The sequence below is a fragment of the Streptomyces sp. NPDC051976 genome (assembly GCF_040680795.1).
Taxonomy (GTDB): Bacteria; Actinomycetota; Actinomycetes; order Streptomycetales; family Streptomycetaceae; genus Actinacidiphila.
In genome coordinates this window covers 57,672-114,691 of the sequence record NZ_JBFAXL010000021.1, presented here as the reverse complement: position 1 = coordinate 114,691, position 57,020 = coordinate 57,672, and the positions used below count along the sequence as shown (strand labels likewise).

Genomic DNA, 57,020 nt, shown 5'->3' with positions numbered 1-57,020 from the left:
AGGACTTGCCCTCGAGCTGGAAGGTGAAGTTCTCGTCGCCCTGGTTGGACGCGGTGACGTCCACGCCGTTCTTGGCGCACACGACCATGGCGGACAGCGCCGGGATCGGGCCCTTCTTGGCCCACGAGACGGTGGCGCCCGCGGTCACCGGGGTGCTGTCGGAACCGGCGAGGATCTGGGTCTGGCTGGGCTTGCCGTTGTCACCCGTGCCGGTGAAGGCGCGGCCGATCGGCACCGGGGTGGTGGCGGTCACGGTGACGGTGGTGCTGCCGTCCGCGGTGCCCGCGGGGACGTCGAAGTAGAGCTTGGTGCCGTCCTTGGCGGTGGTGACGGGCTTGCCCTGGGCGTCGACCAGCTTGACGCCGGGGGCGCCCGCGGCGAGCACCGGCTGGGCGGAGGCGGCGTTGGTGTGCACGGTCACCGGGCCGAGGCGGTCGCCGGACTTGCCGGAGACCGCGGCCGGGGTGAGCGTCAGCGACGGGGCGGGCTCGGCGAGGACGGTCGCGGTGTTGTACAGGTACTCCGCGAGCTGCTCGGCGGCCGGGTCGGCGGCCTTGACGTCCACGCCGTCGGAGTAGCGCCAGATCGCGACCTGGGTGCCGGCCGCGGCGGTCTTCTGCGTCAGGGTGTCGGAGTGCGCCGCCTTCGCCAGCGCACCGAGGTCGCTGACCTGCGGGAAGGAGTGCTGCAGGATCCAGGTGATCTTGCCCGCGTTGTCCTTGTCCTTGCCCGGCCCGTACAGCGACGTCGCACTCCAGGGCACTTCCTGGTACGTGGCGTTGCGCTGCGTGTGGTTGTTGAAGTCGATGCAGTAGGTGAGGATGCTGCCGCCGCCGGTGACATCCATCTTGAACAGGCCCGCGGCCACGTTGTGGCTGGCGCCGCCGCCGTCAGCGACGGTCGCGGTGTCCGACAGGTCGCCCTGAAGACCCTCGAGGGTCGCGGTCGCACCGCTCGACGACGGGGTGCCGCCGTCGGCGAACGCGGAACCCGCACCCGCTATCGCGCCGGTGGCGAGCAGGCCGGCGGTGACCCCGGCGGCCGCTAGGCGGGCAGCGCTCCGCCTGTAGCTCTTGAACATGAATTTCCCCTCCGGGCGAGGCGGGTCGGTCATGAGGAGGGTCGCCTCGCCTGCAGCTCCGAGCCCCCGTGCCTATGAACGACGAAATCCTAGGAACCATGCGTCACAGGGCTACCGGCAGGGTCACCGGTCCCGCCTTTCGACGCCCAATCGTTACCCGGCGGTAGGCATGTTTCTGGGATTGTCGATAAGTCTTCGACGGAATTCATCCCCGGAAATCCCGCCGAATACGGATAAGCCGGATGCTCAGGGCGCCGCCGCGGCGGCGGGCAGCGAGGGAGCCGGAATCGCTGGTTCCGCCCGGGCCGCCGCGGTGCGGCTGAAGCGGGAGACCCCGCGTGCCAGATCGTGGCCGACGGCGACCGCCTCGATCTCGGCGGCGAGGAAGCGGCGGCCGTCGCGCTCCTCCTCACGGATCCTCAGCCGCCCCTGGACGACGAGGGGTTCGCCGAGACCGACGGACTCCTTCACGTGCCCGGCGAGGGTGCGCCAGGCGCGCACGGTGTAGAAGCTCGTGGCGCCGTCCATCCACGCGCCGCGCTCGGCGTCCCAGCGGCGCGTGGTGGTCGCCAGCCGGAAGCGGGTGACGGGCACGCCGGTGCCGGTCGACTGCGTCTCGGGCTCGGTGGCGACATTCCCCACGACGGTCACCAGTGTCTCGTTCATCGCACGGTCCTCCCTCTGCGGCCTTTACGGCCGCTGGCCTTGTGATGGCGTTCCGTTGCCGGAAACGCGATCCGGTAAGGACATCGTGCGGGAATTCCGGGCGCCGTGGAAAAACCGGCTGGAATCTGTGGATAAGCGGGCCGTTGTGGATATCTTCGTCACCCGGACGTGGAAACAGTGTGTGCGGAGGGGGTGGAGTGAGGGGTGCGTCGGGCGCCGGCGACCACGGCGTACTGCTCGCGCACCTCGCGGTAGCGCATCAGCTCCGCGGCGAGCGGTTCCAGCACCCGGGCCCGGCCGCAGTCCGCGGCGGCGCCGCGCAGTCTGCGCTCGGCGTCCTGGCCGTAGCGGCGGGCCGGGCCGCGGGCGGCGATCCGGCAGATCCCGGCGACGAGCGGCCCGCCGAGGCCGCCCGCCGTGATCATCACCAGCGGCGGCCACCACGACAGATCGAGTGCCCCGCGGGCGACCGCGGCCAGGCAGACCGCGCCCGCGAGGGCGAGCGCCATCAGCAGCCACTGGACGGCTCCGGCCGCCGACCACCAGCCGGGCCGCTCAGGCGGCCCCGGCACCGCCCGCGCCGTCGCCTCGTCCAGCGCCGCCGGCAGCCCGTCCCCGCCCCGCCGGGCGGCGTCCCGTACGGCCTGCGCCCACGGCGCGGGCAGCCCGCGCGCCGCGTCGGCGACGACCCCCCGCACCGCCTCGTCCACCACCGGCCGCGACGCGACCGGCCCGGTATCCCGACGGACCCGCCCGGCACCGATGGCCGCGCCCGTACCGGAGCCGGCGGCCGGGCCGCTCGTGCCGCCGCCCAAGCGCCCGGCACCGCCCGCCCCAGCCCTCCCCCGGCCTGCGACCACCGCAGGGCCGCTCGTGCCGCCGCCCGAGCGCCCGGCACCGCCCGCCGCGGCCGGGGCGGCCGTACGCCGTTCGGGTGAAATCGGGGCGGGGCGCGCGGGCGGGGCGGCCGGGCGGGAACCCGGGGGCGCGGGGGGCCGTTCGGCGAGGAGACGGGACCAGGGGGTGCCGCAGGCCGCTGCGGCGGCGCGGGACCAGTCGCGTTCGGCGGACTGGCCCGCTCCGGCCGCGCCCACCGCGTCCGCGAGGCGGTGCACGAACTCCTCGCGGGCCTGGTCGGTGAGGCCCGTGAGACCTCCGTCGCCGACGTAGAGGGGGTGCAGTGTGTGTGCGGTGCGGTCGATGTCGGCCGCGAGGCGCCGTCCGGCAGCGGCGCGCTCGCCGGTGATCTGGGCGAGTGCGGCCCGTAGATCGGGCATGCCCTCGCCGGTGAGGGCGGAGGCGGCCAGGACCACGGCCCCGGCCTCGCCGTGCTCGCCGACCGCGATGCCGTCCTCGTCGAGCAGCCGCCGCAGATCGTCGAGGACCAGGTCGACGGCGTCCCCGGGCAGCCGGTCGACCTGGTTGAGCACCAGGACGGTGACGTCCGCGTGGCCGGACAACGGCCGCAGATACCGCTCGTGCAGCGCCGCGTCGGCGTACTTCTCCGGGTCGAGCACCCACACCACCACGTCCACCAGCCGCAGCAGCCGGTCCACCTGCTCGCGGTGGCCGGTCGCGGCCGAGTCGTGGTCGGGCAGATCGATCAGCACCAGCCCGTCGAGACCGTCCCTCCCGCCGAATCCGCCCCCCGGCCCCGGCCCCGGCCACGAGCCCGCGTCCGGCCCGGCACCCGGCCCCGGGACACGCCCCGCATCCGGTGCCGCCCCACCGCCCCGCCCCACCGACCCCGCGCCCCCGCCGAATCCGGCCCCCGGCCCCGAGCCTGTGTCCGGCCCGGCCCCCGGCCCCGGGACACGCCCCGCGTCCGGTGCCGCCCCACCGCCCCGCCCCACCGACCCGGCGCCCCCGCCGAATCCGGCCCCCGGCCCCGAGCCTGTGTCCGGTCCGGTGCCCGGCCCCGGGACGAACCCCGCTCCGGACGCCGGGGCGAAACCCGCTCCGGGCACCGGCCGCGGCGCCGCCCACGGCCCCGTGTATCGGTCGCCCGGGGCGATACCGAGCCGGTCGAGCAGTCCGGCCGCGCGCTCCGGCTGCCAGGCGTAGGCCACGGGTCGCGCGGTGGTGGGCCGTCGTACGCCCGTCTCGGACAGATGCCGCCCGGCGAGGGTGTTGAACAGCGTGGACTTGCCGCTGCCGGTGGCGCCGGCCAGCGCCACCACGGTGTGGTCCAGCGACAACCGCCGCCGCTCGCCCACGCGTTGCAGCAGCTCAGCGGGCTCGGCGAGTGCCTCGGGGCTGATCCGGGTCCTGGACAGGCCCAGCAGTTCGCCCAGGGCGTCGACCCGCGCGGTCAGCGGGTCGGCGGCGGTGCCGGGTCCTCCCTCGCCAGGGCCGCCGGGTCCTTCCGCGGACATGCGCGACGGGTCCGGCGTGCCCGAAGTGCCGTCCCAGCGCGCGGTCCTGGCCACCTGGCTCACAGGTCCTCACCGTTCCTTCTGCAGCAGGGAGAGCGCGGCGATCAGCGAGGACTGCTGGCGCGCGGTGACGTCGTAGCCGTCCACGGGGGCGAGCCGCCGCTCGCGCTCGCCGCGCAGCAGCGCGGCCACCGCGTGGTCGAACTGATCGCGGGCGGCGTCGCACAGCCGCAGGGCGGCCGGTGCGCCGACGGTCTCGGCGAGCCGCTCCCCCGCAAGGCGCCCGCGGGGGCCGCCGAGCAGCGCGGTGGCCAGCAGCGCGGCCAGGTCCTCGGGGTCGGCCGCCGGGCGGTCGGCGTCGCGGCCGGCGCGCGCCTGGGCGTGGGCGAGGTCGGTCAGGCCACGGCGCCAGCGGCGTACGCCCTTGTCGATCCTGGTGGCCACCGCCACCCGGTCGCGGTCGGGGCGGGCGGTGGGTTCGCCGAGCAGGGCCGCGCCCGCGCGGTCGCGTTGCCAGCCCTCGGCGACGCGTTCGTCGGCGGCGTCGGTCTCGGTCCGCAGCAGCGCCGCCAGTTCCTCGGCCAGCGCGTGCTGGAGGGCGCCGGGGCCGCAGGCGGGGTAGCCCCGCCAGTGCGCGAGCGCCTCCCCGGCGAGCGGGATGCCCGCGTCGACGGCGGCGGTGATCCGCTCGGCCGCCTGTTCGTACGCGTCCTCGGCGGCGCGGGCCAGCCGGACCGCGGCCGCGTGCTGGGCGGCGGAGGCGGCGGCGAGCGCGGGCAGGCGGCCGCGCAGCGAGTCGAGCACCCCGGCGGCGGTACGCCGTGCGGCCTGCTGGCGGGCGGCCGGATCCTCGGCGCAGTGGGTGAGCCAGCCCCGCAGCGCGGCGACCGCGGACTGCGGCAACAGCCCGCCGTTTCCCGCCGATTCGGGGAGTTCCGGCACGGTGAAGCGGGGTACGTCGCCGAGCCCGGCCTTGGCGAGCAGCGCCGCGTAATGGCCGCCGACGTCCTCGGCGATCTGGTGCGGGACGCGGTCCAGCACCGTGGCGAGCGTCACGTCGTACTCCTTGGCCGTACGCAGCAGATGCCAGGGCAGCGCGTCGGCGTAGCGGGAGGCGGTGGTGACCAGGATCCAGATGTCGGCGGCGCAGATCAGCTCGGCGGCCAGTTCGCGGTTGCGGGTGACCAGCGAGTCGATGTCGGGGGCGTCGAGGAGGGCGAGGCCGCGAGGCAGCGAGTCGTCGGTCTCCAGCCGCAGTTCGGCCTGGCGCTCGGCATGGCCTGATGCCGTACGGCCGTAGCCGTCGCCGTCGCCTCGGCCGCGCGCCCGCTGCCGCACCGGCCAGGCGCGTACCAGGCCGGGCAGCACCCGGGGGTCGGCGAACCAGGCACGGTCCTCGGGGTGGCAGACGAGTACGGGGGTGCGGGTGGTGGGCCGCAGCACTCCGGCCTCGCTGACCCGGCGGCCGACGATCGAGTTGACCAGGGTCGACTTCCCGGCGCCCGTCGAGCCGCCGACCACCGCCAGCAACGGTGCTTCGGGGGCCGCGAGCCGGGGGACGAGATAGTCGTCGAGCTGGGTCAGCAGTTCCTGGCGGGTGCGGCGGGCGCGGGCGGCGCCTTCGAGTGGGAACGGAAAACGGGCGGCGTCGACGCGATCACGCAGCGCGGACAGCGCGTCGAGCAGCTCGGGCCGTACGTCCAAGATCGCCACAATGGCAGAATGCCCCATATTGGAGCATTTTTGAAGCGTATATCGGGTAGTTCGCCCCATTCGGCCCGCAGCACCGCCAACCGGCGGCAATCAGGGACGAGGGGGCAGAATGAGCCACCGGCATAACGAGTGCACAACAGCAGCGTTGCGAGCCGTCAAAAGCGATGCACCTTCTGCACATGCCTGCGATTATCGGACCGCTTCACCGAACCTCCACAACATGTCACGCGGGTGAAGCGCCCGGCAGCAGGCGTGTGGCGCCCTATCCTTGACCTCGGTACAAGGTCACGGAACCACCATGGGGCGGAGACAGCCGCGGCCACTGTCCGGCCCCCGTAGCTCAGTGGATAGAGCAGGCGCCTTCTAAGCGCTTGGCCGCAGGTTCGAGTCCTGCCGGGGGCACCCAGCCGCAGTGCGGCAACTGGCCGAAAATGCTCCCTCCCGCCGGGCGATGTCCCCGGCCGGGGGTTGACGCGAAAACGGAATCAAACACACCGATTTCCCGCTATCCAGGACTCTCTTCCCGCATGCGTGAGTGGTCAATGTTGTCTGAGTGACGGGATAACTCTTCGGTGATATCGTCCCCACGGTGCGTGCGCGACCCCTTACGGGGAGCTGTCGGCTGGACTCCGCCGAACCGTCATCATCCGGCGTTTCAGCGGCAGTTCACTTCGCGCGTGGGCGAACGCGCAACGAGGGGAACCGGGGGAAACGCACCCTGATCCCGTCGTCGCGGGTGTCCGGGTCGGCCGACGGCGGGCCTCGCCAACTCCCCAGACCCGAGGACTCCGCCGCGATGACGCTCGCCCCCTCCCGACCGGCACCGACCCACCCGGCCCACCCCACTCACCCGACCCACCCGACCCAGGTGCGATTAGCCACCGCCCCGGCCACCGCTCGGCTGGGCTGATGGCGGGCGAGGGTACCGATTTTCGGCCGGTGTACCACCCGGCCGGGCTGGACACCGAGCTGCGGCAGACGCTGGAGGAGGTCCGCGCCGGCCGGTGGCGGGCGATGGCGGAGCTGCTGGCAGGGACGGGGACGGACTGGGGGCGGCGGACCGCCCGCTCCCAGGCGCTGGCCGCGACGGCGGCCCGGTCGCACGTGGTGCGCGAGTGGCAGACCGAGGAGCCCGGCAGCACGGACGCCCGGATGATGCGGACCCGGGTGATGACGGAACGGGCGCTGCACGCCCACCGGGAGAAGCACGCCAAGGCGTGGGCGCTGGGGTCCGAGGCCAGACAGGACGCGCTGGCCGCCGCGACGAGCGCGCCGAAGGACCCCGTCCCCTGGGTCTGCCTGCTGGCGCTGGCCCAGCTGGACATCGACCAGATACTGGAGGAGCACCGGCAGGCGCCGCCGGAGCAGATGCTCCCCAGCGGGCCGTGGCGGCTGCTGGAACAGCTCCACCGGCGCGATCCGCTCAACCGCGAGGGCCATCTGCGCGCCCTGCAGTTCTTCCTGCACACCCGCGAGGGCGGCTCCTCCGCGGCCCTGCAGTTCGGGCGCTGGGTCAGCAGTTGGGCGCCCGAGGAGTCGGGGTCCGCGCTGCTGGTGCTGCCGCTGTACGGCTATGTCGAGCACTTCCGGCAGCGGCGCAGGGCCGGGCGCTACGACGCGCTGTCCCGCTTGCAGTGGACCCGCGAGCCGGTGGTCCCCGACGCGCAGCGCGCGTACAACGGCTGGTTCGCGCGGTCGGTCCCGGAAACGCGTTCGGTGCAGGACCTCAGCTATCTGGCGCACGCCCTGTGGGCGGGCCGGGCGCACGAGCAGGCCGCGCCGGTGTTCCGCGCGATGGGCCCGTACGCCTCCGCGCAGCCGTGGGGGCACGTCAGCAACGATCCCGGGGACCCGGCGTCCGGTCAGGAGGAGTTCCTGCGCGCCCGCGCCCAGTGCCTGGCGGTCAGCCCCGGCTCCGCACCGCGTGACGGCCCGCGCCACAGCGCCCGCGGCTGAGGTCCGCCCCACCCGCACGTCCGCCCCACCCGCACGACCGCCCGCTCGCTCTCCCGCAGTTCCGATCTGGAGGTTGTCGCTGTGCCTGCTCTGGAAAAGTCCGCCAACGCGTTGGCGGACGACGACGCGCTGCTCGCGGATCTCGGGTACCAGCCCGAGCTGAGCCGGAAGATGGGCTCGTTCGGGAACTTCGCCATCTCCTTCAGCGTGATCTCGGTGCTGTCCGGCTGCATGACGCTGTACGGCTTCGGCCTGACCACCGGCGGCCCCGCCGTGATGCTCTGGGGCTGGGTGGGTGTGGGCGCGATGGTGATGTGCGTCGGCGCGGCGCTCGCCGAGATCACCTCGGCGTACCCGACCTCGGGCGCGCTCTACTACATGGCCGAACGGCTCGGCGGCCGCCGCTGGGGCTGGTACACCGGCTGGCTCAACCTGCTGGGCCTGCTGGGCGCCATCGCGGGCATCGACTACGGCGCCGCGCTCTTCTGCGGCGCCTTCGCCAACCTCCAGTGGGGCTTCTCGCCGACGCCCGGCAAGACCATGCTCATCTACCTGGTGATCCTGGTGCTGCACGCGCTGGTGAACATGTCCGGCGTGAAGCTGGTCGATCTGCTGAACTCGATATCGGTGTGGTGGCACATGGGCGGCGTCGCCGTCATCGTCGGCGCGCTCACCTTCAAACCGGCCCACCACCGGTCGGCGCACTTCGTGTTCACCACGTTCGCCAACGGCACCGGCTGGTCCAGCAGGTTCTACGTCGTCGCGCTCGGCCTGCTGCTGGCGCAGTACACCTTCTCCGGCTACGACGCGTCCGCGCACCTGTCGGAGGAGACCACCCAGGCGCAGATCAGCGCGCCGCGCGGGATCATGCGGGCGATCGGCTGGTCGTGGGTGGCCGGGTTCGTGCTGCTGGCCGGGATGACCTTCGCGATCCAGGACTACGCGGGCACCCTGGCCTCGGACACCGGTGTGCCGCCTGCGCAGATCTTCCTGGACGCGCTGGGCGCGACGGGTGCGAAGCTGCTGCTGGCGCTGGTGATCGTGGCCATGCTCTTCTGCGGCAACGCCGAGACCGCCGCCTGCTCGCGCATGGTGTTCGCCTTCTCCCGGGACCGCGCGCTGCCGGGCTGGCGCTGGTGGCGCCGGGTCAGCGGCCGCAACGCCGCCCCCAAGCAGGCCGTGTGGCTGGCGGTGACGGTGGCCGCCGTGCTGGCGCTGCCCTCGCTCTACTCCCCCGTCGCGTACGGCGCGGTGACCGCGATCAACGTCATCGGCATCACGCCCGCCTACGCCATCCCGATCTTCCTGCGGCTGCGGGCCGGGAGCGAGTTCGTCCCCGGACCGTGGACGCTGGGCCGCTGGAGCCGTCCGATCGGCGTCGTCGCGGTGGTCTGGGTGGCGTGTGTGACCGTGCTGTTCTGCCTGCCGCAGACCCGTCCTGCGCACCACCTGGTGACGGTGCAGTCCTTCAACTACGCCCCCGTCGCGCTGGCCGTGGTGCTGGTGCTGGCCACCATCTGGTGGTGGACGGCGGGCCGCCGCTCGTACGACGTGCCCGCGCTGGCCGGGCAGCAGGAGCTGGCCCGGTACGCGGACGAGGTGGTGTGATGCCGTCCCCGCTCGACGAACTGCGCGCCCGGGTGGCGGACGGCTCGGTGCGCACCGTGCTGCTGGCGCTGCCCGACATGCAGGGCAGGCTGAAGGGCAAGCGGTACCCGGCCGGGTTCTTCCTCGACCAGTTGGCCGGGAGCAGCGCCGAGGTGTGCGGCTACGTGCTGGCCACCGATGTCGACATGCGGCCGCTGGAGGGCTACGGCCTGGCGTCGTGGTCCAGCGGTTACGCCGATCTGCTGCTCGTGCCCGACCCGTCGACCGTACGGCTGCTGCCGGGCGACGACGGCTGCGCGCTGGTGCTGGGCGATGTACGGGACCAGGAGGGGCTGCCGGTGGAGGTGGCCCCGCGGGAGGTGCTGCGCCGTCAGCTCGACGGGCTCGCGGCGCTCGGCCTGACCGCGCGGATCGGCCTGGAGACCGAGTTCACCGTCTACCGGGGCACCCGGGAGGCGGACGGCGCGGTGCCGGTGCCGGTCTCGGCCCACAACCTGGACTACGCGCTGAGCCACTCCCGCCCGCTCGCCGGGTATCTGCGCGGCCTGGAGGAGTCGCTGGCCGGGTCGGGGCTGCCGCTGGAGGCGGTCAAGACCGAGGCGGCGTCCGGGCAGGTGGAGATCACCTTCCGGTACGGCGAGCCGATGGCGGCGGCGGACGGGCATGTGCTGTTCAAGCACCTGGCCCGCGAGGTGGCGCACGGGCACGGACTGACGCCCACCTTCATGGCCGCACCCGTGACCGGCGTCGGCAACGGGCTGCATGTGCATCTGTCGCTGTGGCGGGACGGGAAGCCGCTCTTCCCCGGTGGCGCCGGCAACCGCGCGGCCACCAGCGGCCCGGCCGGGATGTCGGCGCTCGCCGGGCAGGCCGTCGCGGGCCTGGTGGACACCGTGCCGCAGCTCATGCCGCTGATGCTGCCGCAGGTGAACTCGTACAAGCGGCTGGTGGCGGGGTCGTTCGCGCCCACCCGGATGACCTGGGGGCCCGACAACAGGACCTGCGCGGTGCGGGTGGCGGGTCACGGCAGCGGGCTGCACCTGGAGTTGCGGGTGGCGGGCGCCGACGCGAATCCGTATCTGCTGGCCGCCGCGTCGCTGGCGGCCTGCCGCTACGGCATCGAGCAGGGGCTCAAGCCCTCCGCGCCGCTGACCGGGAACGCCTACGAGGCGGTCGAGGCGCCGCTGATCCCGTCCGGTCCCTCGGCCGGGCTCGGGGCCTTCCGGGAGAGCCGGGTCGCGCGCGAGCTGCTCGGCGAACGCGTCGTCAGGCACTACGCCCGCGCGGCCGAGATCGAGATCGAGGCGCTGGCCATGGAGGTCACCGACGCGGAGCGGCGCAGGGGCCTGACCCGGGCGTAGAGCCTGCCAGGGGCCCGGCCGGGCGTCCGGTGGCAGGGAGCCTGTCCGCCATCGGGGTGAGCGCGGCCGTCCTGTCTGCCCGGGGCAATCCTTACGGACCGGGGACACAGGGCGGCTTCGCGGCTTTTGTCCCACCAAAGAGGTGGCCGGGAGCCTAATCTGAAGATCAGTCCGGCAGTGCGTGGGTGCCGTGAACTCCCTTGGCCAGTACGGGAGTTGACGGCTGTTCGGCATGCCCGCCGGGCCTCGTCCAGCCCGGCCGGCCCCCGGCCCCCACCTCTCCGTACGAGGAGTTCCGTCATGTCCTTCGCCCGAAAGGCCCGCACCGCGGGAATCGGCGCGGTCGCCGTCGCCGCCGCCGCGCTCCTGGCCGCACCGGCCGCCACCGCCGCGCCGTCGCGCCCGGATGTCGTGCGCGAGAGCGCCCCGGTGTTCGTCCAGAGCGACAACCTCACGGCCAACACCGTCGTCGCGTACCACCGCGACGAGGACGGCGTGCTGAGCCAGAGCGCCGTCTACCCCACCGGCGGCCGGGGCGGCAAGCTCTACGGGTCGGTCGTCGACCATCTGGCCTCGCAGGGCTCACTCGCCTACGACCGGTCCCACGGGCTGGTCTACGCGGTCAACGCGGGCAGCAACAGCGTGACCGTCTTCGCGGTGCACGGCGACCGGCTCGAACGGCTGCAGGTGATCGGCTCCGGCGGCAGGTTCCCGGTCAGCATCGGCGTCCACGGCGACCTGGTGTACGTGCTCAACGCGCTCAACGGCGGCAGCATCCAGGGCTTCGTCCGCCAGGGCGACCAGCTGGTCCGCGTGCCCGGCTGGAACCGCGAGCTGCACCTCGACCCGATGGCCACCCCGCAGTTCACCCACACCCCCGGGCAGGTCGACTTCACCCCGGACGGGTCCAAGCTGGTCGTCACCACCAAGGACGCGGCCAACACCATCGACGTCTTCGCCGTGGGCCGGGACGGCGCGGCCGCCCAGCGGCCGGTGGTGACGCAGACGCCGGGCGCGGTGCCGTTCGGCTTCGTCTTCGACCGCGCGGGCCGCCTCCAGGTCACCGAGGCGGGGCCGAACGCGGTCGCCACCTTCGTCGTCAACCGCGACGGCACGCTGACCCCGGTCGGGTCGGCCGCCACCGGCCAGGCGGCCACCTGCTGGGTGGTCCGTACCGACGGCAGGCTCTACGCGTCCAACGCGGGCAGCGCCAGCCTGTCCGGCTTCCGGGTGGGCCGGGGCGGCGCGCTCACCGCGCTGGGCAACACCACCACGCACGCGGGCACCGTGGACGCCGCCGCCTCCAGCGACCAGCGCAACGTCTATGTGCAGACCGGCGCGGCGGGCATCGTGGACGAGTTCCGGGTGAACCGGGACGGTTCGCTCACCTCGATCGGCTCCGTCACGGTGCCGGGCGCTGTCGGCGGCGAGGGCATCGTCGCAGGCTGACCGGGTGTGAACCCCGGGTGCGACAGCGCCCGTCCGCCCCTGGTGGCCGTCGCCGCCACCAGGGGCGGACGCGTTTTCCGGAAGTCGTACGAGTTTGTGAAGGAGTTGTGAGAGGGTGTGCGCCGTAACCACCCTTATCATCCGTTCGGCCGATAACCGGAATACCGGCTACCGCCACACGGCGGGGTCAGGGTGATGGGGTAGCTTCTAGTCTCCGCGTGCCATCGATGCGAGGATCGTTGCGTATGGATTCCACACTGCCCAGGGCCGCGTCGGCAGCACGGCGGCGCAGGCGGTTGCAGAGCAGGATCAGGGAGGGTCTGCGCGATCTGACCGTGCAGATAGCCCTGCTGAACCACCAGGTGGGCAACCATCTGGAGCTGCGCGACGCCGACCTGGAGTGCCTCGACCTGGTGAGCCGCTACGGCCCGATCGGCCCGACCGCGCTGGCCAAGCGCGCGGGGCTGCACCCGGCCACGCTGACCGGGGTGCTGGACCGGCTGGAGCGCGGCGGCTGGGTGATCCGTACGCCCAACCCCAGCGACCGGCGCGCCATCCTCGTCCAGGTCCTCAAGGACCGGGAGGCGGAGGTGGTGCAGATGTTCTCCGCGCTCAACACCGCGATCGACGGCATCTGTTCGGAGTACGACGACTCCGAGCTGACGATGATCACCGAGTTCCTGCACCGGGTCGCGCGGGAGGGCCAGCGGGCGACGGACGACCTCGCGGAGAGCTGACCGCCCGCGGGTCCGGGGGTCAGCTCCCGCCGGCGGCCGGGCGGCGCTCCGGGTGCCAGTACGGCGCCGCGTCGGTGTACGCCTCGGAGCCGCCGGCGAGCGGCGGCAGGTCCTGACTGCCCCGCAGCGCCCGCAGGTTGCGCAGCACGCAGGGGTCGTCGAGCGCGCCGGGCTCGGTCACGGCGGCGGCGACCACCGCGCGCGGCCCCGAGCCCTCGGGGGGCACCGCCCCCTCGTACCAGTGCTCGCCGCGGGTCCTGAGCCAGCCGGGGGCGGAGACCCCGGTGGTCATCGCGCCCAGCGCGAGCAGGCCGCGCATCAGGCGGTCGGCGAGCAGCCGGAGAGCGGAACGTGCGAGCGCCGACCAGTTCACCACGCGCATGTCCATCTCTCCTTGCTCGACGGTGGCCGGGCCCCGCGTCCGCCCGGACCGCGCACGGGCACGGTCCGGGCGGAGTTCCGGTGCGGTCAGACCCGCTCGGCGGGGACCGGCGCGTCCACGATCTTCAACGAGATGAACTCGACGGCGTTGAACTTCTTCAGCGTCCAGCGCAGGATCGCCGGGATCTCGGGGTGCTCGTCGACGTAGATCTGCGGGGCGACCACCTGGTACCGGCGCCCGCCGGTCTTGATCTCGCAACCGCCCGCCGCCACCACGTTCTTGGCCCAGTCGGAGCCCGAGCCGTAGGGAAGCGACAGCACGAAGTGGTCGTTCTTGCGGAACACCTTGACCGGAGTGCGGTACTCCTTGCCCGACTTGCGGCCCTTGTGGTGGACCGCGCCGAAGCCCGGCATCAGGGGGAGGATCCGCCCGACGATCTTGTTCCCGAAGTACTTGTTCAACTTGGCCAGCCGCCGCCGTGTGGACATGGCGAACTCTCCTTCTGTGGTGGGGACGCGTACCGGTGGACACAGGAAAAGGCCCGCACTCCGGACGGATGTCACACTCCGGAGGGGGCCGTTGATCTCAGTAGACAGGAGTGCGCGTCACACAGGAGGCACCATGTCCGAAAGTCCGGCGGAGCTGCCCGACGACACGGCCACGCGCGTGTTCGTCGGCCATCGCGAACTGCTGTTCTCGGTGGTCTACAACCTGCTGGGGAGTGTCTCGGACACCGAGGACGTGCTGCAGGAGACCTGGTTGGCCTGGGCGCGCAGAAGCCGCCAGCCACAGGCCGAGGAGATAGAGAAGCCACGGGCCTATCTGGTGCGTATCGCGGTGAACCAGGCGCTCGCCCGGCAGGCCAGCATCAGCCGCCGCCGCGAGACGTACGTCGGACCGTGGCTGCCCGAGCCGCTGATCACCCGGGTGCCCGAGGCGCGGGACAGCCCGCAGGGCGTGCAGGCCGCGGATGCCGCTGACACCGCGCTGCGGGCCGAGTCGGTGTCCATGGCGCTGCTGGTGGTGATGGAGACGCTCACCCCGCTGGAGCGGGCCGTCTTCGTGCTGCACGAGGTGTTCGGCTACGCGCACACCGAGATCGGCGACATCCTCGGCCGCAGCCCGTCCGCGGTACGCCAGCTCGCCCACCGGGCGCGCGAGCACGTCCAGGCCAGGCGGCCGCGGTACCAGGCCGATCCGCACCTCCAGCAGCAGGTGACGGAACGCTTCATCGCCGCCGCGGTGGGCGGTGACATCAGCGCGCTGATGTCACTGCTCGCACCGGAGGTGACGATGTGGACCGACGGCGGCGGCAAGGCGCGTGCCGCGCTCCGGCCGGTGTCCGGCCGCGACAAGGTGGTCCGGGTGCTGACGAGTTACGCCGCTACGCACCGGCCGCAGACCTTCGACATCCGCTACCGGCACATCAACGGCGATCCGTCGGCCGTGGTCTTCTCCGGCGACTCGCCGTACGCGGTGCTGGTGATGGATCTCGACGCGCGCGGCGACCATGTCACCGGCATCTACCTGGTCACCAATCCCGACAAGCTCTCCCGCGTCCGGCTGCCCGGTGAGGGCGAGACGGGCGAGGAGCACCCGGAGCTCGACTCCCCGGCCGGTCTCGCGCTGGGCCCCGCACCGGAGTTGGAGCTGGAACCCGAGCGGGAACCCGAGCTGGAGTTCGATCCCGAGGACGGCGACGAGGCCGCGAGCTGACGCCCGCGGGACAGCGGCGGTCCCGGCCCCGCCCACGTGGGGCATGTCACGTGGGTGGTGCCGGGACGCCGCGCTCTTGGGGGCCGTACGGCCCGGTGGTCACTCCGGCTGTCACTCGGCGCCTGTCACTCGACGCTGCCGCCGGGCACCTGTCACTCGACGCTGCCGACGGACGCGCGGTCCGCGGTCCTGGCCCCGTCCTGGGTACGGCCGTTGGCGCCGGCCGTCGCGCCCGGGACCTCGCGCGGCAGGTCGTCGTCGGAGACGCCCTGCAGGGCGAGCACCCGCTGTTCGCGCAGGTCCTCGTCCGCGGTGCTCTCGATCCGCTTCATGGCGATCCGCAGGATCGGCGGCGCCATCAGCGGGGTGAGGATCGCGATCAGCACGATGATGCTGTACATGGCGGTGTTGAGCAGGCCGAGCCGGACGCCGACCACGGCGATCACCACCTGGATCACCCCGCGGGCGTTGATCCCGGCGCCGAGCGCCAGCGCCTCCCAGCGGTCCAGCCTGCTGAAGATCGAGCCGACGAAGGCGCCGAGGAACTTGCCGACGACAGCGATCACCAGCGCGCCCAGACCCCACAGCGCGATCGTGGGGTGGGTCAGCGAGGTGAGGTCGATCCGCAGCCCGGCGAGCGCGAAGAACAGCGGGGAGAGGAACGACAGCACGGTGGTGTTGAGCGGTTCCAGGCGCGCCGCCTGCGTGTCCGTACTGCTGGCGCCGATCAGGATGCCGCACAGGAACGCGCCGAAGACCGCCTCGAAGCCGAGCGCCTGGGCGCCGGCGCCCGCCATGACGAGCAGGATGACGACGGCGGCGATGGAGGCGTTGCGCGAGCCGCTGCGGCCCGCCCACTCCATCACCTGGCGCACGAACCAGCGACCCACGGTCAGCAGGACGGCGATGACCACGGCGAGGTGCCACAGCGGCCGGGCGATCTCGGTGCCGCCGACGCCGGTGGTGGCCATCGCGGTGACCACGGAGACCAGCAGCCAGCCGACGGCGTCGTCGATGGTGCCGACGACGAGGATCATCTGGCCGACGTTGCGGTGGATCAGCTTCATGTCGACCAGCACCCGGCCGATGACCGGGATGGAGCTGACGCACATCGCCACGCCGACGAAGTACGCGAAGACGGTGGGGTCGGCGTCGTCGGGCCGGAGCTGGCCGGGCAGTGCGTAGCCCAGCCAGACCCCGAGCGCCAACGGCAGCAGCAGGGCGGCGATGCTGACGCCCGCCGCCTTGCCGCCGTGCCTGCGGACCACTTTCAGGTCCAGGTGCATGCCGGTGAACCCGACGAGGAGAAGGACGCCGAGTTGGCCGACGGCGTCCAGGAGGTGCATCTGTGTGGGGTCCCGGGGGAACAGCCAGCCGGAGAAGGCCGGCGCGGCGTGGACCAGCAGTGAGGGCCCGAGCAGGACGCCTGCGGCCAGCTCCCCCACGATGGTCGGCATGCCGAGCCGCTGGGACAGCCGTCCCAGTACCAGCGCCAGCAGCATCAGGGCGCCGATCTGGAGCAGGAACACCAGGAGCGTGTGCTGCGGTAACGGCGCGACGGTATCGGTGGCAATGCTCACTAAGCTCATCCCAGGACTCCTCGCGAACGCACGGTGAGCGGAATCGGACGGTGCTCAGGCGACGCGGTCGAGGTCAGGCGCCCGCCTTCGCGGGGGCTCTCAGCCGTCGAAGATGGGGTGCGCGCCCCGGGGCTCCTCCTCCAGCGCGCCCAGGGAACCGCGGAAGAAGATCAGCGGCTCCTGGCGCTCGCGGGGCACGCCGAGTTCGACGACCTGGCCCATGAAGATGGTGTGGTCGCCGCCGTCGAACTGCTGGACCAGGCGGCAGGCGAGGAACGCCAGCGCGTCGCTGAGCACCGGCATGCCGTTGGCGGAGCGGTGGTGCGGCACGTCCGTGACCGCGGCGGTGCCCTTGCCCGCGAAGGCGCGGGCCAGCGGCTCCTGCGGTCCGGCCAGGAAGTTCACGGTGAACGCCTGCGACTCCTCGACCACCGCGCGCAGCCGCGACTCCTTGTGGAGGCAGAACAGCACGAGCGGCGGGTCGAGGGAGACGGACGTGAAGGAGTTGACGGTCGTCCCCTCGGAACGGCCCTCCTCCCCCGTGGTGATGACGGTGACGCCGGTGACGAACAGGCCGCACACATTGCGCAGCAGCCTGCCCTCGACCGGTTGGGGTTCGTGCAACTGCGGAGTGGAGGTCACGGGCGTCCCTTCTACGCGCGGGAGGAGGGTGCCGCCGACGCGGTGGTGTCGACGGGGACCTTGACGGTGGCGGTGTCCATCAGCGCGCTGCTCTTGGGCAGCAGCGGGCCGGCCAGCGCGGTCGTGACCAGCGCCATGATCACCATCATGGTGAACATCTGGCTGTCCAGGACGCCGAGGTTGACCGCGACGTTGAGGATGATCAGCTCGGTCAGGCCGCGGGTGTTCATCAGCAGCCCGAGGGTGCGCGACTCGCGCCAGCCGAACCCGGCCAGCCGGGCGGGTACCACCGCGCCGAGCAGCTTGCCCGCGCAGGCCACGGTGACGATCGCGGCCAGCTCCAGGTACTGGTAGGCGTGCAGCCCGTTGATGTCGACGCCGAGGCCGGTGACGATGAAGAAGACCGGCAGCAGCACCAGGGACACGTGGTCCAGCGGCTTGCGCAGGTGCTCGACGAGCTGGACGGCGGGCTCACGCGGCATCACGAAGCCGAACAGGAAGGCGCCGAAGATGCTGTGGATGCCGATCCAGGTCGTCGCGTACGCCGACAGGAAGACGCCCGCGCAGAGCATCACCAGCAGGTGCCGCCACTGCTGCCGCTCGCCGAAGTACGCGACCAGCTTGGCCAGGGCCGGGCGGATCACCACGAACATCAGGATGACGTAGCCGACGCTGAGGCCCAGCACCTGGATCAGGTCCTTCGGGCCGCCGGAGGTGACCAGCGCGGAGACGTAGGCCAGCATGCACCAGGCGAGGATGTCGTCGACGGCGGCGCTGGCCAGGGCCAGGGTGCCGACCCGGGTGTGGGTGAGGCGGTTGTCGCTGAGGATGCGGGCCAGCACCGGGAAGGCCGTCACCGACATCGCGGCGCCCATGAAGGTGGAGAAGGTCAGGAAGCTGATGTGGTGCCCGGCCACGTGGTCGTGGTGGGAGTAGAGCAGCGTGGAGACGCCGACGCCCAGACCGAAGGCCAGGCCGACCGAGCAGATCGAGACGGCGGCGGCGACCCCGCGGTGCGGGCGCAGCAGCCGCTTCTCGAACTCCCAGCCGATCATGAACATGAACAGCAGCAGACCCACCTGGGAGACCGCCGACAGCATCGGCCGGGTCGCGACGGGGAACAGCTTGTGGGTCAGGTCGCCGGGGAACTGCCCGAGCACGCTGGGGCCGAGCGCGATACCGGCGAGGATCTCGCCGATCACGGCGGGCTGGCGGACCCGCTTGCCGAGCCCACCCAGTAACAGGCCGGTCAGCAGGACGATGGAGATTCCCGCCATCATGGTGGCGACTTGCAGATCGGCGTGCGGAGCCAGGCTCTTCATCGTGCAGTGTCCTCTCGCGGCAGCTGCTGGAAATGACGGAACCGCCCGCCCCTCGCGGGTGCGGACGGTTCCTGGGTCGGGCCGGGCGGCCGGGTGTCAGAGAATGCTCTGGGCGAACTTGAAGGCGCCGTGCGGGTCGTACTTGAGCTTGGTGAGCGCCAGCCGGCCGAAGTTCTCGGCGTAGTAGGACTGCCGCCAGTCGGGCAGTTCGGGGTCGATGAAGTTCTGGTAGGTCTCCCCGGAGGACTCCGGGTCGATGATGTCGAACCCGTTGTCGACGAACTGCTGCCCTGCCGACTTCCCCGCGGAGTCGGCTGCGGCGGCATCGGCGATGTCGACCAGGAAGTTCACCGTGAAGAGCGAGCCACGGTGGACGAAGGCGGTGTCGGTGCGGTGCAGGTCGTCGACGGCGCCGCCCATCGGCAGCACCTCCATGATGTGCGCCTGGCCGGGCTGCCGCAGCGTCTCGAAGAGCGCCGCCGCGTCCTCCCACATGGCGCGCGACGGCAGCGTGTCGAAGAACCGGCTGCGCTGCAGCCCGAACGCCGAGCGCGGGATGGTGCCGCCGGGCGTGGTGTCGGCCCGGTGGCAGGCCGTCACGTCGGAGGCGCAGCGGAAGAAGCCCATCATGAGCGCCTGGTACGGCGCCACGCTGGCCGGGGTCTGGGTGGCCGGGGCACCGGTCAGCGAGAGCAACCGGGAGACCTCGGCGTTGAGTTCGGCGACCGTGCCGGTGGAGGAGACGAACACCATCGGCAGCGGCGGGACGCCGGGCGCCCCGTCGAAGAGCTGGATGAACGCCCCGCCGCTGACGGTCCGCGGTGCGTCGACCGACCAGCGCGCGTAGCCGTCGAGCATGTCGGCGGCCTGGTCCCAGTTCCACGTCAGGTTGACGACGGCGATCTGGGTGATGTGCGCCGGGGTGATGTCGTAGGAGGTGACGACGCCGAAGTTGCCGCCGCCGCCACCGCGGATCGCCCAGTACAGGTCGCGGTTCTGGGTGGGCGAGGCGGTGACGCAACTCCCGTTGGCCAGCACCACGTTCGCCGAGGCGATCCGGTCGGAGCCGACACCGGAGGCGCGGGTCAGGATGCCGAGCCCGCCGCCCTGGTAGAAGCCGCCGACGTTGACCGTCGGGCAGTAGCCGCCGGGTATGGCCAGGCCGTGCGGCGCCAGGGCGGCGATGGCGTCGACGCCCTGGACACCGGTGCCGACCCGTACCGTGCTGCTGCCCACGGTGACGGAGTTGAGCCGGGATACGTCGATGACCAGTCCGGTCGAGGTGGAGTAGCCGCCACCGCTGTGGCCGCCGCTGCGTATCGCGAAGGGTATGTGGTTGTCCTGCGCGAACTTGAGGGTCAGGGAGACATCCGCGGAGCTGACGCAGTACGCGACCGCCTGCGGGTGGATGACGTCGAACTGCTGGAGGTCGAGTTGCTTGGCCACCGTGTAGCCCGCGTCCGTGGGAAGGACGAGCTGACCCTGCAGGTGCGAGCGGAGCTGACTCCACGGCAGGCCACTTCCGGCGAAACCGTTGGTGGCACCGAGTCCCGTCAGTGCCACGGCGCCCGCTCCGGCGCCGAGGACCGTTCTGCGACTGATCATGTGCGGTTCAACTTTCGTCCGTGCTGAATGGGACGGGGAGATCAGACGAACTTCTGGCCGCGAGCAGCGGAACGCACAATTCCGCTCAACGTGTCGCGACCCAGCTCCCGCATCTCGCCCGGGGCTTTGACAGACGCCCAGTACATGAACTTAGCCATCATCGCGGTGCTGGGAAACACGAATTTGACATCTGGGTCGGCCCACTTGAAAACGGGGTTGACCTCATCCGAGGCACGCAGTGCATCGAAGATGATTCCGGCCGCAGTGTCACCATCCATGTCACCGGCCTCGTACTTCTCACACACCTCTGCCATGGTGTCGACGATCTGCCGGTATTCGGGGCTGTTCGGCCACCAAAGGCCCGGATTGGGGCTCTTCTCCAAATCGTCCAGCCATTTGACATCGCCGGTCAGGGTGTATTGCTGACGGGCCCTGCTGAGCCGCATCACACCGGGCGTGAGATAGGCCGCCCAGACCCGGAAGACCGCGTTCCACAGCGGGAAGTGGCTGAAAGAGATGTACGAGCTGTTGACCAGTTCGTCGTTGAAGTGCAGCAGGCCGCGCTCGATGGTCTCGACGTACTCGAAGCGCTCGGTGGTGAAGTCGTCGTCGTCGATCGCGGGCAGCAGCCGGCTCATGAGGGCGTAGACGACCTCGAAGGTATTGGACAGACCGCGCGAGAACAGCGGGTCGAGGAAGCCGGCCGCGTGCGACATCAGGCACCAGCGGTAGCCGATGGACTGCTTCGAGCTGTACTGCAGCCGGTCGGTGGACACCCACTCGCGCACCCGGTGCGCGCCCTCGAACTGCCGCTTGACCGCCGGGTACTTGTCGAGGAAGCCCTGGAACTCCTCCTCCGGCGTGATGTCCTTCGGCTTGGGGTAGGTCCGCTCGTCCATCGTGAGACCGACGGAGATGATGGGGTTCTTGGAGTCCTTGTAGTTGTTGAACGGGATGATCCAGAACCAGCCGCGCTCGATCAGGTGGTGCAGTGTGCCGCCGCCCCAGGGCGAGGCGGCCGGCGGCCGCAGGCTCACCGGGTGGTGGCTGACGTCGTCGAACGGCTTGACGCCGATGTAGTGCGTGAACATCGAGCGGGCGTGGTGCTTGAAGCGCGCGGGCTGCTCACGCAGGTCGAACTTCTCGGCCAGCAGGGAGCGGAAACCACTGGCGTCGATCAGGTACTTGGCCCGGAAGACCTCGCCGTTCTGACCGGTGACCGTCACCCCGTCGTCGTCGAAGTCGAGGTTGGAGACCCGCCAGTTCTGCCGGGCGACCGCGCCGTACTTCACCGCGACGTTGAAGTAGTACGTGTCGGTGTCCTGCCGGAACAGGTGGCCCGCCTCGGTGAGCGCCTTCGGGATGACGAACATGTTCGCCTCGCGCGGGTCGGGCTCCTTGCCGACGTCGTGCTTGATGAAGCCGAAGCTCTGCTTCCTGCCGTGGAAGGGGCCGATGTGCTCGGTGATGGACTTGATGTCCAGCAGGTGCTTCAGCTCGGGCACGTCGAACCGCACGGCGAGGATGTGCAGCCACTCGATGAGCTGCGGGGTCATCGACTCGCCGATCGCCATCCGGGGGTGGGTGGCGGCGTCGACCAGCACGACCTTCTTCCCCTGGCGGGCGAGGATCGCGGCACTCACGGAGCCAGCGAGACCGGAACCGACGATCAGGACGTCGCAGCTCTCGGTCGTGGACGCGTTCTTCGCCGGGACTTCTTCCTTGGGCTTGCTGGGCACGGAGCGCCCCTCTCTTCCTCGGAGTCGGCATGCATGCAGCGCGTGCGCATCACGTTTCGCCGGCACAGGCGGTAACGGAAAAAAGGCATGCAGAAAAATCGCCGGGCCTCGGCCGATGATTCGGCCGGGCCCGGCGATTCAGGATGCTTGGTTTTGGCATGGGGCGGTCAGGCGCCATCAAGTGGGCAGACTTCTACCGCCAGATAAAGCGTGACACGCGGCGGCACCCGGTGTCAACCCTGGCATTATTACCGAGGAGTTCACCGGGTGCGCCGCGCGCGGTTCAGAAGCTGAACATATTCCTGTTACGGTAACGCGCGTCCCAGGACAGCTTGTAGAACAGCCGCAGCGGCGGGGGCATCCTTGCCAGGAACTTCTGCGCGTCGGACGGCGACATCCCGTCCACGATCCAGGGAATCCACACCGAAGCGCCATTGAGCTTCTGCTTACGGGCCATGGCCCCGCGGAAACCCTTCCAGTCCTTCGGCGTGAGCACTTCCTGGATCAACGGCAGCGCGTCCTCCTCCTCATGGGTGAGGTGCTGCTCCAGGACGGACCGCAGCGTCTCCACCCGCTCGGGCAGATCGGCGGCGTTGGTCCGCATGGCCTCGTCGACGGCCGCGAGCTGCGGGTCGAGCACGGCGTGCTCGGCCTCCATCGCCTCCAGCAGCGCCAGGTCGTCGGGCCGGCCCGCCACCCGGCGGGTCAGGTTGGGCCACAGCCACGCGTCCTCCACGGTGTGGTGGACATGCAGCTGCCGCTTGAAGTTCTCCCAACCGTCCTGCACCTGCGGTGAGTTGGTCTTGCCCGCCGCCGCGGCGGCCGACAGCCGCTCCAGGTCGCGCCGGAAGCCGTCGTGGGTGACGTACATCTCGGTGAAGTTGATCTTGTCGGACTCATCGGCGGTGACGATGCGTTGCGTGTCGGTCATGATTCCTTCGTTTCGACAGCGAATGGAAACGTACGAAGAAACGTACGAAGAGCGCGGCTGCGTGACCGAGCGGTCAGCCGTGCTGGGGGACGGGATTGGAGTCGGCGCCGACCTCACCTTCGGGCGCCGTCTTGCCGGCTCCCTCGGCGGCGCCTCGGGGTCCGACGATCACCAGGCAGGCGAGCACACCCACCAGCAGCACCCCGACCGGCACGAGCATGGTCGGCTTCATCGCGTCGATGAAGCCGTGCCCGAAGACCGCGGAGGCCGCGTTCTGGATCCGGGTGACGGCGTCGGCCGACAGGTCCTTCGGCAGGTTCATACCGCTGCCGCTCTGCCCGCCGACCGCCAGGTGCTTGCCCGCCTCGTCGAAGTTGTGCAGGAACTGCCCGCGGTATCCGGCGGGGACGGCACCGGCCCGCTGGGACGCCTGGTCCTTGAGCGAGGAGACGAGCTGGTTCTGCAGCACGGCGCCGATGACGGCGCCCGCGAGGACCGAACCCACCTGCCGCAGCGCGTTGTTGACGCCGGAGGCGGCGCCGGTCAGCTTCGGCGGCACATTGCGCATCACCTCGGTGGCCATCGGCGTGAAGGTGCAGCCCATGCCCGCGCCGACGATCGCCACCGGGGCGATCAGCCCGGTCCAGCTCTCGCCGACCTTGGCCGTCTCCACGATCCAGATGATGCCGCCGACGAACGCCAGCAGACCGCCCATCAGGATGAACTTGCCGCCGAACTTGTCGGCCAGCACACCGGAGGGACCGGCGGTGAACATCGCGCCGATGGCCATCGGCACCAGCACGCCACCGGCCTTGAGGGCGCTGAACTGCAGCACCGACTGCAGGTAGATGGTCAGCGGCAGGATCAGCCCGACGACGCCGAACGACACGGCGATACCGACGAAGTTGACCACGGAGAAGTTGCGGTCCCTGAACAGCTCGAACGGCACCAGGGGCTCGTTGTCCTGCTGGCCGCGCTGGTAGAAGAGGAAGACGGCGAGCAGTACGGCCGAGGCGGCGAGCGTGGTCCAGATCCAGGCGTTCCAGTTGTACTTCTGACCCTCGATCAGGCCGAAGGCGAGCAGGAAGAGCGCGACCGTGGCGAGCACCACACCGGGGATGTCGAAGCGGTGCCGGACCGTACGGCTCGCGTTGGGCATCACCACGAAGGACGCGCCCACCACCAGCAGGCCGATCGGCACGTTGACGAAGAAGATCCAGCGCCAGTCCAGCTTGGTGACCAGCAGACCGCCCAGGCTCGGGCCGGCGACCGACGCGAGACCGGCGACGGTGCCCCAGATGCCGAGCGCGACACCGCGCTTCTCGGCCGGGAACACGTCGATGATCATCGACAGGGTCTGCGGCAGCAGCAGCGCCGCGCCGATGCCCTGGACGCCGCGGTAGGCGATGAGCTGGCCCGGGTCCTGCGCGAGTCCGCAGGCGAGGCTGGCCAGGGTGAACAGGCTGACGCCCGCGATGAACAGCGCCTTCTTGCCCCGCAGGTCACCGAGTCGGCCCGCGGTGATCAGCAGGACGGCCAGGCCCAGCGTGTAGGCGTTGACCACCCACAGGATCTGGTCCAACGACGCGTCCAGGCTGTCGACCATGTCCGGAATGGCGATGTTGACGATCGTCAGGTCCAGCAGGGTCATGAAGAACCCGACGGACAGCACCGTCAGGATCGCCCATGGATTACCTCGCCACTTGTTCACTATTCCTCCTAGCTGTGCACGAAACGGGCCGCACAGCGACGCACGACACCCAGGTCCTTCGACCTAGAGGTGTGCGGGGGGCCGGAGTGTGACATCGCCCGCCACATGAGACACGGCCCACATTCAGGAGGAGAGGTGAGCGGTGGTACGACCGGCTACGCGGCGCCCGCTGCCAGCCGCTCGCGCAGGAAGGCCACGACCCGCTCGCGGGCCGCCAGCGCCGGATGGCCGGGGATCTCGCGGACCTCCTCGGTCAGCACCGCGTGCGCGCTCTTGGCGAAGCCGCCCGCGTTGCCCTTGGAGGAGTCCAGCTCGATCACCTCGAAGGCGTCGCCGAGGCTGCGCCGCAGGGTGTCGAACCGGGACCGCCGGCAGGCGGGATCCTCGCTGAAGCGCAGGCCCAGCACGCACAGCCCGGAGTCCTTGGTACGGCGGGCCACCGCGTCCAGTTCCGCCTGGGACATGCCGGGGTCGGCGGCCCGCCTGCCGCCCACCGGGAACGGCACCGCGGGCTGGCTGATCACCGGGGCGAGCACCACCTCGTCGACCGCGGCGGCCAGCGCGAAGCCGCCGGTGAAGCACATCCCGACCATGCCGACGCCGGGGCCCGGGGTGCGCGAGGCGAGGTCGCGGGCGAGCGCCTTGAGGTAGTCGGCGATCGGCCGCCGCGCGTCGAGCGCGAACGCCCGGAACTCCGCGGACACGCACAGCTTGGCGAAGGTGGAGATGCCGTATCCGGCCGACGCCTTGCGGCCCGGCTCGCCGAAGGCCGACGGCATCGCCACGGTGAAGCCCTGCTTGACCAGGTGGTCGGCGAACCCGAGCACCTCCGGCGTCATACCGGGGATCTCGGGGACGAGCACGACGCCGGGCCCGGAGCCCTTCTCGTACACCTCATGGGTGAGTCCGGCCCCCGTGAACGGAGCCCTGCGCCAGCCGGTGAGATCGGACGTCGGTGCGGTACCGGTCACGAGGGGGGTCTCCTTCGAACGGCGTCGGTCAGGCCGGGCTTCAGGGACTGGTCGTCTTCCGCGCCCGGCTCGTCCTGACGGCCATGACGGCGAAAGTGGTCAGGGCGGCGATCAGGTCGACATGGTCGATGACCTCGGTCGAGTTCTTCGCCTTGCGGATCTTGCCGGTGATGCCGACGAAGCTCGCGGTCAGCGTGCCGAGGGTGATCAGGGTGCGCACCGGGGACGCTCCCTTCCCGGGCTTCGTCGTCTCCATGGCAGCAGCCATCGTACGGCTCCTCCTTCGTGGTGGGGCGGACCGGCGGGCGGGGGCCCGTGGCGCGGTGCCCGGGCCCCCGTGCCGGTCACATCGCGTCGGTCGACTTCTCCTGCTGGGCCATCCGCTCGGACAGGATGTCCTTGGGGGTGAACCGCACGACCGGCAGCAGTCGGCTGGCGCGGTTCTGGAACTCGTTGATGAAGGGCAGCACCGCCGAGTACTTCGCCCAGATCCGCTCGCGCTCCGGGCCGGAGAGCGTCTCGGCCAGGACGTCGATCTTCTCCCGGCCGATGTTGATCTGCATGTCCGGCGTGGCCTTGCAGTTGAGGTACCAGGCCGGGTGCAGGCCCTTGGGGCCGCCGGGGATGTCGAAGTGGCCGGGTACGGCGACCGCGTAGAAGCAGCCGTTCTCGTACTGGTAGCCGACCGGTACGACGCGCTCCTTGCCGGACTTGCGCCCCTGGGTGTGCAGCAGCATGGTGTCCAGGTTGCCCATCTTGCCGCCGATGCGGCCCTGCGAGCGCTGGTACAGCCAGATGTGCATGTTCAGGAAGCCCTTGCTGACGGACTTCTGCACCTTCTTCGGGGGCTTGGAGTAGATGTAGACGTTGACGCGCATGAAGGCCCTGGCGACCGGGCCGGCGTCGAGGCCCTCGGCCGGGCGGGTGGTCCGGAACGACGACAGCGCGTCCGTCTCCTGGATCACCGGCATGGCGCCCGTCGGCTCGGCCATGGAGTCGGCCATCGGCTTCGGCGTGGTCTGCATGAGTGGTGCCCTTTCCCGAGGTGTCTGGTTCCTGGATGCCGTGGTGGGCGGCGGCGGGCTCAGGACGTGCCGGAGCCCGCCGCCTGGGTGACCGCGCTCAGCGGCTCAGCGGTTCAAAAGCTCGGAGCACCTGGCTCAGAGCACCTTCTTGCCCTTGATGCCGGCCCGGATGCTGCCGCTGAGCAGCGTGGCGCCGAGGTCGCGCATCTCCGGCGGCGCCTTGCGGATGGCCCAGTACATGAACTTCGCCATCGTCGCCGTGGTGGGCGCGATGATCCGGGTGTCCTCCGGGTCCCGCCAGCCGAAGGCCGGGTTCAGCAGCTCGCAGCGGTTGAGCTTGTCGAAGATCATGTCGGCGGCGGTGTCGCCGTCCATGTCACCGGCCTCGTACTTCTCGCAGACCTCCGCGGTGAGTTCGACGATCTCGCGCACCTCGGGCAGCGGCCACCACAGACCGGGGTACGGCACGTTCTCCAGCTCTTCCAGGTGCGACTGGTCGCGGGTGAGCGTGTAGTTGACCCGCGCACGGGTCAGCCGCATCACCCCGGGGGTGACGAAGCCGCCCCAGACCCGGAAGACCGCGTTCCACAGCCGGAAGTGGCTGAAGGAGATGTACGAGCTGTTGACCAGCTCGTCGTTGTAGTGCAGCAGGCCGCGCTCGAGCTGGTCGACGTACTCGAAGCGCTCCACCGAGAAGTCGTCGTCGTCGAGGGCCGGCAGCAGCCGCGCCATCAGCGAGTAGACGACCTCGAAGGTGTTGGACAGGCCGCGCGAGTACAGCGGGTCGAGGAAGCCGGCCGCGTGCGACATCAGGCACCAGCGGTAGCCGATGGACTGCTTGGAGCTGTACTGCAGCCGGTCGGTCGAGACCCACTCCCGTACCCGCTTGGCGCCGTCGAACTGCCGCTTCACCGCCGGGTACTTGTCCAGGAACTGGTTGAACTCCTGCTCCGGGGTGATGTCCTTCGGCTTGGGGTACGTGCGCTCGTCGATGGTGAGGCCGATGCTGCACATCGGGTTCTTCGCGTCTTTGTGGTTGTTGAACGGGATGATCCAGAACCAGCCGCGCTCGATGAGGTGGTGCAGGGTGCCGTTGTTCCACTGCGCGCGCTTGGGCGGCCGCAGGCTCTCCGGGTGGTGGCTCACCTCGTCGAACGGCTTGATCCCGATGTAGTGCGTGAACATCGAGCGGGCGTGGTGCTTGAAGCGCGCGGGCTGCTCGCGCAGGTCCATCTTCTCGGCGAGCAGCGAGCGGAAGCCGCTGGCGTCGATGAGGTAGCGGGCCCGGAAGACCTCGCCGTTCTGGCCGGTGACCGTCACCCCGTCGTCGTCGAAGTCCAGGTCCGCGACCCGCCAGTTCTGCCGGGTCGTGGTGCCGTACTTGGCGGCCACGTGGAAGTAGTACGTGTCGGTGTCCTGCCGGAACAGGTGGCTGGCCTGGGTGAGCGCCTTGGGGATGACGAACATCGTGGCTTCGCGCGGGTCGGGTTCCTTGCCGACGTCGTGCTTGACGAAGCCGAAGCTCTGCTTCCGGCCGGAGGTCGGGCCGATGTGCTTGGCCACCGACCGGTAGTCCAGCAGGTGGTGGAGCTCGGGGATGTCGAACCGCACCGACAGGATGTGCAGCCACTCGATGAGCTGCGGGGTCATCGACTCGCCGATCGCCATCCGCGGGTGGGTGGCGGCGTCGACCATCACGACCTTCTTGCCCTGGCGGGCGAGGATCGCGGCACTCACGGACCCGGCGAGGCCGGAGCCGATCACCAGGACGTCGCAGTTCTGGGTCTCGGCCGATCTCATCACCGGAACAACTGCCTTGGCCTTGCTGGGCATGGAGGCGCCCCTCTCTGCTCGAACCGACGTCTGTGTATCGGGGGCGCCTTCAGCGCCGAACCAGCGCTTGAGGGCCGGGGCGGGGTCGGTGGCGCGGGCCGAGGCCCACCCGACGTAGCCGTCCGGCCGCAGCAGTACGGTCTTGTGCCCTTCGAGGACCGTGCCGGTGGCGGGTTCGGCCGTCACCAGGTCGACGCGGTCCTTCCAGCGCGCGGCGGTGGCCGCGAGTTTCGCCCGGCGCTTCGCGTCGCCGGACAGGTCGAGCAGCACTCCGCGGCCGGTTCGCAGCAGCGCGGTGGTGCTGGACGGCCCGGAGTCCGTGCCGAGTTCGATGTGCGGCACACGGCCGCCGGTCAACGGCTCCCCGTTGCCCTCGTAGCGGATGTCGAGGCCGCTGATCATCCCCGCCAAGTGGCCGCGGACTACCGGGATGCCGCTGATCAGCTCGCCCGTGGTGGCGCGGACCGACTCGGCCTCCTGGCCGCCGAAGAGGATGACCGTCTGCGCCTCGATGTTGGACAGCACCCGCCGGCCGACCGCGTGCCGCTCGGTGTGGTAGCTGTCCAGCAGTCCGGCCGGCGCGCGTCCGGTCACCTCCGCCGCCAGCTTCCAGCCGAGGTTCACCCCGTCCTGCAGGCCGAGGTTGAGCGCCTGGCCGCCGACCGGCATCTGCCGGTGCGCCGCGTCGCCCGCCAGCAGCACCCGCCCCTGGCGGTACGAGGCCGCCTGCCGGTTGGTGTTGCCGAAGGCGTTCAGCCAGGTCGGCGTGCCACCGCTGATGTCCTCGCCGGTGACCCGGGCCCAGACCGCGGCGATCTCGGCGAACTCCGGGTCGCCGGTGCGCGGCCGGACCTCGCGGCCGAACTCGTGGACCATCACACGGGTCACGCCGTCGCGGGTGGCCGCGATGGCGACACCGTTCGGCAGCCGCTGGAAGCGCCGGTTGGGGATGTCGAGCCCCAGCACGTCGCAGCGCAGCAGCTCCTTGGTGGCGTCGGAACCGGGGAAGTCGAATCCGGCCAGGGTGCGGACCGTACTGTCCTCGCCGTCGCAGCCGACCAGATAGGCGGCGCTGAGCCGGGTGACCCCGTCCGGGGTGGCCACCTCGACCTCGACGCCGTCGTCGGAGGTGGTCAGGCCGAGTAGCTCGTGCTCGCGCCTGACCACCGCGCCGAGCCCGGTGGCCCACTCGGCCAGCAGCTCCTCGACCCGCGCCTGCGGGACCTTCCACTGGCCCGGCCAGCGGGTGGTCGGCTCCGTCAGGTCCAGGGGCAGTCCGCCGAAGTGGCCCATCGGGTCGTTCGGCACCGTGCCCAGACCGTCCAGCAGACCGCGCTGGTCGAGGAGTTCCATGGTGCGGGCGTGCAGGGTGGAGGCCCGGGACTCGGTGGTGGGTGCGGCCAGCCGCTCCAGCACGATCACCTCGGCCCCGCCGAGCCGGAGTTCGCCGGCCAGGATCAGTCCGACGGGGCCGGCGCCGACGATGATGACCTGGGTGTCCATGTCAGTGCCGGCCTTCGGCGTAGTCCTTGGCGTGGCCCAGCGTGGCGCGGCTGTTGGTGCTCAGCGCGTTCTGGACGAAGGTCCGCGCCTCGGCGACACCGGCGTCCTCGCCCAGGATCTTCGTGATGTTCTCGGTGTTGATCACCACGGTGTGCTGGGAGGTGGCAAGGACGCCGTCGCCGTCCTCCTCGAATAGCCAGTAGCCGGTGTGCAGCGTCATCAGCGCGGGCACCGTGATCTGCTTGTAGACGATCCTGTTGTGCGGGAAGGTCACGCGCACCGACTTGGTGGTGTGCGAGGAGCCGTCCTTGGTGAGGGTGTCCATCTCCAGGATCTGCAGCCCCGGCGTCTCCTCCTCCAGCGAGACCCTGGCCACGTGCGGCAGCCGCTCCTTCCACAGGTGGGCGTCGTTGATGAAGTCGTAGACGTCCTTGGCCGAGCCGTCGATACGGACGGTGTCGGCGAAGGAGAGCAGCAGCTCGTCGGCCGAGCCGACGACCAGCTCCACGTTGGTCTTCAGTGCCGCGAGCTCGGAGCGGCTGTTGCGGTCCACCGCCTCGTCGATCCAGGCCAGGCCCTCGGGGTCGTCGTCGATCGCCCGGTAGTCGTGCAGCAGCCGCACCCGCGACTCGGTGTCGGAGACCGGCTCGATCACCCAGGTGCCGCCCATCGCGGCGACCGGCGGGGCGGAGACCTCCTGGCGGAACTCGATCCGCCGCGCGACCGGGTCGAGCACCCGGCGCGACGTCCAGTTCTTGGCCGCGCCGTTGGCGGTGGCCCAGATACGGATCCGCTCCTCGTTGTCGGAGCGCTCCACGTGGTCGACGAAGACGGTCGGCGGGAAGATCCGCGGCCAGTTCTCCACCTCGGCGATCAGCCGGTAGACCGCGGCGGCCGGCGCGTTCACCGTGATCTCGTGTTCCACCTCGCGGTGGCCTATCTGCGACATGCTCGTTCCCCTCACGCGAGTAGGTCGGAAATCCGTGGGTCTCAGAAGTTGCCGAGGCCGCCGCAGACGTTGATGGCCTGTGCGGTGATCGAGGCGGCGGTGTCGGTGGCCAGATAGCCGACCAGACCGGCGACCTCCTCGGGCGTGGAGTAGCGGCCGAGCGGGATCTTCGACTGGAACTTCTGCAGGATCTCGCCCTCGGAGGTCGAGTAGGCGGCCGCGTAGCCCTGCCGGACGCGCTGCGCCATCGGGGTCTCGACATAGCCGGGGCAGACCGCGTTGACGGTGATGCCGGTCGGCGCCAGCTCGTTGCCCAGCGCCTTGGTGAAGCCCACGACGCCGTGCTTGGAGGCCGAGTACGGGGCGCCGAGCACGACGCCCTGCTTGCCCGCGGTGGAGGCGATGTTGATGATCCGGCCGCGGTCGCGGTAACGCATCCCGCCGGTGTTGAGCACCTCGCGCGTCATCAGGAAGACGCTGTTGAGGTTGGTGTTGACGACGTCGAACCATAGGTCGTCGTCGATGTCGGCGGTGACGCCGCCGCCGCTGCGCCCGGCGTTGTTCACCAGGACGTCCACCGGGCCGAACCGCTCGACGGCGGCCAGCACGAACGCCTTGATGTCGGCCGGGGACTTGACGTCGCAGGCGGTGCCGTCGACGTCCAGGCCCTCGTCCCGCAGTTCCTTGACGGTCACCTGCACGCTCTCCGCGGTGCGCGCGCAGATGAACACCTGGTGCCCCTGCGCGGCCAGCGCCCTGGTGACGGCGAGCCCGATTCCGCTGGTGGCCCCGGTGACGAGAGCGACCCGCTGCCCCTCTGTCGACATGCCTTACTCCTCCGACTCGGTACCGCTCGAATCCGCTTGATGTCACGCCTGAATGCGTGTGCGTGCTGGTGTGCGTGCGTGCTGGTCCGGCGCCGCCGCCGCGCCTCGGGAGCACGGCGGCGGCACCGCGTGGGGGGAGTTCGCGGCGGCTCAGGCCGCGCGTTCCGCGGCGAGCTGCTCGTTGACGACCGCGAGCAGCGCCCGCGGGGTCTCGACGACGGTGACCGAGGTGTCCTCCAGCTCGATCCCGTGCTCGCGCTCGATCCGGCTGCCGGTCTCCAGCAGTGCCAGCGAGTCGTAGCCGAGGTCCTCGAAGCTCGTGTCGAGGATGTCGCCGTCGAGGTCGATGGTCTCGTCCTGGCCGGCGGCCTCCCGCAGGATGCGCTTGAGGTCGTCGATCGTGAGTTGTCCGGCCATCTCGGCCCCTTCCCTGAGTGTGGTGGTCCGCGACGGGGTCACTTGGCGACCCGGCGCACGACCATCGCTGAGTTGAAGCCGCCGTAGCCCCGGGCGATGACCAGGGCCGCGTCGACCGTCGCCGCCCTGGGCCGGTCGAGTACGAGGTCCAGGCCGTACTCGTCGGCGGGCGCGACATTGGTGGTGGGCGGGATGACCCCGTCCCGTATCGACAGCAGCGCGGCGGCCGTGTCGAGCGAGGCGGCCCCGGAGTAGAGCCGGCCGGTCATCGTCTTGGGCGCGGTGACCGGGACCCCTCGGGGGCCGAAGACCGCGTTGATGGCGTCGGCCTCGACGCGGTCCAGTTCGGGTACGGCGGCGGCGTCGGCGAACACCACGTCGATGTCGGCCGCCGTCAGACCGGCGTCGGCCAGCGCGGTGTCGATCGCCCGCCGCAGCCCCGGCTCGCGTCCGCTGCCCGGCCTGGGGTCGAACGTCGAGCCGTAGCCCGCGATCTCGCCGTAGATCCGGGCGCCGCGCTCGCGTGCGGAGGCCGCGTCCTCGACGATCAGCAGCGCGCCGCCCTCACCGGGGACATAGCCCTCGGCGTCGGCGGCGAACGGCCGGTACGCCGTGGCCGGGTCGTCGCTGGTGCTCAGCCGCCCGGCGGCGACCTGCGCGATCCAGCCCCAGGGGCAGATCGAGCCGTCGACGCCGCCGGAGACGATCAGCCGGCTGCCCTTGCGGACCTGCCGCCTGGCCTGCGCGACGGCGTCCAGGCCGCCCGCCTGGTCGGAGACGACGACACCGCTGGGGCCCTGCATGCCGTTGCGGATGGAGATCTGGCCGGTGTTGACCGCGTAGAACCAGGCGAAGGACTGGTACGCGCTGACGTGCTGGCCGCCCTTGCTCCACAGCTTCTGCAGTTCGTTCTGGCCGAACTCGAAGCCGCCGGAGGAGCTGGCGGTGATCACGCCCATGTCGAACTGCCGCCACTCGTCGAGCTTGACGCCCGCGTCGGCGAGCGCCCAGTCCGCCGCGACCAGGGCGAGCCTGGTCATGTGGTCGGTCTGCGGGATGAGCCGTCCCGGCAGATGGTCGGTGGCGACGAAGCCGGGAACCTCGCCCGCCAGCTTGGACGGGTAGCCGCTGGCGTCGAACCGCTTGACCGGTCCGATGCCGCTGCGCCCCTCGCGGGTGGCGCTCCAGAAGTCGTCGGTGCCGAGCCCGTTGGGCGCGGTGACGCCGATGCCGGTGACCACTACGGAAGTGCTCATGCCACCCTCCGCAGCACCATCGCGCTCTGGAAGCCGCCGAAGCCGCTGCCGACGGTCAGCACGGTGTCGGTCGTCCACTCCCTGGCCTTGAGCGGTACGTAGTCCAGGTCGCACTCCGGGTCGGCCTCGTGCAGATTGGCCGTCGGGGGCACCAGGTTGTTCTCGATGGCCAGCGCGGACGCGGCGATCTCGATCGAGCCGATGGCGCCGAGCGAGTGCCCGACCATCGACTTGATGGAGCTCATCGGGGTCCGGTAGGCGTGGTCGCCGAGGATCCGCTTGACGGCCGCCGTCTCGTGGCGGTCGTTCTGCTTGGTCCCGGAGCCGTGGGCGTTGACGTAGTCGATCTGGTCGGGGTTGATCTGCGCCTCGTCCAGTGCGGTACGGATGGCCTCGGCCATCTCCAGCCCGTCGGGCCGCAGTCCCGTCATGTGGAAGGCGTTGGAACGGGTCGCGTAGCCGGCGATCTCGGCGTAGATGTGCGCGCCGCGCGCCTTGGCCCGCTCGTACTCCTCCAGCACGAACATCGCCGAGCCCTCGCCCAGGACGAACCCGTTGCGGGACTTGTCGAACGGCCGGGAGGCGTGCTCCGGGTCGTCGTTGCGCGAGGTGGTCGCCTTGATGGCGTCGAAGCAGGCCACCGTGATCGGTGAGATCGGGGCGTCGGTGGCGCCCGCGATCATCACGTCGACGCTGCCCTCGCGGATCAGCTCGGTCGCGTAGCCCACCGAGTCGAGCCCCGAGGTGCAGCCGGTCGAGACGACGGTTGCCGGTCCCTCGGCGCCCACCGACCAGGCGACCTCGCTCGCGAACGAGCTGGGCACCAGGTAGTCGTACAGATGCGGTACCGCGTACCGGTGGTCGTTGAGGTCCAGGCGCCCGCCGTCACTGGTGACGCGGTACTCCTGGTCCAGGCCCATGGTGGCGCCGACCGCGCTGCCGACGGTCACGCCGGTGCGGTAAGGATCAATATCGTCGGTCTCCAGTCCGCTGCCCGCCACCGCCTCCGCCGCGGTGACGACCGCGAACTGCGCGGCCCTGTCCATCCGGCGGATCTCCTGCGGGCTCAGTCCCAGTGCCTCCGGGTCGAAGTCGACCTCGGCCGCCACGCGGGACCGGAACGGGGTGGGGTCGAAAAACGTGATCGCTCTGGTCGCGGTCCGGCCGTCGCTCAGCAGACTCCAGAAGTCCTTCACGCCGACACCCCCCGGCGCTACGACCCCAATACCGGTTATCACCACTCGCCGCCCCATGTGGACGCCGCTCCCTTCGGGAAGAAGTCGGTCACTCAGCCGTGGAGGACCAGTGATAGAAACGCGTGGCCATCGCGTCGGCCGGGGACCGCCAGGTCGCCGGGTTGTAGGCCTCGATGTAGGGCTTCAGGTCGTCGCTGATCTGAATGAAGCGCGGGTGGGTCTTGGTCTGCTCGATGGCCGACCCGCCGTGCTCCGAGTCGAAGTCCTGCAGGTGGAAGTAGAGGCCGTTGTAGGAGAAGAGCTCCCGGCGTCGGGTGCCCATCAGACCGGGCATCTCGGTCTGGTCGAAGTCGCCGAAGATTTTGGCCACTTCCTCCGCGGATTGCGGCAGCATGCGCGCCACGATCAACGTGCTGTGCATGTTCGCTCCTTGTGATGGGAGGGGAACTACGGTCGGCGCCCCGGGGCGGCCGGTGTCCGGCCCCCGCGGGATCGCTCGGCGCGGCGGCTGAAGCAGTCGTGCGCGTCGGCCTCCGAGTAGTAGGTGCGGCCGGCCCGTTGGCGCCGCCGCCAGCGCTGTTCGCTGGCGAGGCGGTACACGGTGCCGACCGGGGTGCTCCACAGCCGCGCGATGTCGGCGGCGGTGAGCCAGCGCTCGGCGACGGCGGTCGCGGCGGCGGTCACCGGGGCCGCGGGTGCGGTCGCGGCTGCCGGTGCGGACGCGGTCGCGGGTGCGGTGCCGGTCGCGGGTGCGGTGCCGGTCGCGGCCGCCTCACCCCGTGCGGCGGCCGCGTGCTGCGGCATCAGGCGGCGCAGCGCGGTCCACTGGTGACCGGCCCAGGCGTGCCGCGGGTCCGCGTCGCAGCTCACGGTGGGGTACGCGGCCGGCGCGCCGGTGCGCACCGTCGCGGAGAGGGTCCCGTCGCAGCCGGGCTCCACACAGCCGCCCAGGCCGATCCGGCGGACCTGTTCGGGGTGCGCCACCCGGCGCGCCCTGGTCACCAGCCGGGCCACCTCGCGGGTGGCCTCGGCCGCGGCCGGGTGCGCGGCGAGCCAGTCGGCATGCCGCAGCAGGAACACCGACAGGTGGGTGATCGAGCGCTCGGGCGGCGCCAGCCGTCGCTCCTGCGCGACCAGTCCGCTCCACGAGCCGAGCACCGCGAGGATCGCCGCGCGCGCTTCGGCGGCTGCGGGGTTGAACGGCAGCCCGGGCAGCGGGCCGCCGCTGGTGCGCTCCCGCAGCCCCTTGGCGGACGCGCCGCCGAGGACCCGCTCGCAGTCCCGGTAGAGATCGGGCAGCACCCTGATGCCGAGCGCCAGCCTGCGGTGGCACCCGGTGCACAGCCGGTATCCGCCGGCCGCGCGCCCGGGGTGGCGGCCGTCGGTCCGCCGCCCGGCGCACTCATGGCCCTCGCAGGTGCTGGTCGCGGCGTCCACGGCCGTCATGCCGTGGACCCGGACCGGTCGAGCGCCGGGCCGAGCCGGAAGCCGACACCGCGCACGGTGACGATCCACTCCTTGGCGCCCAGCTTGGTGCGCAGACTGCTGACATGGGTGTCGACGGTGCGGCGCGACCAGGAGTCACCCCACACCTGCTGCATCAGCCGCTTGCGGGTGATGACGATGTCCTGGTGCGACGCCAGTAAGTAGAGGACGTCGAACTCCTTGCGGGTGACCTCTATATGGCGTCCGTCGAGCCGCACCTCGCGCGACCCGGCGTCGATCCGCAGCCCGCCGCAGGAGATGACCCGCGCCGACGTAGGTTCGGGCCGGGCCCGCCGCATCACCGCGTCCATCCGCGCCATCAGCTCGCGGAACCCGTACGGCTTGACGAGGTAGTCGTCCGCGCCCGCCTGGAGGCCGAGCACCCGGTCGAGTTCCGTGCCGCGCGCGGTGACCGCGATCACCGCCACGTCGCAGACCGACCGGATGCCGCGGCAGACCTCGAGTCCGTCGAGGTCGGGCAGGTCGAGGTCGAGCAGTACCAGGTCCGCGTCCTCGTAACTGCGCAGCGCGGCGCCGCCGGTACCGACCGACTCGACTTCGTGCCCGTGCCGCCGCAGGCCCCGTACCAGGGACTCCGCGTCGTCGGCGTGCGGTTCCACGACCAGTACCCGCCAGCTCACGGACGGCCTCGGCACTCCTCGTACCGGATGAGCGGTACGTGTCTCGGGGCGACGGACGTTTGGGGACGCACTGGGGGCTGGTATATGAGGCTTCAGGAGGTCTATCCGACTCATGGGTCCGCCCTTGGTGACGCTCAGGTCCTCGTACGACCTGGGCCTGATCGATTCGTTGGACTGCTCGTCAACATCCGGCCATCGCGGGCCCGTCGGCACTCGGCCCACCGTCCGTGCACGCGTCGTCAAGAACCTGACCGGTCACCTGCGAGAGCGAGCGCTTCGAGAGTCGAGGCACACTGCCGTGAATCGAATGTCGCGAACACCTGGGCCTGGGGGGCGATCCGGCGGCACAGACCGCCGAGCACCTTTCCGGGGCCGATCTCGATGAACGTGCCGACTCCGGCGCCGGACATCCGGGTGACGGTGTCGGTCCAGCGCACCCGGCCGGTGAGCTGGCGTCTGAGCACCTGCCGGGCCTCGGCGCCGTCGCTGACCGGCTCCGCGGTGACCGACGAGATCATCTCGACGACGGGGTCCCGGAATTCGACCGCCTCCAGCGCGGCCGAGAACTCGTCCTCGATCTCGCTCATCAGGCTGCAGTGGAAGGGCGCGCCGACATCGAGCGCCACCGCGCGGCGGGCCCCGGCGTCCTTGGCGGCCGCCATGGCCCACCGCACCGCCTCGTCCTGGCCGGAGACCACGACCTGCGTGTGCTCGTTGTCGTTGGCGATCTCGACGATCTGCCCGGTGGCCTGGGCGGCCTGCGCGCAGAGCTTCTCGACGTCCTCGATCGGCAGGCCGAGTACGGCCGCCATCGCGCCGGGGACGCGGTCGTTGACGCCCGCCATGAGGGTGCCGCGCAGCCGTACCAGCCGGAGCGCGTCGGTCCATTCGAGGATTCCCGCCGCGACCAGTGCCGTGTACTCACCGAGGCTGTGGCCCGCGACCACGTCGGGGGCGAGCCCCTGCGGCCGGAGGGCCTGCCAGGTGCACAGGCTGGTCAGGAAGATGGCGGGCTGGGTGATGGAGGTGTCCCGGAGGGCCTCCACGGGCCCTTCCCAGCACAGTTGTGACAGTGGAAGGCCAAGTATCTCGTCAGCGGTGCGGTAATAGGTGTCGACCAGTTCCGGAAACTCTCCGGAGAGGTCGAGCCCCATTCCCACCTTCTGCGATCCTTGGCCGGGGAAGACGAAGCCGATCCTGTCCATGCGCCGCAGGCTCCTTCCGGCCTTTCGCGGTGCCAGGTGACGGGCGGTCAGGGTGGCCCCCGGGTGTACGGGGGGCGTCCATGACGAAGCCCCGCTGCGACAAGGCGCTCACGGGGCTGGGTGGTTCGGCGGGCCGACGCGGACGCGTAACGCCGCGGGTAAGATCACGAAAGAGGGATCCAGGGAGTTAGCTCCCTGCTCCAAGGCCGGATCTGGGCATACCTCGGCCGCCGAAAGTATCGTGACAGTCCCCGGCGGCGGATGTCAACTTCGCTTGGCCACCAGGGAGTTTGCGCGGCCCGATCTTCATTACGGCACCCGTACGTCGAGCATTTCGGAAGTTCCGGTCACAAATGCTCACTCCGGCTGACACGTCATCAGAACGTGATTGCGAGCGTGGGCCGGCCCGGCGGTGTCACGGAACCGGGTAGCCAGTTTTTACGTGCTTCTTTCCCGGCCAATGAGGCGCCGGTCAGAGCCGCCCGTGGCTTGATCGTCGCAGGTAGAGCGGGTGTGGACGGCTCCTGGGTTTGCATGTATCGTCGCCTGCCAAACGCGAACATCCGTATGCTGTAAGCCAGTACATGACTCGGGAGCGGGGGTTCCGGATCGTTATGAACACGGATTTAACGCGACAGGCCCAACTGGACTCATCGTGGCCACCACGGCGTTTCCCTTCGCCGGTAACCTCGCCGTCAAGGCGGGGCACACCAGGCACAGTGGAGCGGCCGTTCACTACAGGGCGCTGCAGGAGCGTTTCTCCAGGTCATCCACGGATGACCGGCGGTAACTCGGCTCCTCTGCCGTCGGCTCCGGGCACTGCCCGGGGAACCGTCGGCTGCCTCTGCGCGTACGCAGAGACCGGCCAGGCCCGGACCGGCATCAGCGGTCGGCTGGCCCCACCACGCGTGGCACGGACGACGACGTCCCGCTTCGGCGATGCCACGTCACTCGCGCGCCCGGAAATCTCCCACACATGTGCAGTCTCCTCACGGTGCACGCCTCCCTGAACGGGTGTGCCCCGCGGGCCTGAGGTCCGCGGAAACGCGGGCGTCATCAGCTCGCGCGACACGGTCCGGCAGCTCGATCCGCCGGCCCGATCAGTACGGCGTTGAGATGGTCCAGGCGTTGCTCTGAGTAGTTCGTGTTGCTCCGAGCAGTACCTCGCGCCTGGAGTACGTCGACAGGTTCCGGATCCAGCGGTCGCCACTGATGGTTGCCATCAGCGGCAGCCGACGCACGGCCATGTTCCGACGCGACGTCGCTCACCTGCACCGATGACGTCCTTCGGCATGTCCTTGGCGGGGCGTGCGCCACGCGGTCACCAGGCCGTCCGGCGGGTTCGCTCTGCGACAGCCACCTTCCGACATCATGACCATCAGGTGACGAAAATGAATTCATCTCTGTGTGTGGGACAGAAATGCGGCACCATGCCGCACGCCACGCGACCTCGACGCACCGCGGCTCCCGGGCTGCGGCTCTGCACCACGTGCTACCACGATCTCAAGGCGAACCTCCTGGAGCTGCCGGAGATCTACGACGACTGCGAGTCGGTACTGCACCCGCGCCGAAATCCGACGCTCCAACGGGTCAGCGGCAGCCGCCAGTCGACCGGGATCCGGCTGGACGAGGCGGCGATAACCGCCCGCTCCAGCATCATCGGGTTCCTGGCCTCCTGGTCGGCGATGGTGGCCGACGAGCGGTCGGTGACCCGGCCCGCGCACCGGCGGCCCGATCATCTGGCGGACTTCCTGATCAGCCATCTGAACTGGCTGCTCGCCCACCAGACGGCCGGCGATTTTGCGGAGGAGATCGCCGACATCACCCGTAGGGCACGGCGTTCGGCGTACACGCAGCCCGCGCTGCGCATCGATCTAGGGCAGTGCATTCACTCAGATTGTGGCGCGGACATGACTACGGCGCCCTCCGCTCGCGACGGGCGGCGCACCAGGGAAGTGAGCTGCACGGCGGGGCACACCTGGCAGCCGCACCAATGGCTGCTGCTTTCCCGGCAGATTCAGCAGACACGCCACATCCGCGGCACCGCGGGGGCGGCGACACAATCCGAGCGCCCGGAGGATGCGGCATGAATCCGCCACCGCGCCACAGAAGTCGGCTGGTTCCGACCCAACTCGCGGCCCTGGCCGCCGGTGTTTCCGAGGCGACCATCAGGAAATGGGCGAGTCGCGGCAAGATCACCCGCTACGGCAGTCCCGGTCGCGCTCAATATGATCTCGACGAGTTGCTGGAACGTGTGGCGGCGAAAGCCGAAACAGCAGCCGTCGAGGAATGATCGGAATCCCTTCGGGATCGCACAGGCTATTCGCACAAAGTATCGGCGTCCGCGCGTTCTCGAATGGGAACGCATAGCCGAATCATATGAATACGGGGACCCCTGCCCGCCGCACCGATGGCGAGGCGGGGCTTCTCCGGTTGTGGGTACGGATCCGGTGGTCCGTGGCAGTGTGGCGTGACTCACGCCACACCACGCCCATCACGTGCATAATTGTGCTTGCTTCGGTCTCGTTTCGAGCAGAAACACTCATCTACACTGGCCGAGTAGCTCGCACTACCGCACGCCGCCCGCACCGAGGAGCCCCGATGCCGTCCACCCCGTCCCTCACCACCACCGAGATCGCGACGCAGCCCGAGTGCTGGCAGCGGGCCGCCCCTCTCGCCGCCGCCGAGGCGGCGAAGCTGCCCAAGGACGGCGAGCGGATCGCGGTGATCGGCTGCGGCACCTCATGGTTCATGGCGCAGTCCTACGCCGCGCTGCGCGAGCAGGGCGGACACGGCGAGACCGACGCCTTCGCCGCCTCGGAGTTCCCCTTCGGCCGCGGCTACGACCGCGTGCTGGCGATCACCCGCTCGGGCACCACCACCGAGGTGCTGCGCGCGTGCGAGCGCCTGAGCGGCGTCGTGCCCGTCACCGCGATCACCGCCGACCCGAAGACCCCGGTCATGACGGCCGCCGACGATGTCGTCGTGCTGGACTTCGCCGACGAGGGCTCGGTGGTGCAGACCCGGTTCGCCACCACCGCGCTGGCCCTGCTGCGGGCGCACCTCGGCGACGACCTCGACGCCCCGGCCGCCGACGCGGGCCGGGCCGTCACCGCGGAGCTGCCCGAGGGCGTGCTGACCGCGGACCAGTTCACCTTCCTCGGCACCGGCTGGACCTACGGTCTGGCGCAGGAGGCCGCCCTCAAGATGCGCGAGGCCGCGGGCGCCTGGACCGAGAGCTACCCGGCGATGGAGTACCGGCACGGCCCGATCAGCATCACCGGCCCCGGCCGCGTGGTGTGGGTCTTCGGCGCGCTCCCCGACGGGCTGGCCGACGACGTCGCCTCGGTCGGCGGCCGCCTGGTGGCGGGTTCCACCACCGAACCGGGCGCCCTCGACCCGCTGGCCGACCTGATCCGGGCCCAGCGGCTCGCGGTGGCCATCGCCGAGAGCAAGGGCTACGACCCCGACCGCCCGCGCAACCTGACCCGCTCGGTCGTCCTGTCCTGAGGTTCGTCCTGTCCTGATGTTCGTACGGGCCCGAGCTGCCTCGGGCCCGAGGTGCGCACCGTCCTGAGGGATGTCGCGTCCTGACGGATGTCGCGTCCTGGCGGTCGTCGTGTGACGGCGGCCCGCCGGGCAGCGGCGTCCCGTCAGGACGCGCACCGCACCGCACAGCACCGCACCGCTCCTGCTCCCGCTCCCACCCGCACGCCGCACCCGAGGGACCCCATGCCTGCTGTCGACACCGCTGATCTCGTCACCGCCGCCCGCGCCAAGGGTCAGGGCGTCGCCGCGTTCAACGTCATCACCCTGGAACACGCCGAGGCGATCACGGCGGCCGCCGAGGCCGCGGGTCTGCCGGTGATCCTCCAGGTCAGCGAGAACGCCGTGAAGTTCCACGGCGGACGGCCCGAGCCGCTGCTCGCGGGGACCGCGGCGATCGCGGCCGGCGCGACGGTGCCGGTCGCCCTGCACATGGACCACGTCGAGAGCGAGGAGCTGCTGCGCGCGGGCGTGGCGGCCGGGGTCTCCTCGGTGATGTTCGACGCGTCGAAGCTGGAGTACGCGGAGAACGTCCGGGCCACCGCCCGCAATGTGGAGTGGGCGCACGCCCGCGGCGTCTGGGTCGAGGCCGAACTCGGCGAGGTGGGCGGCAAGGACGGCGCTCACGCGCCCGGCGTGCGCACCGACCCCGCCGAGGCCGCGGAGTTCGCCGCCGCCACCGGGGTGGACGCGCTGGCCGTCGCGGTCGGCAGCTCGCACGCGATGACCGAGCGCACCGCCCGCCTCGACCACACCCTGATCGCCCGTCTGCGCACGGCCGTCTCCGTACCGCTGGTGCTGCACGGCTCGTCCGGGGTGTCCGACGAGGAGCTGCGGCAGGCGGTGGCCGCGGGCATGGTGAAGATCAACATCGGCACCGCGCTGAACATCGCCTTCACCGCCGGGGTCCGCGACCACCTCGCCGCGCACCCCGACACCGTCGACCCCCGCCGCTACCTGCGTCCTGCCCGCGACGCGATGGCCGCCACCGCGGAGCACCTGCTGCGCGTCGTCGCGGGCGGCTGAACCCTCGGGCCGGCTACTTCGGCGGCATCAGCACGGTGTCGATGATCTGCACGGTGGCGTTGGAAGTGCTGACGTTGCCGCAGACCACGTTCGCCGTGCCGTTGACCTTGTACGCCTCACCCGATCCCGAGGTCATCAGGGTGCCCTTCTCCAGCGTGGTGTACGTGCCCTTCGCCAGGCCGTCGGGAGCCTTCACCGGCTGCCCGACCACGTGGTAGGTCAGGATCTTGGTGAGCGTCGCCTTGTCGGCGAGCACCTTGTCCAGGTCGGCCTTCGGGATCTTGGCGAAGGCGGCGTTGGTCGGCGCGAACACCGTGATGTTCTGGGCGTTGTTGAGGGTGTCGACCAGGCCCGCCTTCTTCACCGCCGCCACCAGGGTGGACAGCGCCGGGTTGTGCGAGGCGGCGGTCGCCACCGGGTCCTTGGCCATCCCGTCGAAGCTGCCCGCGCCGTCCTTGGGCACCGAGGCGCAGCCCGGCCCGAAGGGCGCGTTCATCGCGGCGGCCGTGGCCGGCGCGTCGGTGGTCGCGGGCGCCGCCGCCGCGCTGCTGGGGGCGCTGGAGTCGGCGGACGACGAGTCCTTGCTGTCGCTGGAACACGCGCTGAGCGCGAGCGGCAGTACGGCGGCGGCCGCGACGGCCAGGGCGAGCTTGCGGGTACGCGGGGCGTTCATGACGTCTCCTGAGGAGTGGGGTACGAAGGGGCTGTACGGATGGGCGGTACGCATCGGCGCTACGGATTCCGGGTCGCGGCTCAGTCCACGCTGACCACCACCGAGTGCCAGCCGGTCGCACCGTTGGGGACGGTCCCCACCCGGTGATCGGTCTGTGTGGCGCCCTCGCGGTCGGTCGCGCGGACTTCGAGCGTGTGGCTGCCGGGGGTGGCGTCCCACTCCCACATCCACTGCCGCCAGGTGTCGAGGGAGTCCTCGGCCGCGAGCCGGGCGGTGTGCCACGGGCCGCCGTCGACCCGTACCTCGACCCGGTCGATGCCGCGGTGCTGTGCCCAGGCCACCCCGGCCACCGGCACCCGGCCCGCTTTCGGGCTGGCGAAGGGCTTCGGGGTGTCGATCCGCGACTCGGTCTTGATCGGCGCCTGCGCGGACCAGCTGCGCCGCACCCAGTAGGCGTCGTACGCGTCGAAGGTCGTCAGCTCCAGCTCACTCAGCCACTTGCAGGCCGAGACGTAGCCGTAGAGCCCGGGGATCACCACCCGGACGGGGAAGCCGTGGGCGAAGGGCAGCGGCTGACCGTTCATGCCCACCGCGAGCATCGCGTCCCGTCCGTCGAGGACCGTCTCCACCGGTGAGCCGATGGTCATGCCGTCGACCGAGCGGGCCACGAGCTGGTCGGCCCGGCCGCCACGCGACGGCGCCCGCACCCCGGCCTCCCGCAGCAGATCGGCCAACCGCACCCCGATCCAGCGGGCGTTGCCGACATACGGCCCACCCACCTCGTTCGACACGCAGGTCAGCGTGATGTCCCGCTCGATCAGCTCCCGGCGCAGCAGGTCCTGGTACGAGTAGGTCATCTCCCGTGCCACGCCCGTCCCGTGGAGCCGCAGCCGCCAGCTGGTGGCGTCCACCTTCGGCACCACCAGGGCGGTGTCGACCCGGTAGAAGGACGCGCTGGGCGTGACGAACGGGCTCACCCCGGCGATCCCCAGATCGGCCCCGCGCGGCACGGCGGCCGCCCGTGACGCGGGCACCGGCAGCACCACCGCGTCCCGTGAGGCGCTGGCCGCCGCCCCCTTACGGTCGTTGAGCGCCCGGCCCACCGCCCCGGCCCCCGCCGACGCCACCGCCGCGGCGGCCGCCGCCAGGACGAACCCGCGCCGGTCGAACACCGCCCCGGCTGGCGTGCTCGTGGCTTCCGGCGCGGTCTCCTCTTCAGCAGGCTCCTGGCCTGCCGTCCGGGGCCGCGGGACGAGACGGGCCGTCAGCAGCCATAAGGTGGCCGCGCCCGCCACGGCGCCGAGCAGGGAGGGGAACGGGTCCAGGGGGTGGTTGTCGGGGCGGCTGTGCGCGGCGAGGGCGCCGAGCACGCCGAACGCCAGGACGCCCACACATCCGGTGCGCCGGAAGCGGAGCGAGAGGACCCCGACCGCGAGGGCGAGGAGTGCCAGCGTGGCGACGATCCCGAGTTGCAGCACCAGCTTGTCGTTGGTGCCGAAGTGCCGTACTGCGTAATCCTTGAGGGAGACCGGCGTCCGGTCGATGGCCGCGCCGCCGACCGCCAGTACGGGGCTCGCCTCCGGCCGGGCGGCCGCGGCGGCCAACTCGGCGACACCGAGGGAGACCGCCGCCGCCAGCAGCCCGCTGACCGCGCCGAGCCCGACCCGCAGCCATCGCGCGCGGCGGCCCAGACCGTCAGGACCGACGTCCGGACCCGGCGACCGCTGGATCGCTGCCCTGTCACCGGAGTTGTCGCGCTGCTCTTCGCTCACACCCCCCATTCGTCGCCGCGTGGTCCACGGCTTGGTCGATCACCCGATCGGGTGACGCGAGCCCTTGTCAGGCGGGCGCCGCGGGGAAGGGCAGCAGCGCCACCGGGGCTGTGGTGGGGTGCGCGGACCCACCCGCCGGCTCCACGGTCACGCCCATGCCGGAGGCGCCGTCGATCCGCCCGTCGAGCACCAGCGCGTGGTGGGTGACCGTCGGATCCATCAGCCCCGCCGGACGCATGGTCCCCGCGTCGTTGAACCACAGCTCGTACGTCCTGCCGTCCGCCAGCGTCGGCATCCCGCTGGCCAGGAAGGCGGCCTTCCCCAGGCTGTGCGAGACGACCACCGTGGCGGTCGTGCCGCCGCCCAGCCGGTGCGTCGACGAGGTCGCGTCGGGCGCCGCCAGCACCTGGGAGAGCGCGGCGGCCTGCTGCTCGACCCGGTCGGCGCGCTGCCGCGCGTCGTCGGCGCTCTGGTGCTGCCAGACCGCGACGCCGCCCAGGGCGACGGCCCCGGCCAGGCACGCAGCCAGTGCGTACCGCGACACCCGCCGCACCCCCGGCACCCGGGCCGTCAGCCCACGCCGTCCGTGGTGGGGCACCACCGGCGGCTCCTGCCGTACCGTCGCGATCCGCCGCAGCACCTGCTCGCGCATCTGCGGCGGCGGCGCCGCCCCGGCGGCCAGGCCCAGCCTGCCCGCGGTCGCGCTCAGCTCGCGTACCTCCTGCGCGCAGGCCGGACAGTCCGCGAGATGCCGTTCGAACTCCTCGCGCTCCCGGTCGGGCAGCGCGTGCACGGCGTACGCCCCGGTCAGAGTGTGCAGCTCGGCGCTCATGCGGTCACTCCCAAGCAGTCGCGCAGGCGGATCAGCCCGTCCCGCAGCCGGGTCTTGACGGTGCCCAGCGGCGCCGCGAGCAGCTCGGCGACCTCCCGGTAGGTGAGGCCCTGGTAGTACGCGAGGGTCACCGCCTGCCGCTGCAGCTCGGTCAGTGTGCGCATGCACCGCCGCACCTGCTGGCGCTCCAGCCGCGCCTCCACCTGCTCGGTCACCTCGTCGAAGGCCGGGGTGTGCTCCAGCAGCGCCGCCCGGTGCTCGCGGCCGGTGGACGCCTGCGCGGAGCGCACCCGGTCGACGGCGCGGCGGTGGGCCATGGTCATCACCCAGGTCATGACGCTGCCCCGGGACGGCTGGAAGCGGCTCGCGGTCTGCCAGACCTCGACCAGCACCTCCTGCGCGACCTCCTCCGACTGGGCGGGGTCGCGCAGCACCGACCGGACCAGGCCGAGCACCGGTCCGGCCACCGCGTCGTACACGGCGCCGAACGCCTCCTCGTCACCCCGGGCCACCGCGACCAGCAGTTCCTGGAGGTCCGGTCCGGCTCCGGCGTCGTCCGCCGACCTCACGGCTTCCCTCATCTGCTTCCATCCCGTCCGGACCCGCCCCTGCGGGTCTCCGCCAGGTATTCGTAGCCGCGGCGCGGGCGGATTGGCCGTGGGCGCGTTTTCCGCTGCCGCGCTCCGGACGCGGCGGCCTCAGCCCCTGGTACCAGTCTGGCGCAGGAGGGGCACGCCGACCGGTCGAGCGCCGCCTCTCCCTGATCCGCCGTAACCCGTTCGCCACGTTTGTCACCGTTACGCGGGTTCCGTGTCACGAAAGATCAACAAGCCATGCGGGGGCCGCTGTTGCGTCGTTGGCCGGGTGAGGGTGCTGATCAACAGCAATCACCGTAGGGAGATGCGCGAGATGACCGACCGGACCCTGTGGTCGTACGCCGAGATCGCCGCACACATCCGCGTGCAGGTCGACACCGTCCGCTCGTACCGGAAGCACGGACACCTGCCGCCGCCCGATGCCGTCGAGGGCGGCAAGCCGTTCTGGTACGCGGACACCGTACGGACATGGAGTGCCCGGCGGCCGGGAAACCGCGGCCGCCGGGATCCTGACTGAGCCTCAGCCCGTGGTGGCCGGTTCGGGGTCCCGCCGCTCCTCGGAGTGCGGGGCCCCGGCGCCGTCCGGCACTGCCGCGCCGCCGCCCTCGGATATGCCGAACCTGTCATGGAACCTGCGCAGCACCGGCGGCGCCCACCAGCTCGCCCGCCCGGTCAGCCGCATCACGGCGGGCACCAGCAGGGTGCGGACCACCATGGCGTCCATCAGCACCGCCAGCGCGATCCCCAGCCCGAGCATCTTGGTGTTGGCCACCCGCGAGGTGCCGATGGCCACCATGACCACCGCCAGGATGACCGCCGCCGCCGTGATCAGTCCGCCGGTGCGCTGGAGCCCGAAGACGATCGACGACCGGTGGTCGCCGCTGCGGTCGTACTCCTCCTTGATCCGCGACAGCAGGAACACGCCGTAGTCCATGGAGAGCCCGAACGCCACACAGAACATCAGCACCGGCAGCGTGGTCTCGATACTGCCCGTCGCCGTGAAGCCCAGCAGCCCCGACAGATGCCCGTCCTGGAAGACCCAGACCACCGAGCCGAACATCGCCGTCAGGCTGAGCGCGTTGAGCAGCACCGCCTGGACGGGGATGACCACACTGCCGGTGAGCAGGAAGATCAGCAGCAGGGTCACCAGGGCGATGATCCCGGCCGCCCATGGCAGCCGGTCCCCTATCGCGTGCTTGGAGTCCACCAAGACGGCTGCCTGCCCGGTCACCGAGGCGCGGAAGTCCGTCGGCACCGCGCGGATCCGGCCGACGAGCTGCTGGGTGGAGCCGTCCACCGCCTCGCCCTTCGGCAGCACCGTCAGATAGGCGTCCTGGGAGTGCGGCGCCACGACCGGGCCCACGATGCGCACCACTCCGGGGATCGCCGCCACCTTCTGCTGGTATCCGGCCAGCTGGGCCGGGCCCGCGCCTTCGGTCAGCACGGTGAGCGCGCCGTCCGGACTGCCGGGGAACTCCTCGCGGATGTGCTGCTGCACCACATGGGACTCGGCCGCCGACGGCAGCTGGCGGTCGTCCGCCGTGCCGAAGCGCACCTGGAGGAAGGGCAGTCCGAGCAGCAGCAGTCCGGCGACGGCCCCGATGGCGAACAGCGGTGCCCGCCGCATCACCAGCCGCGCGAACCGGGCGTACCCCGCGCCGGGCTCCCCCGCGGCCCCGCGCCTGCGCAGCAGCTTCCGCAGATCCAGCGCGTTGACCCGGTCGCCGAGCAGCACCAGGCAGGCGGGCAGCACCACCAGGGCTGCGCCCGCCGCCAGCAGCACCACGGCGATCCCGGCGTAGGCGAAGGAGCGCAGGAAGTACTGCGGGAAGACCAGCATCGCGGCGAGCGAGGCGGCGACCGTCAGCGCGGAGAACAGCACGGTCCGCCCGGCGGTGCGCAGTGTCACCGCCACCGCCGCCCGCGGGGTGGTCCCCGCCCCCAGCTCCTCGCGGAACCTGCGCACGATGAACAGCGCGTAGTCGATGGCCAGGCCCAGGCCGAGCGCGGTGGTCAGATTCTGCGCGAAGACGGACACATCGGTGAACTCCGTGATGCCGCGCAGCACGGCGTTGGTGCCCAGGATCGCCACGATGCCCACGCCGAGTGGCAGCAGTGCGGCGATGGCGCTGCCGAAGACCATGACGAGGAGCAGCAGGGTGACCGGCAGGGCGATCATCTCGGCCCGCACCAGGTCTTCCTGGATGGTGGTCTGCAGCTCGTGCCGCACCGCCGCGGTGCCGCCGATCGAGACCTCCACCGGTCCGTGCTTCCCGCGGTAGACCGGCGCTATCCGCTTCACGGCGGTGGCCACGGCGTCGTCGTCGCCCCGCAGCCGGGCGGTGATCATCGCCGAGCCGCCGTCCTTGGCGCGCAGCACCGGGGCGTGCGTCGTCCAGTAGGAGGTGACTCCGCTCACCGCGGGGTCGGCGGCGAGTCTGCGGGCCAGGTCCTCGCCCTGCGCCGCCACCGCGGCGCTGTCCACGTCCGCGCCGCGGCTGTCGACGAGCAGCACCAGATTGGGCTGCGAGGCGGGGAACTTCTGGGCCAGGGCCGAAGTCGCGTAGGAGGACTGGGAGTCAGGCGCCTCCCACCCGCCGCTGGCGAGCCGTCCGCCCACCCCGCTGCCCGCGACCACCGCGAGGGCCGTGAAGAGCAGGGCGAGCAGCAGGGTCAGCCGCGGTCTGGCTGTCACCACCCGCGTCCAGCCTCCCACCGGCCCGGCACGCTTGACATCGGCCATGACAGAGGTGTCCTCTCCCCGTAGAACGACATGGAAGAACGGCATACAATCGAAAACACGAGCTGCCGCTCACATTTACAAGAATGCGAGCGACCTCTCGCGTTTGTCAATCCTCCCTGGGAGTCAACGTGTCCGAGGCGGACGAGCGGCCACGCCGTCGGCAGGCCCGCGGCGAGCGGCGCATCACCCAGCTCCTGCAGGCCGCCGCCAGCGTGTTCTGCACGCTGGGCTACACGGCGTCGAGCACGAACGCGATCGCGCGCGAGGCAGGCGTGTCCCCCGGCACGCTCTACCAGTTCTTCCCGAACAAGGAGGCCATCGCCGTCGAGCTGAGCGGCAAGCTGATCGTCGAGATGGAGGAGACCTACGGCGTGGTCTTCACCCCGGAGGTCGCGATGCTCCCGCTGGACGAGCTGATCGACGCCGTGGCCGACCCCTTCATCGAGTTCAACTGCGCCAACCCGGCGTTCCTCGCCCTGATCAAGGGCCCGGACGCGCCCGGCAAGGTCACCGAGGGCCACGACGTGCTCCACGCGTCGCTGATCACCCGGCTCAACGCCCTGATGTCGGCCCGCGCGCCGTCGATGACCGCCGTCGAGCTGGCCCTCGTGACAGAGATGTCCTTCACCGTGTTCAAGGCCGGACTCGACCTCGTCGTCCAGCACGGTCCCGAGGAACGCGACGCCTACACCGCGGAGTTGAAGGCGGCGCTCTACCGGTATCTCGCGCCGTACCTGGGCACCGAGGCGGTCACCCCCGACCGGGCGCCGGACCCGGACGTGAAAGTCGCCGCCACGGGCTGATGCCCATGACGGCGTGCCGCCGGCCGCGCCGGGCCGCGGCTAGTCGTCCCGCTCAGCGGAAAAGCACGGCAGCCGGTAGATACCTCTGCCGTGCCGCGGACCCGGGTGCGCCCGCGCACCCGAACGACCGCGCGGAACCGAGCCCGTACCCGCGCTCGGCTCGCCACCACCCGTGTCCGCGCCGGCGTCGGAGGCCGGGCCGTACTTCCCCGCGGAGGACGCGCCGCCGCGCCCTGCTGGCCCGGCGCTCGCGAGGGACTGGCGCACCACGAGGGAGGCGGAGGGGCTCTCACCTGCGGCGAGGGCGCGGCCGCCTTCGCGGGATCTGGAGACCCACTGCGCGAGAGTGCCGATCCCGGCGACGAGCAGGGATATGCCCAGGCCCAGGGAGAGCGCGTAGAAGGAGTTCGAGGCGGCCCGGCCGCTCAGGTACCCGGCGCCCACCGAGTAGCTGGCCCAGACCCCCTCGGCCACGCCCGCGCCGATCGCGTAGCGGCGGACAGGGTAGCGCACGACGCCTGCCGCGAGGCCGCCGATCAACCGGCCGCTGGGCAGGAAGCGGACGGCGACCACGAACGGCACACCGTGTCGCTGTATCCGCAGTGCCGCCCAGTTCAGCAGGGCGACCCGGCGCGGACGGCGCTCGATGCGGGCCAGCACGCGACCGCTCACCGCCCTGCCGGTGCGGTGGATCAGCAGGTCGCCCAGGACCGCGCTGCCCGCGACCACGAGCAGCACCAGGGCCAGGTCCAGCCGGCCCTCGGCCGCCATCACCCCACCGGTGACGAGCAGCACCGCGTTCGGTACGAGCGGCGGCGCCGTCGTGGCGGCCAGCAGCGCGTACGCCCAGACGACATGTCCACCCCGCAGGTGCTCAGCGAGCCCCGAGGTGAAGTCCAGTGACGACACGCTCAGTGCAACGTCCATCCCACCGCCCGTCTTCCCGGTCCGCCGCCCGGTCCTCTCCCCCGTCCGGACCACCACGCTGACAGTGGCGCGCGAGGCCCGGCAAGCGAGTTTCGCCGGGATCGGGGGATTCCCAGGGAACTCTCCGGAGAAGTCATCCTGAGGGTCCAGTGGGGCTACTCCCGCAGGAGTACCGGCCGCGTCGGAAAGCGGCGGCCGCGGTCAGCGGCGGGGCGCGCGGGCTACCTGCCGAGCAGTTCGCCGCCGTTGCACTGGAGGATCTCTCCGGTGATGAAGCCCGCCTCGGGCGAGGCCAGGAAGAGCACGGCGGCGGCCACGTCGGCGGGACGTCCGACCCGGCCCACCAGGGTGCGCCCGGCGCGCCGGGTCAGCTCGGCGTCATTGAGCCGGGAGCCGAAGAACTCCGTGCCCGCCACGGTGCCCGGCGCCACGATGTTGCAGGTGACGCCCTGCGGTCCGAGCTGCGCTGCCAGCGAGTGGTTCCAGGCGTGCAGCGCCGCCTTGGAGGCGCCGTAGGAACCGCCGCCGCGCAGCGCGGCCACCGAGGTGACCGTCACGACCCGGCCGCTGTCGGTGGTGAACCGGTCCCGCAGCGACTCCGTCAGCAGGACCGCCGTCAGCACATTGCGCTCGAAATCACCGCGCCAGCGGGCCAGCACCCCGTGCGGACCCGCGCCGACCGCCAGCTCGCGGCTGCCCGCGTTGTTGACCAGGACGTCCACCCGTTCGGGGAGCTGCGGCAGCACCGCCTCCACGTCGTCGGGGTCGGCCAGATCGCAGACCACGGGGGTGACGTCGAGGCCGCGTTCGGTGCGCAGTTCCTCGGCGGTGGCGTGCAGCACCTCACGGCGGCGGCCGACGATCGTGACGTGGTGGCCGTCCTCGGCGAAGCGGATCGAGACCGCTCGTCCGATGCCCGTACCGCCACCGGTCACGACGATGTTGCGGCCCGCTGTCCCGTTCTGTGCCATGTGATCCGCCCCTCATGAGGAGACAGCACGCTACGGGATGCTCCCGAACCGGCCACGAGCGGGGTAGCCTGCGAAAACGCCCGTATTGAAGAGACGTAGATCACATAGCTTGGAACGTAACCATTTCGGTGGTTCGTGGGTCTTACGTCTTGAACACCGCACTCCCGGCGGAGTCGGTGTGGGCTGCGGAACGGACTGTCTTGGGGGACGGTCCGGTTTGCGTCGCCGGGGCGACACCTGGGGAGCTTGAGCGGCCCCCCTGGGCCGCACGTCCCGGCAACGGCGCAGCCGCCGAAAGCGCCCGGTACGGACCCGTGGGGGGATCCGCGCCGGGAGACGGGAGCGCCCCGTGCCGGACCCGTGGGGGGATCCAGCGCGGGGCGCTTCTACATATCCGTGGCCGGAGGCGCTCCTGGCGCGCCTACCGGCCCTGGCCTGCGGTTCAGCGAGCCTCGACCGAGACGTAGTCGCGGGTCTCGACGCCCGTGTAGATCTGCCGCGGGCGGCCGATACGGGAGCCGGGCTCCTTGATCATCTCGTGCCACTGGGCGATCCAGCCGGGCAGCCGCCCGATGGCGAACAGCACGGTGAACATGCTGGTCGGGAAGCCCATGGCGCGGTAGATCAGACCGGTGTAGAAGTCCACGTTCGGGTAGAGCTTGCGGGAGACGAAGTAGTCGTCGCTGAGCGCGTGCTCTTCGAGCTTGAGCGCGATGTCGAGCAGCTCGTCCGACTTGCCCAGCGCGGACAGGACGTCGTGCGCCGCCGACTTGATGATCTTCGCCCGGGGGTCGAAGTTCTTGTAGACGCGGTGCCCGAAGCCCATGAGCTTCACGCCGTCTTCCTTGTTCTTCACCTTGCGGATGAAGGCGTCCACGTCGCCGCCGTCCGCCTTGATGCCCTCGAGCATCTCCAGCACCGACTGGTTGGCGCCGCCGTGCAGCGGGCCCCACAGGGCGCTGATACCGGCCGAGATCGAGGCGAACTGGTTCGCCTGCGAGGAGCCGACCAGGCGGACCGTCGAGGTCGAGCAGTTCTGCTCGTGGTCCGCGTGCAGGATGAACAGCTTGTCCAGCGCGCCCACCACGACCGGGTCGAGCTCGTACTCCTCGGCCGGCACGGAGAAGGTCATGCGCAGGAAGTTCTCGACGTAGCCGAGGTCGTTGCGCGGGTAGACCACCGGCTGGCCGACGGACTTCTTGTACGCGTACGCCGCGATCGTCGGCAGCTTGGCGAGCAGCCGGATCGTCGACAGGTGGCGCTGCTCGGGGTCGAACGGGTTGTGGCTGTCCTGGTAGAACGTCGACAGCGCGCTGACCACGGACGACAGCATCGCCATCGGGTGGGCGTCGCGCGGGAAGCCGTCGTAGAACCGTTTGACGTCCTCGTGCAGGAGCGTGTGCTGGGTGATCTCGCCCTTGAACTGCGCCAGCTCGTCGACCGTCGGCAGTTCGCCGTTGATCAGCAGGTAGGCGGTCTCCAGGAAGGTGCCACGCTCGGCGAGCTGCTCGATCGGGTAGCCGCGGTAGCGCAGGATGCCCTGCTCGCCGTCGAGGAAAGTGATCGCGGACTTGTAGGCCGCGGTATTGCCGTAACCGCTGTCCAGAGTGACGAGGCCGGTATCGGCGCGCAGCTTGCCGATGTCGAAGCCCTTGTCACCGACGGTGCTGTCAACCACCGGATAGCTGTGCTCGCTGTCTCCGTACCGCAGTACTACAGAGTTGTCGCTCACGTCATTCCCTCACCGACGGTGTTGCCTCTTCTTCGAGGTGCCCTGACTAGGTCCACTGTCCCCCATTTGGCACTGGCGCGTGCACTCGGGGTCGGCCATCGGGCCGAAAAGTGGCACGGAGTGCCTATTCTGCGCCTTGGGAGAGGCGGTGGTCGAGGGCGGTGAAGCGCTTTCCCGCCGACACGGTGCGCACCGCCTGACCGAGCGCCCTACGTGAGCCGACCAGTACGACCAGGCGTTTCGCCCGTGTGACAGCCGTGTAGAGCAGATTGCGCTGCAGCATCATCCACGCACTGGTGGTGACGGGGATCACTACCGCCGGATACTCGCTCCCCTGGGAGCGGTGGATGGTCACCGCGTAGGCGTGGGCCAGCTCGTCCAGTTCGTCGAAGTCGTAGCCGATCTCCTCGTCCTCGTCGGTGCGGACGGTCAGCCGCTGCTCGACGGGGTCGAGGGCGGTGACGACGCCCACGGTGCCGTTGAAGACGCCATTGGCGCCTTTTTCGTAGTTGTTCCTGATCTGCGTCACCTTGTCGCCCACCCGGAACGTACGGCCGCCGAAACGGCGCTCGGGCAGGTCGGGCCGGGCAGGGGTGACGGCCTGCTGGAGCAGCCCGTTCAGCACTCCGGCGCCGGCGGGGCCGCGGTGCATCGGGGCGAGCACCTGGACGTCGCGCCGCGGGTCGAGGCCGAACCTGGCAGGGATCCGGCGGGCCACCACGTCCACCGTGAGGCGCGCCGCCTCCTCGGCGTCCTCCTCGGCGAAGAGGAAGAAGTCCGGCAGGCCCTGGGTGACGGGCGGCTGCCCGGAGTTGATGCGGTGGGCGTTGGTCACCACGCCGGACTGCTGCGCCTGCCGGAAGATCCGGGTGAGGCGTACGGCGGGCACCGGGCTGTCCGGCGCCAGGAGGTCGCGCAAAACCTCACCGGCGCCGACGCTCGGCAGCTGGTCGACGTCCCCGACGAACAGCAGGTGCGCTCCTGGCGGCACGGCCTTCACCAGCTTGTTCGCCAGCAGCAGGTCCAGCATCGAGGCCTCGTCGACTACGACCAGGTCGGCGTCGAGCGGCCGGTCCTTGTCGTACGCCGCGTCACCGCCCGGCTTGAGCTCCAGCAGCCGGTGCACGGTCGACGCCTCGGCGCCGGTCAGCTCCGCCAGCCGCTTGGCGGCCCGGCCGGTCGGGGCGGCCAACACCACCTTGGCCTTCTTCGCCTGAGCCAGCGTCACCACGGAACGCACGGTGAAGGACTTGCCGCAGCCCGGCCCGCCGGTGAGCACCGCGACCTTGGACGTCAGGGCGAGCCGGACCGCCTCCTGCTGCTCGGGCGCCAGATCGGCGCCGGTGCGCTCCGCGAGCCAGGCCAGCGCCTTGTCCCACTGCACGTCGTGGAAGGCCGGCAGCCGGTCCTCCGGGCCGCGCAGCAGCCGCCGGAGCTGGCCCGCCAGCGAGATCTCGGCGCGGTGGAACGGCACCAGGTAGACGGCCTTGACCGGTTCGCCGCTGCCGTCGGGCGCCGGGACGCTCTCCCGGACCACGCCCTCCTCGGCCGCCAGCTCGCCCAGGCAGTCGATCACCAGCCCGGCGTCCACCTGGAGCAGCTTCACCGAGTCCGCGATGAGCTGCTCCTGCGGCAGGAAGCAGTTGCCGCTGTCGGTGGCCTGCGACAGGGCGTACTGCAGCCCGGCCTTGACCCGCTCCGGGCTGTCGTGCGGTATGCCGACCGCCTGGGCGATCCGGTCCGCGGTGAGGAAACCGATGCCCCAGACCTCGGCGGCCAGCCGGTACGGCTGGTTCTTCACCACGGAGATGGAGGCGTCCCCGTACCCCTTGTAGATCCGCACCGCGATGGAGGTCGACACGCCCACGCCCTGCAGGAAGACCATCACCTCCTTGATCGCCTTCTGCTCCTCCCAGGCGGCGGCGATCAGTTTGGTGCGCTTGGGTCCGAGCCCGGGCACCTCGATGAGCCGCTTGGGCTCACCCTCGATGATCTCCAGGGTGCCGGTGCCGAAGTGGTCGACGATCCGCTCGGCGATCCGCGGCCCGATGCCCTTGATCAGCCCCGATCCCAGATAGCGCCGGATTCCCTGGATCGTGGCCGGGAGGACCGTCGTGTAGTTCTCGACGGTGAACTGCTTGCCGTACTGCGGATGCGAGCCCCACCGCCCGTGCATCCGCAGCGACTCGCCGGGCTGCGCCCCGAGGAGCGCGCCGACCACCGTCAGCAGGTCTCCCGAGCCGCGGCCGGTGTCCACCCGAGCGACCGTGTACCCGTTGTCCTCGTTGGCGTAGGTGATCCGCTCCAGGACGCCTTCCAGCACGGCAAGTCCCGCGTCCCCCATGCCGACCCTCCCTCCAGCGGCGATCTGGTCCGAAGGTACCGGCCGGCACGGACAGTCCGTTCCGTGCCTGTGGACAACCGCCGTTCCCCGCCCGGTGAGCGGGCGCAACGAAAGGGGTCCGGCCTCAGGCCGGACCCCTTTCGTGTTCCCCCCACTACCCCCGAAGCCCCCCTCGGGTGTATTTCCCTCTTGGCTCCTCGAACCCCTCCCAGGAGCCGTGATGCCATGTACGACCCGCGACCCCGCGGAAGGGTTGTACTACGGATGCCGAATTTCTCAAGATCTTTTCAGAGCACGTGCCGCCGGTAGCGTTCGGCCACCTCCGCGAGCACCTCGGCGCCGTCCCTGGCCCACAGCGCGGGGCTGAAGATCTCCACCTCGGTGACGCCCTCGTAGCCTGCCGCGTCCACCTGCCGGCGAAGTCCGCGCAGGTCGACGCAGCCGTCCCCGAGCTGGCCGCGGCCGAGCAGCACGCCCTCCGGCAGCGGCGTGACCCAGTCGGCGACCTGGAAGCAGGCGATCCTGCCGCCCGCACCCGCCCGCCCGATCTGCGCCGGCACCCGGTCGTCCCACCACAGGTGATAGGTGTCCACCACGACGCCGACCTGCCCGGCCGGGAAGCGCTCGGCGATGTCCAGCGCCTGGCCGAGCGTGGAGACCACGCAGCGGTCCGAGGCGTACATCGGGTGCAGCGGCTCGATCGCCAGCCGCACCCCGCGCGCCGCCGCGTACGGCGCGAGGTCCCCGACCGCGTCGGCGACCCGCTCCCGGGCCGCGGCGATGTCCCGGTCCCCCGGGGGCAGGCCGCCGGAAACCAGCACCAGGGTGCCAGTTTCCAGTGCGGCGGCCTCGTCGATCGCCGCGCGGTTGTCCTTCAGCGCCGCCGCCCGCTCGTCCGGGTCGGAGGCGGTGAAGAAGCCGCCGCGGCACAGGGACGTCACGGTGAGCCCGCTGTCGCGCATCAGCCGTGCGGCGCGCTCGACGCCGTACTCCTGAACCGGTGCCCGCCACAGCCCCACGGAGCCGATCCCGGCCGCGCGGCAGCCCTCGGCGAGCTCGGGCAGCGACCACTGCTTGACGGTCTCCTGGTTGATGCTCAGGCCCGCGAGGCCGTCGGCCGGTTCCGGTGTCATGCGTCCACTCCGTGTACGGCGAGGAGGCCGCGCATCCGGG

The 57,020-nt window shown here is 71.1% G+C and carries 49 protein-coding genes and 1 tRNA gene (2 of these 50 cut by a window edge); 13 read left to right on the top strand and 37 right to left on the bottom strand.

From position 1 onward, the window contains the following. The 4 genes from AB0M29_RS21700 to AB0M29_RS21685 form a co-directional block, all read right to left on the bottom strand. A protein-coding gene (locus tag AB0M29_RS21700; RefSeq protein ID WP_365384830.1) for a thioester domain-containing protein crosses the window boundary here: on the bottom strand, nt 1-1,081 show its 5' portion. 329 nt of this gene lie to the left of the window's left edge; the window shows 1,081 of its 1,410 coding nt (coding positions 1-1,081); the start codon lies at nt 1,079-1,081; its stop codon lies beyond the left edge, outside the window. Between the two features lie 246 nt (nt 1,082-1,327). After that, complete coding sequence (locus tag AB0M29_RS21695) at nt 1,328-1,747, bottom strand: single-stranded DNA-binding protein (protein ID WP_365384828.1); 420 nt, start codon at nt 1,745-1,747, stop codon at nt 1,328-1,330. A gap of 158 nt (nt 1,748-1,905) precedes the next feature. After that, complete coding sequence (locus tag AB0M29_RS21690; RefSeq protein ID WP_365384880.1) at nt 1,906-4,122, bottom strand: GTPase; 2,217 nt, start codon at nt 4,120-4,122, stop codon at nt 1,906-1,908. A gap of 69 nt (nt 4,123-4,191) precedes the next feature. After that, on the bottom strand, nt 4,192-5,835 hold the full coding sequence (locus AB0M29_RS21685; RefSeq protein ID WP_365384826.1) for a dynamin family protein: 1,644 nt from the start codon (nt 5,833-5,835) through the stop codon (nt 4,192-4,194). Between the two features lie 329 nt (nt 5,836-6,164). Between AB0M29_RS21685 and AB0M29_RS21680 the strand changes: the two genes are divergently transcribed. The 6 genes from AB0M29_RS21680 (at nt 6,165) to AB0M29_RS21655 (ending at nt 12,946) form a co-directional block, all read left to right on the top strand. Continuing rightward, nucleotides 6,165-6,237, top strand: a tRNA-Arg gene (locus tag AB0M29_RS21680). A 507-nt stretch (nt 6,238-6,744) separates the two neighbouring features. After that, the gene (locus AB0M29_RS21675; RefSeq protein ID WP_365384824.1) at nt 6,745-7,791 is read left to right on the top strand and encodes a hypothetical protein; all 1,047 of its coding nucleotides are present in this window, start codon (nt 6,745-6,747) and stop codon (nt 7,789-7,791) included. Nucleotides 7,792-7,872: 81 nt separating this feature from the next. Next, nucleotides 7,873-9,399 carry an amino acid permease gene (locus AB0M29_RS21670; protein ID WP_365384822.1) on the top strand — a complete coding sequence of 509 codons (1,527 nt, stop codon included), beginning with the start codon at nt 7,873-7,875 and terminating at the stop codon, nt 9,397-9,399. Then, nucleotides 9,399-10,760, top strand: a complete 1,362-nt coding sequence (locus AB0M29_RS21665; protein WP_365384821.1) for a glutamine synthetase family protein — start codon at nt 9,399-9,401, stop codon at nt 10,758-10,760. The genes AB0M29_RS21670 and AB0M29_RS21665 overlap by 1 nt, the downstream gene beginning before the upstream one ends. A gap of 300 nt (nt 10,761-11,060) precedes the next feature. Next, nucleotides 11,061-12,209 (top strand): hypothetical protein, encoded by a 1,149-nt coding sequence (locus AB0M29_RS21660; RefSeq protein ID WP_365384819.1) that lies wholly within the window; start codon nt 11,061-11,063, stop codon nt 12,207-12,209. Nucleotides 12,210-12,454: 245 nt separating this feature from the next. Beyond that, nucleotides 12,455-12,946 carry a MarR family transcriptional regulator gene (locus AB0M29_RS21655; RefSeq protein ID WP_365384817.1) on the top strand — a complete coding sequence of 164 codons (492 nt, stop codon included), beginning with the start codon at nt 12,455-12,457 and terminating at the stop codon, nt 12,944-12,946. Nucleotides 12,947-12,965: 19 nt separating this feature from the next. Here AB0M29_RS21655 and AB0M29_RS21650 read toward each other — a convergent pair whose 3' ends face one another. Together AB0M29_RS21650 and AB0M29_RS21645 are read right to left on the bottom strand one after the other, a co-directional pair. Next, on the bottom strand, nt 12,966-13,328 hold the full coding sequence (locus AB0M29_RS21650; RefSeq protein WP_365384816.1) for a hypothetical protein: 363 nt from the start codon (nt 13,326-13,328) through the stop codon (nt 12,966-12,968). Between the two features lie 86 nt (nt 13,329-13,414). Continuing rightward, nucleotides 13,415-13,816, bottom strand: coding sequence for a nitroreductase family deazaflavin-dependent oxidoreductase (locus tag AB0M29_RS21645; protein ID WP_365384814.1), 402 nt, complete (start codon nt 13,814-13,816; stop codon nt 13,415-13,417). Nucleotides 13,817-13,949: 133 nt separating this feature from the next. Between AB0M29_RS21645 and sigJ the strand changes: the two genes are divergently transcribed. Continuing rightward, nucleotides 13,950-15,044, top strand: coding sequence for an RNA polymerase sigma factor SigJ (sigJ, locus tag AB0M29_RS21640; RefSeq protein ID WP_365384812.1), 1,095 nt, complete (start codon nt 13,950-13,952; stop codon nt 15,042-15,044). A 152-nt stretch (nt 15,045-15,196) separates the two neighbouring features. Here the strand turns inward: sigJ and AB0M29_RS21635 are convergent, their stop codons facing one another. The 20 genes from AB0M29_RS21635 to fabD all read right to left on the bottom strand — a co-directional run bounded on the left by AB0M29_RS21635 (nt 15,197) and on the right by fabD (nt 37,882). Next, the gene (locus AB0M29_RS21635) at nt 15,197-16,633 is read right to left on the bottom strand and encodes a cation:proton antiporter (RefSeq protein WP_365384811.1); all 1,437 of its coding nucleotides are present in this window, start codon (nt 16,631-16,633) and stop codon (nt 15,197-15,199) included. A 90-nt stretch (nt 16,634-16,723) separates the two neighbouring features. Beyond that, nucleotides 16,724-17,266 (bottom strand): flavin reductase family protein, encoded by a 543-nt coding sequence (locus AB0M29_RS21630; protein ID WP_365384809.1) that lies wholly within the window; start codon nt 17,264-17,266, stop codon nt 16,724-16,726. 11 nt (nt 17,267-17,277) lie between these two features. Then, on the bottom strand, nt 17,278-18,588 hold the full coding sequence (locus AB0M29_RS21625) for a cation:proton antiporter (protein ID WP_365384807.1): 1,311 nt from the start codon (nt 18,586-18,588) through the stop codon (nt 17,278-17,280). 96 nt (nt 18,589-18,684) lie between these two features. Further along, nucleotides 18,685-20,193 (bottom strand): FAD-binding protein, encoded by a 1,509-nt coding sequence (locus AB0M29_RS21620; protein ID WP_365384805.1) that lies wholly within the window; start codon nt 20,191-20,193, stop codon nt 18,685-18,687. Nucleotides 20,194-20,234: 41 nt separating this feature from the next. After that, entirely contained in the window at nt 20,235-21,932 is a 1,698-nt protein-coding gene (locus AB0M29_RS21615; RefSeq protein WP_365384803.1) for a tryptophan 7-halogenase, read from the bottom strand. A gap of 283 nt (nt 21,933-22,215) precedes the next feature. Then, nucleotides 22,216-22,863 (bottom strand): hemerythrin domain-containing protein, encoded by a 648-nt coding sequence (locus AB0M29_RS21610; protein WP_365384801.1) that lies wholly within the window; start codon nt 22,861-22,863, stop codon nt 22,216-22,218. A gap of 73 nt (nt 22,864-22,936) precedes the next feature. Beyond that, entirely contained in the window at nt 22,937-24,574 is a 1,638-nt protein-coding gene (locus AB0M29_RS21605; protein ID WP_365384799.1) for an MFS transporter, read from the bottom strand. Between the two features lie 155 nt (nt 24,575-24,729). After that, on the bottom strand, nt 24,730-25,545 hold the full coding sequence (locus tag AB0M29_RS21600) for a dienelactone hydrolase family protein (RefSeq protein WP_365384797.1): 816 nt from the start codon (nt 25,543-25,545) through the stop codon (nt 24,730-24,732). Nucleotides 25,546-25,585: 40 nt separating this feature from the next. Beyond that, a complete protein-coding gene (locus AB0M29_RS21595; protein ID WP_365384795.1) occupies nt 25,586-25,813 on the bottom strand; it encodes a hypothetical protein in 228 nt (75 codons plus the stop codon). Nucleotides 25,814-25,889: 76 nt separating this feature from the next. Next, nucleotides 25,890-26,570: a nitroreductase/quinone reductase family protein gene (locus AB0M29_RS21590; protein ID WP_365384794.1), complete on the bottom strand. Its 681-nt coding sequence runs from the start codon at nt 26,568-26,570 to the stop codon at nt 25,890-25,892. Between the two features lie 135 nt (nt 26,571-26,705). Next, nucleotides 26,706-29,906 carry an FAD-dependent monooxygenase gene (locus AB0M29_RS21585; protein ID WP_365384793.1) on the bottom strand — a complete coding sequence of 1,067 codons (3,201 nt, stop codon included), beginning with the start codon at nt 29,904-29,906 and terminating at the stop codon, nt 26,706-26,708. Nucleotide 29,907: 1 nt separating this feature from the next. Then, nucleotides 29,908-30,855, bottom strand: a complete 948-nt coding sequence (locus tag AB0M29_RS21580; RefSeq protein WP_365384791.1) for an aromatase/cyclase — start codon at nt 30,853-30,855, stop codon at nt 29,908-29,910. Between the two features lie 41 nt (nt 30,856-30,896). Further along, nucleotides 30,897-31,682, bottom strand: coding sequence for a 3-oxoacyl-ACP reductase (locus AB0M29_RS21575; RefSeq protein ID WP_365384789.1), 786 nt, complete (start codon nt 31,680-31,682; stop codon nt 30,897-30,899). A gap of 150 nt (nt 31,683-31,832) precedes the next feature. Beyond that, nucleotides 31,833-32,099, bottom strand: coding sequence for an acyl carrier protein (locus AB0M29_RS21570; RefSeq protein WP_365384787.1), 267 nt, complete (start codon nt 32,097-32,099; stop codon nt 31,833-31,835). A 38-nt stretch (nt 32,100-32,137) separates the two neighbouring features. Then, on the bottom strand, nt 32,138-33,355 hold the full coding sequence (locus AB0M29_RS21565; protein WP_365384785.1) for a ketosynthase chain-length factor: 1,218 nt from the start codon (nt 33,353-33,355) through the stop codon (nt 32,138-32,140). Then, entirely contained in the window at nt 33,352-34,608 is a 1,257-nt protein-coding gene (locus AB0M29_RS21560) for a beta-ketoacyl-[acyl-carrier-protein] synthase family protein (RefSeq protein WP_365384783.1), read from the bottom strand. The genes AB0M29_RS21565 and AB0M29_RS21560 overlap by 4 nt, the downstream gene beginning before the upstream one ends. A gap of 31 nt (nt 34,609-34,639) precedes the next feature. Beyond that, nucleotides 34,640-34,972 carry a TcmI family type II polyketide cyclase gene (locus tag AB0M29_RS21555; protein ID WP_365384781.1) on the bottom strand — a complete coding sequence of 111 codons (333 nt, stop codon included), beginning with the start codon at nt 34,970-34,972 and terminating at the stop codon, nt 34,640-34,642. Nucleotides 34,973-34,998: 26 nt separating this feature from the next. Then, nucleotides 34,999-35,997 (bottom strand): hypothetical protein, encoded by a 999-nt coding sequence (locus AB0M29_RS21550; RefSeq protein ID WP_365384779.1) that lies wholly within the window; start codon nt 35,995-35,997, stop codon nt 34,999-35,001. Next, on the bottom strand, nt 35,994-36,677 hold the full coding sequence (locus tag AB0M29_RS21545) for a response regulator transcription factor (protein WP_365384777.1): 684 nt from the start codon (nt 36,675-36,677) through the stop codon (nt 35,994-35,996). Before AB0M29_RS21545 ends, AB0M29_RS21550 begins: the two co-directional genes overlap by 4 nt. 239 nt (nt 36,678-36,916) lie before the next feature. Beyond that, the gene (gene fabD, locus AB0M29_RS21540; protein ID WP_365384776.1) at nt 36,917-37,882 is read right to left on the bottom strand and encodes an ACP S-malonyltransferase; all 966 of its coding nucleotides are present in this window, start codon (nt 37,880-37,882) and stop codon (nt 36,917-36,919) included. 1,391 nt (nt 37,883-39,273) lie between these two features. On the opposite strand from fabD, the gene AB0M29_RS21535 reads away from it, so the two are divergent. The 4 genes from AB0M29_RS21535 (at nt 39,274) to AB0M29_RS21520 (ending at nt 42,454) form a co-directional block, all read left to right on the top strand. Then, on the top strand, nt 39,274-39,972 hold the full coding sequence (locus tag AB0M29_RS21535) for a hypothetical protein (protein ID WP_365384774.1): 699 nt from the start codon (nt 39,274-39,276) through the stop codon (nt 39,970-39,972). Beyond that, on the top strand, nt 39,969-40,175 hold the full coding sequence (locus AB0M29_RS21530; protein WP_365384772.1) for a hypothetical protein: 207 nt from the start codon (nt 39,969-39,971) through the stop codon (nt 40,173-40,175). Before AB0M29_RS21535 ends, AB0M29_RS21530 begins: the two co-directional genes overlap by 4 nt. 308 nt (nt 40,176-40,483) lie before the next feature. Continuing rightward, complete coding sequence (locus AB0M29_RS21525; protein WP_365384771.1) at nt 40,484-41,392, top strand: sugar isomerase; 909 nt, start codon at nt 40,484-40,486, stop codon at nt 41,390-41,392. Nucleotides 41,393-41,614: 222 nt separating this feature from the next. Further along, a complete protein-coding gene (locus tag AB0M29_RS21520; protein WP_365384769.1) occupies nt 41,615-42,454 on the top strand; it encodes a class II fructose-bisphosphate aldolase in 840 nt (279 codons plus the stop codon). 13 nt (nt 42,455-42,467) lie between these two features. Here the strand turns inward: AB0M29_RS21520 and AB0M29_RS21515 are convergent, their stop codons facing one another. The 4 genes from AB0M29_RS21515 to AB0M29_RS21500 all read right to left on the bottom strand — a co-directional run bounded on the left by AB0M29_RS21515 (nt 42,468) and on the right by AB0M29_RS21500 (nt 46,312). Then, the gene (locus tag AB0M29_RS21515; RefSeq protein ID WP_365384768.1) at nt 42,468-43,127 is read right to left on the bottom strand and encodes a fasciclin domain-containing protein; all 660 of its coding nucleotides are present in this window, start codon (nt 43,125-43,127) and stop codon (nt 42,468-42,470) included. Between the two features lie 80 nt (nt 43,128-43,207). Then, on the bottom strand, nt 43,208-44,818 hold the full coding sequence (locus AB0M29_RS21510) for a molybdopterin-dependent oxidoreductase (protein WP_365384878.1): 1,611 nt from the start codon (nt 44,816-44,818) through the stop codon (nt 43,208-43,210). 148 nt (nt 44,819-44,966) lie between these two features. Continuing rightward, nucleotides 44,967-45,731, bottom strand: coding sequence for an anti-sigma factor (locus AB0M29_RS21505; protein WP_365384767.1), 765 nt, complete (start codon nt 45,729-45,731; stop codon nt 44,967-44,969). Continuing rightward, the gene (locus tag AB0M29_RS21500) at nt 45,728-46,312 is read right to left on the bottom strand and encodes a sigma-70 family RNA polymerase sigma factor (RefSeq protein ID WP_365384765.1); all 585 of its coding nucleotides are present in this window, start codon (nt 46,310-46,312) and stop codon (nt 45,728-45,730) included. Before AB0M29_RS21500 ends, AB0M29_RS21505 begins: the two co-directional genes overlap by 4 nt. Before the next feature lie 328 nt (nt 46,313-46,640). Here AB0M29_RS21500 and AB0M29_RS21495 point away from each other — a divergent pair, with 328 nt between their 5' ends. Continuing rightward, nucleotides 46,641-46,844 carry a MarR family transcriptional regulator gene (locus tag AB0M29_RS21495; protein WP_365384763.1) on the top strand — a complete coding sequence of 68 codons (204 nt, stop codon included), beginning with the start codon at nt 46,641-46,643 and terminating at the stop codon, nt 46,842-46,844. 3 nt (nt 46,845-46,847) lie between these two features. Here AB0M29_RS21495 and AB0M29_RS21490 read toward each other — a convergent pair whose 3' ends face one another. Next, on the bottom strand, nt 46,848-49,070 hold the full coding sequence (locus AB0M29_RS21490; protein WP_365384762.1) for an MMPL family transporter: 2,223 nt from the start codon (nt 49,068-49,070) through the stop codon (nt 46,848-46,850). A 128-nt stretch (nt 49,071-49,198) separates the two neighbouring features. On the opposite strand from AB0M29_RS21490, the gene AB0M29_RS21485 reads away from it, so the two are divergent. After that, the gene (locus tag AB0M29_RS21485; RefSeq protein ID WP_365384760.1) at nt 49,199-49,873 is read left to right on the top strand and encodes a TetR/AcrR family transcriptional regulator; all 675 of its coding nucleotides are present in this window, start codon (nt 49,199-49,201) and stop codon (nt 49,871-49,873) included. Between the two features lie 39 nt (nt 49,874-49,912). Here the strand turns inward: AB0M29_RS21485 and AB0M29_RS21480 are convergent, their stop codons facing one another. The 6 genes from AB0M29_RS21480 to AB0M29_RS21455 form a co-directional block, all read right to left on the bottom strand. Further along, on the bottom strand, nt 49,913-50,800 hold the full coding sequence (locus tag AB0M29_RS21480; RefSeq protein ID WP_365384758.1) for a VTT domain-containing protein: 888 nt from the start codon (nt 50,798-50,800) through the stop codon (nt 49,913-49,915). 221 nt (nt 50,801-51,021) lie between these two features. After that, nucleotides 51,022-51,771, bottom strand: coding sequence for an SDR family oxidoreductase (locus tag AB0M29_RS21475; RefSeq protein ID WP_365384756.1), 750 nt, complete (start codon nt 51,769-51,771; stop codon nt 51,022-51,024). A gap of 442 nt (nt 51,772-52,213) precedes the next feature. Further along, a complete protein-coding gene (locus tag AB0M29_RS21470; RefSeq protein WP_365384754.1) occupies nt 52,214-53,503 on the bottom strand; it encodes a citrate synthase in 1,290 nt (429 codons plus the stop codon). A gap of 124 nt (nt 53,504-53,627) precedes the next feature. Next, complete coding sequence (locus tag AB0M29_RS21465; protein WP_365384752.1) at nt 53,628-55,847, bottom strand: ATP-dependent RecD-like DNA helicase; 2,220 nt, start codon at nt 55,845-55,847, stop codon at nt 53,628-53,630. Nucleotides 55,848-56,134: 287 nt separating this feature from the next. Next, entirely contained in the window at nt 56,135-56,980 is an 846-nt protein-coding gene (locus AB0M29_RS21460) for a sugar phosphate isomerase/epimerase family protein (protein ID WP_365384750.1), read from the bottom strand. Further along, nucleotides 56,977-57,020: the final stretch of a dihydrodipicolinate synthase family protein gene (locus AB0M29_RS21455; protein WP_365384748.1), read on the bottom strand. It continues 1,111 nt past the right edge of the window; 44 of the gene's 1,155 nt are visible here — the last part of the coding sequence; its start codon lies beyond the right edge, outside the window; it ends in the stop codon at nt 56,977-56,979. Before AB0M29_RS21455 ends, AB0M29_RS21460 begins: the two co-directional genes overlap by 4 nt.

Excerpts from the sequence above, each read along its gene's own strand:
- AB0M29_RS21590 (WP_365384794.1), bottom strand. The coding sequence starts at position 26,570 with ATGCAGACCACGCCGAAGCCGATGGCCGACTCCATGGCCGAGCCGACG.
- AB0M29_RS21465 (WP_365384752.1), bottom strand. The coding sequence starts at position 55,847 with ATGGGGGACGCGGGACTTGCCGTGCTGGAAGGCGTCCTGGAGCGGATC.
- AB0M29_RS21675 (WP_365384824.1), top strand. The coding sequence starts at position 6,745 with ATGGCGGGCGAGGGTACCGATTTTCGGCCGGTGTACCACCCGGCCGGG.
- AB0M29_RS21460 (WP_365384750.1), bottom strand. The coding sequence starts at position 56,980 with ATGACACCGGAACCGGCCGACGGCCTCGCGGGCCTGAGCATCAACCAG.
- AB0M29_RS21575 (WP_365384789.1), bottom strand. The coding sequence starts at position 31,682 with ATGTCGACAGAGGGGCAGCGGGTCGCTCTCGTCACCGGGGCCACCAGC.
- AB0M29_RS21620 (WP_365384805.1), bottom strand. The coding sequence starts at position 20,193 with ATGATCAGTCGCAGAACGGTCCTCGGCGCCGGAGCGGGCGCCGTGGCA.
- AB0M29_RS21660 (WP_365384819.1), top strand. The coding sequence starts at position 11,061 with ATGTCCTTCGCCCGAAAGGCCCGCACCGCGGGAATCGGCGCGGTCGCC.
- AB0M29_RS21495 (WP_365384763.1), top strand. The coding sequence starts at position 46,641 with ATGACCGACCGGACCCTGTGGTCGTACGCCGAGATCGCCGCACACATC.
- AB0M29_RS21565 (WP_365384785.1), bottom strand. The coding sequence starts at position 33,355 with ATGAGCACTTCCGTAGTGGTCACCGGCATCGGCGTCACCGCGCCCAAC.
- AB0M29_RS21555 (WP_365384781.1), bottom strand. The coding sequence starts at position 34,972 with ATGCACAGCACGTTGATCGTGGCGCGCATGCTGCCGCAATCCGCGGAG.
- sigJ (WP_365384812.1), top strand. The coding sequence starts at position 13,950 with ATGTCCGAAAGTCCGGCGGAGCTGCCCGACGACACGGCCACGCGCGTG.
- AB0M29_RS21580 (WP_365384791.1), bottom strand. The coding sequence starts at position 30,855 with ATGTCGCAGATAGGCCACCGCGAGGTGGAACACGAGATCACGGTGAAC.
- AB0M29_RS21635 (WP_365384811.1), bottom strand. The coding sequence starts at position 16,633 with ATGAGCTTAGTGAGCATTGCCACCGATACCGTCGCGCCGTTACCGCAG.
- AB0M29_RS21505 (WP_365384767.1), bottom strand. The coding sequence starts at position 45,731 with ATGAGCGCCGAGCTGCACACTCTGACCGGGGCGTACGCCGTGCACGCG.
- AB0M29_RS21645 (WP_365384814.1), bottom strand. The coding sequence starts at position 13,816 with ATGTCCACACGGCGGCGGCTGGCCAAGTTGAACAAGTACTTCGGGAAC.
- AB0M29_RS21690 (WP_365384880.1), bottom strand. The coding sequence starts at position 4,122 with ATGTCCGCGGAAGGACCCGGCGGCCCTGGCGAGGGAGGACCCGGCACC.
- AB0M29_RS21480 (WP_365384758.1), bottom strand. The coding sequence starts at position 50,800 with ATGGACGTTGCACTGAGCGTGTCGTCACTGGACTTCACCTCGGGGCTC.
- AB0M29_RS21530 (WP_365384772.1), top strand. The coding sequence starts at position 39,969 with ATGAATCCGCCACCGCGCCACAGAAGTCGGCTGGTTCCGACCCAACTC.
- AB0M29_RS21665 (WP_365384821.1), top strand. The coding sequence starts at position 9,399 with ATGCCGTCCCCGCTCGACGAACTGCGCGCCCGGGTGGCGGACGGCTCG.
- AB0M29_RS21535 (WP_365384774.1), top strand. The coding sequence starts at position 39,274 with ATGAATTCATCTCTGTGTGTGGGACAGAAATGCGGCACCATGCCGCAC.
- AB0M29_RS21570 (WP_365384787.1), bottom strand. The coding sequence starts at position 32,099 with ATGGCCGGACAACTCACGATCGACGACCTCAAGCGCATCCTGCGGGAG.
- AB0M29_RS21625 (WP_365384807.1), bottom strand. The coding sequence starts at position 18,588 with ATGAAGAGCCTGGCTCCGCACGCCGATCTGCAAGTCGCCACCATGATG.
- AB0M29_RS21585 (WP_365384793.1), bottom strand. The coding sequence starts at position 29,906 with ATGGACACCCAGGTCATCATCGTCGGCGCCGGCCCCGTCGGACTGATC.
- AB0M29_RS21475 (WP_365384756.1), bottom strand. The coding sequence starts at position 51,771 with ATGGCACAGAACGGGACAGCGGGCCGCAACATCGTCGTGACCGGTGGC.
- fabD (WP_365384776.1), bottom strand. The coding sequence starts at position 37,882 with ATGGACAGGATCGGCTTCGTCTTCCCCGGCCAAGGATCGCAGAAGGTG.
- AB0M29_RS21560 (WP_365384783.1), bottom strand. The coding sequence starts at position 34,608 with ATGGGGCGGCGAGTGGTGATAACCGGTATTGGGGTCGTAGCGCCGGGG.
- AB0M29_RS21650 (WP_365384816.1), bottom strand. The coding sequence starts at position 13,328 with ATGCGCGTGGTGAACTGGTCGGCGCTCGCACGTTCCGCTCTCCGGCTG.
- AB0M29_RS21595 (WP_365384795.1), bottom strand. The coding sequence starts at position 25,813 with ATGGCTGCTGCCATGGAGACGACGAAGCCCGGGAAGGGAGCGTCCCCG.
- AB0M29_RS21525 (WP_365384771.1), top strand. The coding sequence starts at position 40,484 with ATGCCGTCCACCCCGTCCCTCACCACCACCGAGATCGCGACGCAGCCC.
- AB0M29_RS21695 (WP_365384828.1), bottom strand. The coding sequence starts at position 1,747 with ATGAACGAGACACTGGTGACCGTCGTGGGGAATGTCGCCACCGAGCCC.
- AB0M29_RS21490 (WP_365384762.1), bottom strand. The coding sequence starts at position 49,070 with ATGGCCGATGTCAAGCGTGCCGGGCCGGTGGGAGGCTGGACGCGGGTG.
- AB0M29_RS21500 (WP_365384765.1), bottom strand. The coding sequence starts at position 46,312 with ATGAGGGAAGCCGTGAGGTCGGCGGACGACGCCGGAGCCGGACCGGAC.
- AB0M29_RS21550 (WP_365384779.1), bottom strand. The coding sequence starts at position 35,997 with ATGACGGCCGTGGACGCCGCGACCAGCACCTGCGAGGGCCATGAGTGC.
- AB0M29_RS21655 (WP_365384817.1), top strand. The coding sequence starts at position 12,455 with ATGGATTCCACACTGCCCAGGGCCGCGTCGGCAGCACGGCGGCGCAGG.
- AB0M29_RS21610 (WP_365384801.1), bottom strand. The coding sequence starts at position 22,863 with ATGACCGACACGCAACGCATCGTCACCGCCGATGAGTCCGACAAGATC.
- AB0M29_RS21515 (WP_365384768.1), bottom strand. The coding sequence starts at position 43,127 with ATGAACGCCCCGCGTACCCGCAAGCTCGCCCTGGCCGTCGCGGCCGCC.
- AB0M29_RS21520 (WP_365384769.1), top strand. The coding sequence starts at position 41,615 with ATGCCTGCTGTCGACACCGCTGATCTCGTCACCGCCGCCCGCGCCAAG.